Here is a 54,636-nt window from a genome sequence, read left to right on the forward strand (position 1 = left end):
CATGGGTGAGCAGACGAGCGCGGTCGACCATTACCGGGCCTACGGGCCGGCCACCAAGGCCATTCACGCCGGCTACCGGCCCGACCCGGCGACCGGGGTGGTCAACCCGCCGATCTATGCGAGTTCGACCTTCGCCCAGGACGGCGTCGGCGGGCTGCGCGGCGGCTTCGAATACGCCCGCACAGGCAACCCGACGCGGTCGGTGCTCGAGGGTGCGCTCGCGGCGATGGAAGGTGCGTCCTACGGCCGGGCCTTCAGCTCCGGCATGGCGGCCACCGACTGCGTGCTGCGCGCGGTGCTGCGCCCCGGCGACCACCTGGTGATCCCCGACGACGCCTACGGTGGCACGTTCCGGCTCATCGACAAGGTGTTCAGCCTGTGGGGAATCAGCTACACCGCGGTGGCGCTGTCGGACCTCGACCACGTGCGCGCCGCCGTCAGTGACCGCACCAAGCTGATCTGGATCGAGACGCCCACCAACCCGCTGCTGTCGATCGCCGACATCGCCGCGATCGCCGAGATCGGTGCGGCGAAGAACGCGAAAGTGTTGGTGGACAACACGTTCGCCTCACCGGCGCTGCAGCAGCCGCTGTCGCTCGGCGCGGACATCGTGCTGCACTCGACCACCAAGTACATCGGCGGGCACTCCGACGTCGTCGGGGGAGCGCTGCTGACCAACGACGAGGCGCTCGACGAGAAGTTCGCGTTCCTGCAGAACGGCGCGGGTGCGGTACCGGGGCCCTTCGACGCGTACCTGACCATCCGTGGCCTCAAGACGCTGCCGCTGCGGATGCAGCGGCACAGCGAGAACGCCACGGCGATCGCCGAGTTTTTGGACGGACACCCCGCCGTCGACACGGTGCTCTACCCGGGGCTGCCGTCGCACCCGAACCACGACGTGGCGGCCCGGCAGATGAGCGGGTTCGGCGGGATGGTCTCGGTGCGGTTGCGCGGCGGGCCGCAGGCCGCGCGCGACTTCTGTGCGCGCACCGAGATCTTCATCCTCGCCGAGTCCCTGGGTGGGGTGGAATCGCTGATCGAGTACCCGGGGGCGATGACGCACGCCTCGACCGCGGGTTCCCAGCTGGAGGTCCCCGACGACCTGGTGCGGCTGTCCGTCGGCATCGAGGACGTCGCGGATCTGCTCGGCGACGTCGAACAAGCGCTCGCCTAGGTGTTCTGAGCTGAGTCAGATCAGCTGCGCGAGCCCCTGCCGGACCGCTTCCGCTGTGACCGCCATGTTCACCTCGGCCAGCCCCGTCGGTGACTCGTCGAGCCACCTGCCCGCCGCGATCTCACCCGCGCGGGCGTGCACCCAGCGCCAGCCGCGGTCGTTGAGGCTGAGCAACGCGCCCAGCCCGTCCACCGCATGCAGCAGCGTGATGATCGCCGCTGTGGGCGCTGCGGGCGGGGTGCGGTCGAACAACGCGGCCATCACCGCCGTGCGGGCCGGTCCGACGCGATCGCGACTGGTCAGCGGGTACGCATAAGCCTTGCCGAACAGCCCGGACGACTGTACGGTGCGGCGGATCTGGCCGGTCCGCTCCAGGTGGGCGATCAGCCGTTTCTGGATGTCGGTGGACAGCTTCTTGATCGCCGTGCGCGGACTCAACGGCCGGCTCTGCAGCAACGCCAGGGCCGGCGCGTCGAGCGGGTCGACCGGTCCGGGCGCGGCCAGCACCAGGAGCCGCCCCGCAGGGACGGCTTCGTCGCTGGGGCCCGCAGGCCGGACCCGGCATTGGAGGGCGAGATCCAGCAGCGACGCGGCGGCAAGCGCATGCTCACGGCGCGGAGAATCGAGTCCCGGTTGCGCGGTCGCGTTGTCCAGCAGCAGCAGGAACAAGTCCTCTGCGATCCGGGCCATGGAGGGCTCGGTCAGCCGTGCCAGGGCTCCGCGCTGACGAGGGTGACCTTGACGGTGTTGCCGCTGGGCACGGTGTAGGTGCGGGATTCGCCGACCTTCGCGTCGATCAGCGCGCCGCCCAGCGGTGAGTTCGGCGAGTAGACCTCGAGTTTGCCGTCGCTGACGCCCTGCTCGCGGGTGCCGATCAGGAACGTCTCGGTGTCGTTCTCGTCGTCGTCGTAGTAGACCTTGACCACGGAGCCGGGCAGCGCGACGCCGGACTGCTTGGGCGCCTCGCCGACCTTGGCGTTGTTCAGCAGCTCCTGCAGCTGGCGGATGCGCGCCTCTTCCTGCCCCTGCTGCTCGCGGGCGGCGTGGTAGCCGCCGTTCTCCCGCAGATCGCCCTCTTCGCGGCGGTCGTTGATCTCGGCGGCGATGACGGGGCGATTGGCGATCAGCTGATCGAGCTCGGCCTTCAACCGGTCGTAGGACTCCTCGGTGAGCCAGGTGACCTGGGTGTCAGTCATATCGCGCTCCTGTCTTGGTTGGTTGGCGCTGTGTCGCTATGTCGAAGGTGTCGCTGTGTTGAAGATGTCGCTATGTGAAGGTTTAGCCACGGGCGGGGCTGTCGAACGTGTACTGCCGCAGTCGAGCTTCGGTTCTGAGCTCCAAAATGCAGCAATACACGGCCCCAGCAGGAACCGTGTATCCGCCAACCATACCACCGGCGCGATGCCCGAAATCCGGAATTTCGCGGGCCGATCTCCGGCGGTCAACCGCCGATCAGGGGTTGACCAGGTACCACGGCACGTCGATGCCGCACCCGTAGATATCGCCCATGACCGCGGGTCTGCTGGACTTGACCGTCGCCGTGACCTGCACCGTCTTCTCGGTCGACGGCCCGACGAGCACCTCGCGGCGTCCCGTCTCGTCGCCGTCCTTGCTGCGGGCGCGCACGATGCACACCACCGGCCGCGCCGGGTCGTCGCGGGTCACGCTGATCGTCACGTCGACGGTGTGCGGGTCCACCAGCCGGTATCCGGCCATCTCGCCTTTGACGTCACCGGTGCCGAAGCGGCTGAACGCGACCGTGGCGATCACGATGCCGGCGACGATGACCAGCGCGAAGAGGCCGACGACGACCCATCGGCGGGTGCGCCGCGGCAGCTGTTTTTCGCCATAGCGGGTGGTGGGACGCTCGATCATCTCGTTTTGCATGCCCGTCGGTCGGATGGGTCTACTAGACCTGGAACTATAGGACCACGCGCGTTGTTGAACCCAAGCGTGAGTCCCCACGTGAGCGAACAGCTGAGAAGGATCAGGTTGAGCGAACTCCGGTTGATGGCCGTACACGCGCACCCCGACGACGAGTCGAGCAAGGGCGCCGCGACGATGGCGCGTTACGTCGACGAGGGCGTGCGCGTGATGGTCGTGACGCTGACCGGCGGCGAACGCGGGGACATCCTCAACCCGGCGATGGATCTGCCGGAGGTGCACGGGCGGATCCACGAGATCCGGATCGACGAGATGGCCCGCGCAGCCGAGATTCTCGGTGTCGAGCACCACTGGCTGGGGTTCGTCGACTCGGGGCTGCCCGAGGGCGACCCGCTGCCGCCGCTGCCGGACGGGTGCTTCGCACTCGAGCCGCTGGAGCGGCCCACCGAGGCGCTGGTGCGGGTGATCCGCGAGTTCAAACCGCATGTGATGACGACCTACGACGAGAACGGCGGCTATCCGCACCCGGACCACATCAAGTGCCACCAGGTGTCCGTCGCCGCATACGAGGCTGCCGGAGACCACCTGCTGTACCCGGATGCCGGCGAGCCGTGGGACGTGCTGAAGCTGTACTACAACCACGGGTTCCTGCGGCAGCGAATGCAGGTGCTGCAGGACGAGTTCGCCAAGCACGGCGAGGAGGGCCCCTTCGCCAAGTGGCTGGAGAAGTGGGATCCCGACGACGACGTGCTCGACAAGCGGGTCACGACCCGGATCGAGTGCTCGAAGTACTTCGCGCAGCGCGATGAGGCGCTGCTGGCGCACGCGACGCAGATCGACCCGAAGAGCTTTTTCTTCACCACCCCGATGGAGTGGCAACAGCGGCTGTGGCCGACCGAGGAGTTCGAGCTGGCCAGGTCCCGGGTGCCGGTGGTGCTACCCGAGACCGACCTGTTCGCCGGGATCGAAGGACATACGTGAGTGATCTGATGTTGCTGGGCATGGAGTTGCTGGCCCAGGACGAACCCCGCCAGACCGGCCCCGACTTCGGCAAGGCCAGCCCGGTCGGGCTGATCATCGTGGTGCTGCTGCTGGTGGCTGTCTTCGGGCTGGTGTGGTCGATGAACCGGCACCTGCGCAAGCTGCCGAAGTCCTTCGGCGCCGACGCCGACACAGACACCGACGGCTCGACCGAGGACCCGGCCGACGGGACGAAACGTGAGTCCAACGGCTGACGGTTCGGCCAATCTTCTTGCGGACGCGACGAGTCCGTATCTGAGGCAGCACGCGCACAACCCGGTGCACTGGCAGCAGTGGACGCCCGGCGCGCTCGCCGAGGCCGCCCGCCGCGACGTGCCGATCCTGCTGTCGATCGGGTATGCGGCCTGTCACTGGTGCCATGTGATGGCGCACGAGTCGTTCGACGACCCCGAGGTCGCCGCCGTCGCGAACCGGAACTTCGTGTGTATCAAGGTCGATCGCGAGGAGCGGCCCGATCTGGACGCGGTCTACATGAACGCGACCGTCGCGATGACCGGTCAGGGCGGCTGGCCGATGACGTGCTTCCTGACCCCGGACGGCAAGCCGTTCTTCTGCGGCACCTATTACCCGAAGGGCACGTTCCTTCAACTGATGGCCGCGGTCGCCGAAACGTGGCACACCCGCCGCACCGAGGTGGAGGAGACCTCCAACCACGTCGCGGGCGAATTGCGGGCGATGTCAGCAGGTTTGCCCGGCGGCACAGGCCCGGTTCACCCGGGCCTGTGTGACGATGCGGTGACCGCGGTGCTGATGGACGAGGACACCGCGCGCGGCGGCTTCGCGAACACCCCGTCCGGCGCCCCGAAGTTCCCGCCGTCGGCTCTGCTAGAGGCGCTGCTGCGCCATCACGAGCGCACCGGCTCGCCGGACTCGCTGGCCGCGGCGGCGCGGACCGGAATTGCGATGGCCCGCGGCGGAATCTACGACCAGCTTGCCGGTGGGTTCTCCCGCTACAGCGTCGACTCTTCTTGGGTGGTGCCGCATTTCGAGAAGATGCTGTATGACAACGCGTTGCTGCTGAGGTTCTACGCGCACTGGGCGCGCCGCACCGGCGATCCGCTGGCGCACCGCATCGCCGACGAGACGGCCCGGTTCCTGCTCGACGAGCTGCGCCGCGACGGCATGTTCGTCTCGTCGCTGGACGCCGACTCCGCCGGTGTCGAGGGACTCACCTACGTGTGGACCCCCGACGACCTCGGCGCCGCACTCGGACCCGACGACGCACAATGGGCGGCAACGGTTTTCGGGGTCACCACGGACGGCACGTTCGAACACGGCGCGTCGGTGCTGCAGCTGCGCCGCGACCCCGGGGACGCCGGCCGATTCGAGCGGATCCGCGCCGCGCTGCTCGCCGCGCGGCGCGAGCGTCCCCAGCCCGCGCGCGACGACAAGGTGGTCACCGCGTGGAACGGCCTGGCGATCACCGCGCTCACCGAGGCGGCTTTCGCGCTGGGCCGGCCGGATTATCTCGACGCCGCAGCCGAATGCGCGCGCCGGCTGCTGGACCTGCACGTCGTCGGCGGCCGGCTGCGGCGCTCCAGTCTCGGCGGGGTGGTCGGGGATGCGGTGGCGATCCTGGAGGACCACGCCGCACTGGCGACCGGACTCCTGGCGCTGTATCAGGCCATGGGACAACGGAGTTGGCTCGATGCGGCGACCGCGCTGCTCGATCTCGCGTTGCGCCACTTCGCCGAGCAGGAGGCGCCCGGCCGCTGGTACGACGTCGCCGACGACGCCGAGCAGCTGATGCTGCGGCCGTCGGACCCGGTGGACGGCGCCACCCCGTCGGGTGCCTCGCTGATCGCCGAATCCCTGCAGCTGGCGGCTCATCTCGCCGACGAGGATGCCGCGCCGCGCTACGCCTCGGCGGCGGAGGCGACGCTGTCGAGTGCGGCGGTGCTGTTGGCGCGTTCCCCGCGTTCGGCCGGGCACTGGCTCGCGGTCGCCGAGGCCGCGGTACGCGGGCCGATCCAGGTCGCCGTGGCCTGCGAGAGTCCGGACTCGGCACTGCTGGCCGCGGCCCGCGCCCTGGCGCCCGGCGGCGCGGTGGTGATCGGCGGCGCGACGGATTCCTCTGCGCTGCTCCGGGACCGGCCCCGGGTGCACGATGCCGACGCCGCCTACGTGTGCCGGGGACGGGTGTGTGACCTTCCGGTCACAACCGTCGAGGAACTTGCGACCGCAATGGGGCCCTCCGTGTAGCGTGGCCGGTCATGAGCTTCGAGCCCGATGTGCTGCAAGGTTTCGTCCAGCGTTATCTCGACACTGTCGTCAGCGGCAGCGCCGAGGACGTCGCCGCGCTCTACGCCGAGGACGCCACGCTGGAGGACCCGGTCGGCGGCGGTGAGGTGCACATCGGCCGGAAGGCCATCGCGGGCTTCTACAACAACATCTCGGGCGCCGAGGTGAAGACCGAGCTGCTCACGTTCCGGGCCGGCGGCCACGAGGCCGCGTTCCTGTTCGCGATCACCGTGGGGGGCGCGATGCGCATCGAGCCGATCGAGATCATGACCTTCAACGCCGACGGCCTGATCACGTCGATGAAGGCCTACTGGGGCCCGCAGAACCTGACCCAGCTCTAACCGGAGAAGACGGCGAACCACATCGCGATGTAGTGGCAGATGGCCGCGACGGCGGTGCACGCGTGGAAGAACTCGTGGTGCCCGAACGTCGCCGGCCACGGGTTCGGCCACTTCAGCGCGTAGAGGACGCCGCCGATGCTGTACAGCGCGCCGCCGACGATCAGCAGCACCACCGCGGCCACCCCGGCACCGTGCATGATCGGGCCGATGAACCACACCGCGACCCAGCCGAGCAGGATGTAGAGCGGCACCCCGAGCCAGCGTGGCGACGAGGGCCACAGCATCTTGAGCGCGACCCCGGCCAGCGCGCCGCACCACACGATCCACAACAGCACCCAGCCGTCGTTCTCTGGCAGCGCCAGCAACGCGAACGGGGTGTAGCTGCCGGCGATGAAGAGGAAGATCATCGAGTGGTCGGCGCGTTTCATCCATTTGCGCGCGGTCGTCGACTTCCAGTCGACCCGGTGATAGACGCCACTGACGGTGAACATCGCCACGATCGTCAGCGTGTAGATCAGCGTGGCGATCCCGGCGCGGGTCGATTGCAGCGACCAGGACACCGCGACGAGCGCGGCTCCGCAGATGACCGCGATGACGGCGGAATAGACGTGGATCCAGCCGCGCAGCCGGGGCTTACCGAAGAACTGCGCGACGCCTTCGGCGACGGCTTCGGGGAAGTCCTCGGGGCCGCGGTCCGGTTCGGCGGTGTACCACGGTTCAAGAGAAGTCGGCATCTCATCTCCGGTGAGTGGCATTGGGGTAACTGTGCGCCACAGTAGTCTGGACTATCGTGGACCTCATTCCCCGGCGCCTCAAGGAGCCGATGTACCGGCTCTACGAGCTGCGGCTGCGTCAGGGGTTGTCGCTCAAGCGATCAGAGCTACCCAGGCATATTGCCGTTCTGTGTGACGGCAACCGCCGATGGGCCCGTGAGACAGGTCACGACGACGTCGCCTACGGCTACCGGGCCGGTGCCCGCAAGATCGCCGAGATGCTGCGCTGGTGCCAGGACGCCGGCATCGAGATGGCGACGGTGTATCTGCTGTCGACCGAGAACCTGCAGCGCGACGCCGACGAGCTGGCCGCGCTGATCGAGATCATCACCGAGGTCGTCGAGGAGATCTGCGCCCCGGCCAAGCAGTGGAGCGTCCGTACCGTCGGCGATCTGGAGCTGCTCGGTCAGGAACCGGCCAGGCGGCTGCGCGACGCGGTGTCCTCCACCGACGGCAACGGCGGGAAGTTCCACGTCAACGTCGCCGTCGGCTACGGCGGGCGTCAGGAGATCGTCGACGCGGTGCGCGCGCTGCTGAGCAAGGAGCTGGCCAACGGCGCCACCGGTGAACAGCTCGTCGAATCCGTCACGGCCGAGGCGATCTCGGAGAACCTGTACACCTCCGGTCAGCCCGATCCGGACCTGGTGATCCGCACCTCGGGTGAGCAGCGACTGTCCGGATTCCTGTTGTGGCAGAGCGCATATTCGGAGATGTGGTTCACCGAGGCGTACTGGCCGGAGTTCCGCCGCGTCGACTTCCTGCGCGCGCTGCGCGACTACAGCGCCCGGCACCGACGGTACGGCCGGTAAGAGGACGCCGGCCATGGTTGCGCTCTCCGCGGTCGTCTTCGCACTGAGCTGGTGGCTGGGGCTGTATCTGCTCGCGCGTGACCCGCGCAAAGCGGTCCTGGTGTGCGCCGCGGTCGGGCTGACCGGGTTCGCACTGGTGGTCGCGCTGGACGCGGTGCGGGTCGCGACCGGTTCGGCCACCCTCAGCCAGGTCGAGATCTATCTCGTCGCGGTGCCCGGGATCGCGTGGTTCGCGGTGCTGCTCGAACTCTCGCAGCCCCGTGACTCGTGGCGCAGCCGCGCCGGGGAGGCCGGTCTGGTCGGCGCGGTCGCCTGCGTCGCGTTCCTCGGCGCGTGGATGGCGGGGGGAGTCGAGGGCCCGCTGCGGCTGGGCCACTGGGTGTTGTTCGCCGCGGTGTCGGTGCCCGCACTCAGTGCGATGGTGCACGCGGTCCTGCGCCGCGCGCAGCCCCGCCCGGTCGTCGGTTTCGTCGTGATCGCGACGCTGTTCTTCGCGCTCGGCAACGCGATCCTGGTGATCCCGCTGGGCCTGGTGCCGAGCTGGCTGGCGTTGGCGTCCACCGGATTCGACGTCGCGCTGCTCGGCATCGCGGTCGCGATCGGCGACGCGTTCGACGAGGGCCACGCGCTACGCCGCGACATGTTGCGTTCGTTCGTCGGCACCACCGTGGTCGCGCTGCTGTTCGGCGCACAACTGCTCGTCGCGCTGGCGGCCGCGGGGGAGAGCCCCACGCTCGTGGTGCTGGTGTTCACCACGCTCGCCGTCGCGATCGCGATCAACGTGCTGGCCGACCCACTGGCCGGACTGCTGGACCGGGTGGTGTTCTCTCGTTCGCCGGATCTGCGCGCGGACCGGGCCGCGTTGCGCGGCACGGAGGCGGCGCTGCCGCGGCGGTCGGCCAATCCGCTCGACGACATGGACGAGGAGACGTTCGTGCGGGTCACCCGCCGCGCACTCGGGCATTTCGGGGATCTGTCCAAGCTCGTCGCCAGCCCGCTGACGGCACTGCCGGTGATCGACGAGCGGCTCGAGCGGCGCGGCGCGCCGGACCAGCCGCTGGAGCGGGCCAACGAGCTGAGGGCGCTGCTCGCCGAGCGCATCGCAAACCTCAAACCGCGCGACGGCGCCGACTTCGGCACCACCGAGCAGTGGCGGCACTACAACTCTCTGTATTTCCCGTACGTCGCCGGGGTGCGGGCCTACGCCCAGAACGCGACCCCGGCCGGTCTCGACCCGGTCGCACGCCGGGCCTGGCAGTGGCTTGTCACCGAGGTGCCGCAGCGTTCCCTGCACAACTGGCAGAACGCGGCCGCCCGGGTGATCGCCACAGATCTCCGAAGCAACCTCGTCGCAGCTCGCTGACCTGCGGCTGGCAGTACTTGGCAGCTTCCGGGGCAGACCTGGCAGTGTGCGGTGCGCACCGTAGGTGACATGACCGCCGTCACCACCCGCCACTCCCGGGCCCCACAGCCGGATACACAGCTGCTGCGGTTCGCGATGCGTGCCGACGCGACCGTGTGCGGCGGTGTCGGGCTCTTCGTCGCGATGGCCGCCGACCCGCTGTCGCGGCTGACCGGGCTGACCGCGACCGCCGAGTGGATCGCCGGCGCCGCCCTGGTCGGCTACGGCGTGTCCCTCTACAGCCTCGCTCGGGTGCCCGACATCCGCCGTGCCGGCGTCACGGTCCTGACGGGCAGCGTGCTGTTCAGCGTCGGTGTCGCTGTCGTGCTGGCCGCGGGCTGGCTGCCGCTGACTGCGTTCGGTGTCGCGGTGACCGTCGCGTTCACGGCGGTCACGGTGGGCTTCGCCTGCCTGCAGTACCTCGGGGTGCGGCGCATCCCGACATGACCCCGGTCCGGAGTCGCCGCCACAAGAGGTCGTGGCGTCGACTCCGGTACCGGCGCCCAGGAAAACCCTACGAGAAAAGGAATGTTCGATGACCGCAACCACTCTGCCCGCCACCGACACCCGCAGCGGACTGCTCCGATTCGCGATGCGCCTGGACGCGGTGCTCGTCGGCATCACGGGGATCCCGTTCGTCGCGGCGGCCGGGTGGCTGTCGTCACTGACCGGTATCCCGGTCGCGGTCGAGTACAGCCTCGGCGTCTTCTTCCTGGCCTACGGCGTGGTGGTGTACCGGCTCGCCGGGCTGGACCGCGTCCGGCCGGGCGCCATCGCGACCATCGCCGCGAACGCGTTGTTCACCGTCGGCTTCGTCGGTGCCGAGGTCGCCGGGATCTGGCCGCTGACCGGCTGGGGTGTCGGCCTGCTGCTCGGTGGCGCGCTCTACACCGCGGTGATCGGCGCCGTGCAGTACGTCGGTTTGCGGCGTCTCTAGGGTCAGAGCTTGCGCAGGCGCAGCCGGTTGATCGAGTGATCGGAGTCCTTGCGCAACACCAGCGTCGCCCGCGGCCTCGTCGGCAGGATGTTCTCGATCAGGTTGGGCCGGTTGATCGAATGCCAGATGTCGCGGGCGGCGAACACGGCCGCCTCGTCGGTCAGCGTGGAGTAGTGATGGAAGTGCGACGCCGGATCGGCGAACGCCCCTTCGCGCATCGACAGGAACCGCGAGATGTACCAGTTCTCGATGTCCTCGATGCGCGCGTCGACGTAGACCGAGAAGTCGAACAGGTCCGACACCATCAGCGCCGGACCGGTCTGCAGGACGTTGAGGCCCTCCAGGATCAGGATGTCGGGGTGCTCGATGATCTGCTTCTCACCCGGCACGATGTCGTAGAGCAGATGCGAATACACCGGCGCGCAGGCGACGTCGGATCCCGATTTCACCGCGGTGACGAACCGCATCAGCTTCCTGCGGTCGTAGCTCTCCGGGAAACCTTTGCGGTGCATCAGGTTCCGCCGGGCCAGCTCGGCGTTCGGGTACAGGAAGCCGTCGGTGGTGACCAGGTCGACGCGGGGGTGGTGTTCCCAGCGCGCCAGCAGCGCCTGCAGCACACGCGCGGTGGTCGACTTGCCCACCGCGACACTGCCGGCGACGCCGATCACGAACGGCACCGGACGGTCCGGGTTCTGCTGCGGTTCGCCCAGGAAGTGCGCGGTGGTCGCGAACAGTGCCTGACGGGCTGCCACCTGCAGATGGATCAACCGGGCCAGCGGCAGATAGACCTCTTCGACCTCGAGAAGGTCGATCTTCTCGCCGAGACCCCGTAGCCGGACGAGCTCGTCCTCGGTCAGCTTCAGCGGCGTCGACATGCGCAGTGCCCGCCACTGGGTCCGGTCGAACTCCACGTAGGGGCTGGGTTCGCTCAGCCGCGCCATGGGCACAGTCTTGCAGTTAGCGTATGCAGACATGGACCTAGGTAGGGATTCGAGCCGGCTGATCCGCGAATACCTGATGCTCGGCCTGCGCTTCGACAGGATCGAGGAAGGCTATGTCGACTCGTTCACCGGCGACCCGGCGCTGCGGCAGATCGTCGCCTCCGAACCCCAGCCCGACCCCGCCGATCTGGTCCGTCAGGCCGAGCGGCTGCTCGCCGAACTGCCCGCCGGGCTGGAGGAGCCGCGCGCCGCGTTCGTCGGTGCGCACCTGCGCGCGCTGGCCTGCGCGGGCCGCAAGTTCGCCGGTGAGGAGGTCGGGTTCGTCGACGAGGTCGAGGCGTACTTCGACGTCCGCATCGGCAAGGGCGACCCGGACCGCTATCGGGAGGCGCACGTCAAGCTCGACGACGCCCTGGGCGGCACCGGCCCGCTGGCCGAGCGGATCCAGGCCTACCGCGCGTCCGAGGAGATCCCGCCGGAGCGCCTCGAAGAGGCCATTCACGCGTTCTCCAGCGCGCTGCGCGACCGGGTCCGCGCGACCTTCCCGCTGCCTGCCCGCGAGACCATCACCTACGAGGTCGTGACCGACAAGCCGTGGTCGGGGTTCAACTACTACAAGGGCGACTACCAGTCCACGGTCGCGGTCAACGCCGACCTCAAACAGCAGATGTCGAACCTGCCCCGGCTGGTGGCCCACGAGTCCTATCCGGGCCACCACACCGAGCACTGCCGCAAAGAAGCCGGCCTGGTCGAGGGCAAGGGTCAGGCCGAGCAGACGATCTTCCTGGTCAACACCCCGCAGTGCCTGATGGCCGAGGGGCTGGCCGATCTCGCGCTCTACGCCGCGGTCGGGCCGGATTGGGGCCCTTGGGCGGCCGACATCTACGCCGACCTCGGGCTGCGGTTCGACGGCGAGCGCGCCGCGACGATCTCGGAGGCGACGGCCGCGCTGGCCGACGTCCGCCAGGACGCCGCGCTGATGCTGCACGACGAACACCGCGACGTCGACGACGTCGTCGCGTTCCTGAAGCAGTGGCTACTGGTCAACGACGAGCGGGCCCGCCAGATGCTGCGGTTCCTGTCCTCGCCGCTGTGGCGGGCCTACACGAGCACCTATGTGGAGGGGTACCGGCTGCTGCGCGGCTGGCTGGACGCCCGGCCGGACGGCGTCACGCTGACCGAACGGTTCGGCACGCTGCTCGACGAGCCGCTGATCCCGTCGTCGTTGCGGGCCGCCTGACCGATAGGCTCAGCACCATGACTTCCACGTCCGCCTCAGGTCAGGGCGCCGAGTACGCCGCCACCGCGAGCGAGGCCTATCGGGCCGCCCTCCGGGTGATCGAGTCCGTCGAGCCGCGAGTCGCCGACGCGACCCGCAAAGAGCTTGCCGACCAACGGGATTCCCTGAAGCTGATCGCCAGCGAGAACTACGCCTCCCCGGCGGTCCTGCTGACCATGGGCACCTGGTTCTCCGACAAGTACGCCGAGGGCACCGTCGGGCACCGGTTCTACGCCGCGTGCCAGAACGTCGACACCGTCGAGGCGCTGGCCGCCGAACACGCCCGCGAGCTGTTCGGGGCGCCCTACGCCTACGCCCAGCCGCACTCGGGCATCGACGCCAACCTGGTCGCGTACTGGGCCATCCTGGCCACCAAGGTCGAGGCCCCCGGCCTGGCCGAACTGGGCGCCAAGCACGTCAACGACCTGTCCGAGGCGGACTGGGAGAAGCTGCGCGCCAAGCTCGGCAACCAGCGGCTGCTCGGGATGTCGCTGGACACCGGCGGCCACCTGACCCACGGCTTCCGGCCCAACATCTCCGGCAAGATGTTCCACCAGCGCCAGTACGGCACCAACCCGGAAACGGGGTTCATCGACTACGACGCCGTCGCCGCGGCCGCGCGCGAGTTCAAGCCGTTGGTGCTGGTGGCCGGCTACTCGGCCTACCCGCGCCGGATCAACTTCGCCAAGATGCGTGAGATCGCCGACGAAGTCGGCGCGACGCTGATGGTCGACATGGCGCACTTCGCCGGGCTGGTCGCGGGCAAGGTGTTCACCGGCGACGAGGACCCGGTGCCGCACGCCCACGTCACCACCACGACGACGCACAAGTCGCTGCGCGGGCCGCGCGGCGGTCTGGTGCTGGCCACCGAGGAATTCGCCCCCGCCGTCGACAAGGGCTGCCCGATGGTGCTGGGCGGTCCGCTGTCGCACGTGATGGCCGCCAAGGCCGTCGCGCTGGCCGAGGCGCGCCAGCCGGAGTTCCGGACGTACGCGCAGGCGGTCGCCGACAACGCCCAGGCGCTGGCCGACGGGTTCGTCAAGCGCGATGCCGGGCTGGTCACCGGCGGCACCGACAACCACCTGGTGCTGCTCGACGTGACCTCGTTCGGTCTGACCGGCCGCCAGGCCGAGTCGGCGCTGCTGGACTCGGGCATCGTCACCAACCGCAACGCGATCCCGGCCGACCCGAACGGCGCCTGGTACACCAGCGGTATCCGCTTCGGCTCCCCGGCGCTGACCACCCGCGGCTTCGGCACCGACGAGTTCGACCGCGTCGCGGAACTGGTCGTCGAGGTGCTCAGCAACACCCAACCCGCCGCGGGCCCGAACGGGCCGTCGAAGGCCAAGTACACGATCGCCGACGGGGTCGCCGAGCGCGTGCACGCGGCCGCATCCGAGCTGCTGGACGCCAATCCGCTGTACCCCGGTCTGACTCTCTGAGCACCCCCGGAGTGTCGCGGCGGGGAATTTTACGATCCCCACAGAATTGGGTTACTGTAACCGCATGGCACAGAAACCTGTCGCTAATGCGCTGACCCTCGAACTCGAGCCCGTGGTGCTGCAGGAGCTTCGGCGTCATCTCGACTCCGAAGAGATCTGGTTCGCCCACGACTACGTCCCGTTCGACCAGGGCGAGAACTTCGCGTTCCTCGGCGGGCGGGACTGGGAGCCGTCGGATGTGACGCTGCCCAAGCACGTCACCGACGCCCTCGAGATCCTGTTGATCACCAAGGACAACCTCGCCGGCTACCACCGCGAGCTCGTCGAGCACTTCATCCTCGAGGACAAGTGGGGCCGCTGGATGGGCCGCTGGACCGCCGAGGAGCATCTGCACGCGATCGCGCTGCGCAACTACCTCGTGGTGACCCGCGAGATCGACCCGGCCGCCAACGAGGACGTGCGTGTCGAGCACGTGATGAAGGGCTACCGCGCCGACAGCTACAGCCAGATCGAGACGCTGGCGTTCATGGCGTTCTGGGAGCGCGCGCACGCGGTGTTCTGCCGCAACCTGGAGGCGCAGGTCACCGAGCCGACCCTGAAGGCTCTGATCGGACGCATCGCCAAGGACGAGGAGCGCCACGAGGTGTTCTTCGCCAACCTGGTCGGCCACTGCCTGGACTACAGCCGTGACGAGACGATCGACGCGATCGCCGCGCGCGCCGCGGGCCTGGATGTCGTCGGCGGTGACATCGACGCGTACCAGGACAAGGTCGCCGCGGTGGCCGAGGCGGGCATCTTCGACCGTGCCGCGCTGAGTTCGGTGATCGCCGATCGCATCACCGCGTGGGGACTCGCCGAGGAGCCGAAGCTCCAGCAGTTCATCAGCTCTTAACGCGCTCGATCCACACACTCGGCGCGCCTGCAAGCCCGCATTGCCGGGGCGGGAGTAGCGTCGATTCCGATGGCTAGCGACATGCTCTGCTATCCGGGCGGTCCAGATTCACGGAGGGCCGGCCCCGGTCCTGAGACCGCGTGTGTCCACCGAGTAGTTCGTGTGGGGTCGCATGAACACGCGCAGCCTCGAGGAGCGCTACGTGACTGATTCGATCACCCGGACCTACGTGCTCGACACTTCGGTATTGCTGTCCGACCCCTGGGCCATCACCCGTTTCGCCGAACACGAGGTGGTCGTCCCGCTGGTCGTCATCAGCGAACTGGAGGCCAAGCGCCACCACCACGAACTCGGGTGGTTCGCGCGGCAGTCGTTGCGCCTGTTCGACGATCTGCGCCTCGAACACGGACGTCTCGATGAGCCGATTCCCGTTGGGACACAAGGCGGTACGTTGCATGTGGAGCTGAACCACAGCGACCCGACGGTGCTGCCCGCAGGCTTCCGCAACGACAGCAACGACGCGCGCATCCTGACCGTCGCCGCCAACCTGGCCGCCGAGGGTAAGAACGTGACGCTGGTCAGCAAGGACATCCCGCTGCGGGTCAAGGCCGGTGCGGTCGGCCTGCTCGCCGACGAGTACCGCGCCCAGGACGTGGTGACCTCGGGATGGACCGGGATGGCCGAGCTCGAGGTCGCGGGCGAGGACATCGACCAGCTGTTCGCCGACGGCGAGGTCGACCTCGAGAGTGCCCGCGACCTTCCGTGCCACACCGGAGTTCGGTTGCTGGGCAGCAACTCTCACGCTCTCGGCCGGGTCAACCCGGATAAGAAGGTGCAGTTGGTCCGTGGTGACCGCGAAGTGTTCGGCCTCCGGGGAAGGTCCGCCGAACAACGCGTCGCACTCGATCTGCTGCTCGACGAGTCGGTCGGCATCGTGTCGCTCGGCGGCAAGGCGGGCACCGGCAAGTCCGCGCTGGCGCTGTGTGCGGGCCTGGAGGCGGTGCTGGAGCGGCGCACCCAGCGCAAGGTCGTGGTGTTCCGCCCGCTCTACGCCGTCGGCGGCCAGGACCTCGGCTACCTGCCGGGTAGCGAGAGCGAGAAGATGGGGCCGTGGGCGCAGGCCGTCTTCGACACCCTCGAAGGACTCGCCAGCCCGGCCGTGCTGGAGGAGGTGCTCTCCCGCGGGATGCTGGAAGTGCTTCCGCTGACCCATATCCGGGGCCGGTCGCTGCACGATTCGTTCGTGATCGTCGACGAGGCGCAATCACTGGAACGCAATGTGCTGCTCACCGTGTTGTCGCGGCTCGGCGCCGGCTCCCGGGTGGTACTGACCCACGATGTGGCGCAGCGCGACAACCTGCGGGTCGGCAGGCACGACGGTGTCGCGGCGGTGATCGAGAAGCTCAAGGGCCACCCGCTGTTCGCCCACATCACGCTGCTGCGCAGTGAACGGTCGCCGATCGCCGCGCTGGTCACCGAGATGCTGGAGGAGATCAGCCCCGGCGCGCTGCCCTGACATGAGGACGTGGTGCGCGTTCGCGGCGGCCCTGATGACGGCATGGGTCGCCGCGGCGCCCGCGCACGCCGACCCGGTCGACTGCGCCCGGATGAAGTGTGTCGCGCTGACCTTCGACGACGGCCCCGGCCCGGACACCGACCGGCTGCTGGACATCCTGCGTGCCCACGGCGCGCAGGCGACGTTCTTCCTGATCGGGGAGAAGGCGGCTGCCGATCCGGGGGCGACCCGGCGGATCGCCGACGCGGGTATGGAGCTCGGCAACCACACCTGGTCGCACCCCGACATGACGACACTGCCGCCCCACGCGGTCGCCGACGAGTTCCGCCGGACGGCGGACGTGATCGCGGCCGTGACGGGGCAGCGACCGGCGCTGGCCCGCACCGGCTTCGGCGCCATCGACGACGAGGTGCTCGCCGAAGCCGGCCGGCAGGGGATGGCCGTCGTCAACTGGGACGTCAACCCGCGCGACTGGGCCGACGACGCCGCCGCGACCCGCGCGGCCCTGCTCGCGCAGATCCGGCCGAACGCGGTGGTGCTGCTCCACGACACCGTGCACGCGACCGTCGATCTGATGGCCGAGTTGATACCGCGGCTGCGCGCCGACGGCTACCACCTGGTCACCGTGTCGCAGATGCTGGGCCCGCTGCCGGCGGGCGTCCTCTATGGAAGCCGCGAGCGGGCGTGACCGGCTAGCGGTGCCGTCGGCCCTCCACCAGGAACCAGCCGGCGGCTGCCGCCCCGGACACCGCCAGCATGCGGTCGGCGCCCCAGCCGCGCTTGGCTCGCGACAGGTCCACCAGAGACGCCAGTCCGAGCATGACGAAACCGGTCTTCAAAGCGGGCTGGCTGGTGGCCGTCGTGACCAGGGCGGCAGACGACGAGGGTTCGAGGGTGGCGGTCACCGCGACTCCTGTTTTCGTACCTGGGAATTAGAGGCTTTCTCTAATCTTGTGCCCGTCTTGACGATTCGTCAGGCGTTTGGCGGATCTCCCGGGTACGAATTGCGGGCTGTGTGCTAGTCGCTTCCTCGCCCAAGCGCTCGTCAGTGCTAGTCGCTTCCTCGCGCAAGCGCTCGTCAGTGCTAGTCGCTTCCTCGCGCAAGCGCTCGTCAGTTGTCGCCCGGCTTGACCTTCGCCATCGCCAGCACGTCGAGGCGCTTGTCGAGCTCTTCCTCGGACAGCTTGTCGCCGATCAGGCCACGGTCGATGACGGTCTGCCGGATCGTCTTCTTCTCCGCCAGCGCCTGCTTGGCGACCTTGGCCGCCTCCTCGTAGCCGATCGCCGAGTTCAGCGGCGTCACGATCGACGGTGAGGACTCCGCGAGCTCGCGCAGCCGGTCCTCGTTGGCGACCAGCCCGTCGATGCACTTGGCGGCGAACAGCTTCGACACGTTGGCCAGCAGTGTGAACGACTCCAGCACGTTGCGCGCCATCATCGGGATGTAGACGTTGAGCTCGAACGCTCCGGACAGTCCGCCGACGGTGACGGCCGCGTCGTTGCCGATCACCTGCGCGGCGACCTGGGTGACCGCCTCGGGGATGACCGGGTTGACCTTGCCCGGCATGATCGAGCTGCCCGGCTGCAGGTCGGGCAGCTGCAGCTCGCCCAGGCCGGTCAGCGGGCCCGAGCCCATCCAGCGGATGTCGTTGGCGATCTTGGTCAGCGACGCGGCGATCGTCTTCAGCGCACCGGACGCCTCGACCAGACCGTCGCGGGCGGCTTGGGCCTCGAAATTGTCCAGCGCCGGCCGCAATTCGGCGATGCCGGTCTGGTCGACGAGCACCTCGACCACCTTGGGGCCGAAGCCGTCGGGGGCGTTCAGACCGGTACCGACCGCGGTGCCGCCGATCGCGAGCTCACCGAGGCGGGGCAGGGTCGCCTTGACTCGCTCGATGCCGGCCTCGATCTGGCGGGCGTAGCCGCCGAACTCCTGGCCCAGGGTCACCGGCACCGCGTCCATCAGGTGGGTGCGGCCCGACTTCACCGTGGTCCGCCACTGGCGCGCCTTGGCGGCCAGCGACTCGTGCAGCACCTCCAGCGCCGGGATCAGGTGGCGCACCGCGGCTTCGGTCGCCGCGATGTGGGTCGCGGTCGGGAACGTGTCGTTGGAGCTCTGCGACATGTTCACGTCGTCGTTCGGATGCACCGTCACGCCGTTGGCTGCCGCGATCGAGGCGATGACCTCGTTGGCGTTCATGTTCGAGCTGGTGCCCGAGCCGGTCTGGAAGACGTCGATCGGGAACTGGTCGTCGTGCTTACCGTCGGCGATCTCGGCCGCGGCGGCGATGATCGCGTCGGCCTTCTCCGGAGCCAGCAGGCCGAGGTCCTTGTTCACCTGTGCGCACGCGCCCTTGAGCAGGCCGAGCGCACGGATCTGGGTGCGCTCCAACGGCCGGAAGGAGATCGGGAAGTTCTCCACCGCGCGCTGGGTCTGGGCACGCCACAACGCGTCCTTGGGGACCCGCACCTCGCCCATGGTGTCGTGCTCGATGCGGTATTCGACATCTTTGTCGGCCATCTGGCTTCCTGTTCGTCTGGTTGGGAATCGGGTTACGGCAGGGGATAGGCGGCGGTGTTGTCGCCGGTGAAGTTGACCGCGGAGTACTCGTTGAGCTTGGTCAGGCGGTGGTAGCCCTCGATCATCCGGACGGTGCCGGACTTGGACCGCATCACGATGGACTGCGTGGTGCAGCCACCGCCGAAGTAGCGGACACCCTTGAGCAGGTCGCCGTCGGTGACACCGGTGGCACAGAAGAAGACGTTCTCGCCGGCGACGAGGTCCTTGGTGGTCAGCACGCGCTCCAGGTCGTAGCCGCGGTCGATGGCGCGCTGGCGCTCGTCGTCGTCGGTCGGCGCCAGGATCGCCTGGATCTCGCCGCCCATGCAGCGGATGGCGGCCGCGGCGATGATGCCCTCGGGGGTGCCGCCGATGCCGACGAGCAGGTCGGTGCCGGACTCGGGCCGGCAGGCCGAGATCGCGCCTGCGACATCGCCGTCGGAGATCAGCCGGATCCGCGCGCCCGCCGAGCGCACCTCGTCCATCAGCTTGGCGTGGCGCGGCCGGTCCAGGATGCACACCGTCACATCGGAGACCGAGGCCTTGCGGACCTTCGCGATGCGCTGGATGTTGGCCGCGATCGGCGAGGTGATGTCGATGAAGTCGGCGACATCGGGACCGCCGGCGATCTTGTTCATGTAGAAGACGGCCGACGGGTCGAACATCGCGCCGCGCTCGGCGACGGCCAGCACCGAGATCGCGTTGGGCATGCCCTTGCTCATCAGGGTGGTGCCGTCGACCGGGTCTACGGCGAAGTCGCAGTCGGGGCCGTCGCCGTTGCCGACCTCCTCGCCGTTGTAGAGCATCGGGGCGTTGTCCTTCTCGCCCTCGCCGATGACCACCACACCGCGCATCGACACGGAGTTGACCAGCTGACGCATCGCGTCGACGGCCGCGCCGTCGCCGCCCTCCTTGTCGCCGCGCCCGACCCAGCGGCCCGCGGCCATCGCGCCGGCCTCCGTCACGCGGACGAGCTCGAGGGCAAGGTTGCGGTCGGGTGCTTCGCGGCGTGACGATGAGCCGCTTGCGCGATGAGCATCAGGAGTCGTCATGCGCGTGATTCTCCCATTAGCGGGATCACAATCGGGAGCTGGGATACTGGCTGGCATGACGATGCCGCCCGAGCCGGGCCAGCCGGGTGCCGGCGATCAGGACACGACCTACACCGTCCCGGTCGCGAAACCCGCCAAAGCCCGCCTTCTGCAGGACGGCCGCGACATGTTCTGGTCGGTCGGTCCGCTGGTCGTCGCGTGCGTGGTGCTCGCCGGAATGCTGGGCATGTGCTCGTTCGCCCCGCAGGGGCCCGGTGTCGGTCCGGCCCCGCAGTACGACGCGCCGGCCGGGCTGCAGGCGGATGCGAACACCCTGAAGATCCCGATCCGGGTTCCGCGGCTGCCCGAGGGATGGCAGGCCAATTCCGGCAGTCGCAAGGGCATCGAAGACGGCCGCCGGGATCCGGTGACCGGACAACCGGCGCGCGCTGTCGGCGCCGTCGTCGGATACCTGACGCCCAGCGGCATGTACATGAGCATCACCCAGTCCAACGCCGACGAGGACAAGCTGGTCGCGTCGTTCAGCCCGGAGCTTGTGCCCACCGGAGTGCAGGACGTCGACGGCGTGCGATGGGTGGTCTACGAGGGCGGCGAGCGCGACGGCAAGCTCAACGAGCCGGTGTGGACGGCCGAGGTGCCCGGCCCGACCGGGCCCGCTCAACTTGCCGTGACCGGGGCCGGGAGTACCGACGAGTACCGTACGCTGGCTGCGGCGACGCAATCGCAGCCGCCGTTGACGGTGACCTGACGCAGGAGACGCCATGAGCGGGCGCAGATCGGATGTCCCCGCCGGGGCGGCTCCGGAGGCAGACCTGACCGGATGGACCGCGGAGCCGTTCAGCGCCGCCGGATACACCTACGACGTCTACCGCAAGGGCGCGGGGCCCGGCGTGGTGCTGATCCCGGAGATGCCCGGGCTGCACCCCGGTGTGCTCGCGCTCGGTAACCACCTGGTGGACAACGGATTCACCGTCGCGTCGCCGTCGCTGTACGGCACCCCGGGGAAGCCGAGCGTACGTCCGGGTGCGGTGCCGGTGATGATCCGCGGCTGTGTGGCAAAGGAATTCGCCGCGTTCGCGACCAACGCCGACCGGCCGGTCGCCCACTATCTGCGGGCGTTGGCCCGCGACCTCAACGAACGCACGCCCGGTAAGGGTGTCGGTGTGATCGGCGAATGCTGGAGTGGCGGATTCGCGCTGGCCGCCGCCGTCGACGACAGCGTTCTCGCCCCGGTGCTCAGCCAGCCGTCGCTCCCGCTCGGGATCACCGCCAGGCATCGCGCCGACCCCGGGCTCTCGGAGGCCGAACTGCAGATCGTCGAGCGGCGCGCGGCCGAAGAGGGGCTGTGTGCGCTGGGACTGCGGTTCAGCGAGGACCCGTTGGCGCCGCGCGCGCGGTTCGCGACGCTGAAGAAGCGTCTCGGCGACGCGTTCGAGGTCATCGAGATCGACTCCGCGAAGGGCAATGAGCACGGTTTCGGGCGCAGCGCGCACTCGGTGCTGACGCTGGAGGTCCGCGAGTTCGCGGGGCACCCGGCCTACGAGGCGCGCAAGCGGGTCGTCGAGTTCCTCACCGAGCGGCTGGTTTAGCGGCGTCGGAGGACTGCTTCGGACGTCCGGGCAGGATCCGGCGCCACCACGGGACCTCCCGGGCGGCGGCGTCGTCCTCGGGTTCCCCGCCGGTACCGGTGATCGACTCCATCGGCGCGTCCCGGTACACCACCCGGTAGACGCTGATCGTCGTCACGATCACGATCATCAGCACCGGTCCCAGCACGATGCCCCAGAACCCGAACATCTGCAGCCCGGCGAAGACCGCGAGCAGCATCAGCGCCGGCTGCAGATGCGCGCTGCGGGGGACCAGGAACGGCCGCAGCACATTGTCGATGTTCGTCACCACGAGCAGATGGAACAGCACCACGAAGATGCCGCCCACCGTGTTGCCGAACACCACCATGACGATGCCCGCCGGAATGGTGACGATCCCGCCGCCCAGCGGGATGAACGACAGCACGGTCAGGAAGATCACGAACATGAAGAAGCCGTCGTGCAGGCCGGCGATGTAGAGCGAGGCCGCCCCAGCGACGCCCTGGCAGACCGCGATGATGAACTGCCCCTGGACGGTGGCCTTGACCATCGCGCCGACCTTGGCCAGGTAGATGTCGGCGACCTCCTCGCCGAGCGGGTTCAGGTCGCGGAACAACTCGACGACCTTGGGGCCGTTGGTCAGCAGCGCCAGGAACACGTAGAGGAAGATGATCAGGCCGGTCACCGTCGAGACGATGCTGCCCGCCGACTCCCGCGCGAAGCTCAGCGCGAGTTCCCCGCCCTTCTGGCCGACCGTCGTCATCGCGTCGCGCACCGACTCGGGCGTCAGCGTGAAGTCGACGAACGGGACCCGGGCCAGCAGTTCGTTGGCCGAGTTCAGCAGCCGATGCGCCAGCGCGGTGAAGTCGGTCTCCTCGACCCAGTGGCCGATTCCGGTGACCATCTGGCTGATCTGCAGGAAGGCCAGGAACACCACACCGGACAGTGGCAGCGCCACCGTCGCGATCGCGGCCAGCAGCGTGATGGTCGCGGACAGGCCCACGTTGAGCCGGCCGCGCAGCCGTCGGTACAGCGGCCGGAACAGGTAGGCCAGCACGGCGGCCACCGCGATCAACAGCAGGTAGCCACGCAGGAAGTACGCGGCGAAGGCGAGGGCGAGCACCGTCAGCACCGCCAGCGCACGCTTCTGCGTGACGGTGAAGTCGTCCCTCATGGGCGCACACTATCCGGTGTTGACCCGTGGAGGACTCTGTGTCGACAAGAACTTCATCGCCAGCCGGTTCAGCATCACCGGCGCCATCCGTGACAGCACCCATTGCGCATGCGCCACAGCGGGTTTGACCACGATCGCCTTGTTGCGTTCGATCGCGCGCAACACGTCGGCGGCGAGCCGGTCCGGGTCGTAGGCCCGGCCGCCCTGGTTGCGGAGGAAGAAGTCGCGCCCGGCGAACGACCCGACCGCACCCTTGTCGAGGATCGGGGTCTCGACGGCGGCCGGGCACACGGCCAGCACACCGACCCCGCGCGGGACGGCCTCCGACCGCAGCGCCATCGACAGCCCCACCACCGCGTGCTTGGTGGCCACGTAACTCGTCAGGTGCCCCGCGGCGGCGAGGCCGGCCATCGACGCGGTGTTGACGATGTGACCGTGGCCCTGCCGCAGCATCTGCGGATATGCGGCCGCGACGCCGTGCACGACGCCGCGGATGTTGATGTCGATGATCGCGTTCCACTGGTCGAGGGTGAGCAGTTCGGTCTCACCGCCCCAGACGATCCCGGCGTTGTTGAACATCAGGTCCAGCCGCCCGGTGCGCGCGACGACGTCGTCGACCGCCTGCTGCACGGCTGCGCCGTCGGTGACGTCCAACCGCGCCGCGCGGGCCCGCGGACTGAGCGTGGCCACCACCCGGTTCGCGGCGAGTTCGTCGATGTCGGTGCAGACCACGTGCGCACCCGCATCGTCGAGGGCGCGGCACAGCGCCGCGCCGATGCCCGACCCGCCACCGGTGACGACCGCCTGCTTGCCCGCGAAGTTCACGCGGAGGGCTCCATCAACCGCATCACGTGGCCCATCACGTCCGGATAGCGCTTCAGATGGGCGCCGCCGTTGATGTCGAGCACCTCACCGGTCAGCCACGACGACCCGGGCGAGCACAGGTAGACGACGGCCTCGGCGATGTCCTCCGGGCTGCCGGCGCGGCCGAGCGCGGTGTTGTCCACGTAGTCCTCGACCACACCGGGTACCGCGGCCGCCGCGGCGGTCAGCGGGGTGTGTACGAAGCCGGGCGCCACGGCGTTGACCCTGATGCCGCGCGGCCCCATCTCCAGCGCGGCGACCTGGGTGAGCATCGACAGGCCGGCCTTGGCCGCGCAGTATGCGCTCATCCCCGCGGCGGGCTGGCGGCCGTTGAGCGAGCTGATGTGCACCAGCGAGCCGCCGGCGCGCAGCTGCCTGCCGGCGTGTTTGGTGATGATGAACGCACCGTTGAGGCACACGTCGATGACGGCGCGGAAGTCGGCGGCGGGCATCTCGGTGATCAGCCCGACGTTGCTGAATCCAGCGCAGTTGACCGCGATGTCGAGCGCGCCGATCCCGTCGAAGAGCCGTTGCACCGAGTCTTCGTCGGTGACGTCGACGGCGGCGGCGGAGTGGCCCGGGCCCAGCTCGGCCGCGCGTTCCCGAGCGCCGTCGGCGTTCAGGTCGGCGATCGTGACGAGGCAGCCCTGCCGGGCCAGCGCCTGGGCGCTCGCCCAGCCGATGCCCGAGGCTCCGCCGACGATGACCGCCGTCCGGTCGTTACTGTTGCTCATCCAGTTGGCCCTTCGACTGCGAATAGAACGTGTTCTAAGGTCACACCCGGCGGGTGAAAGCGCAATAGTCGGGGGCAGACTCGGCACCATGACCGAGTTGAAGCGATCCGAGTCGATTTCCGTGGCCGTTCCGCCCGAGCAGCTTTACGCCCTCGTGTCCGATGTGACCCGGACAGGGGAGTGGAGCCCGGTGTGCAAGTCCTGCTGGTGGGACGAGGGTGCGGGGCCGCACGTCGGGGCCGTTTTCACCGGACGCAACGAAACACCGGAGCGCACCTGGGAGACCCGCTGCCGAGTCGTCGCCGCAGAGCCCGGTCGCCAGTTTGCGTGGGAGGTCAACGACGGGTGGGTGCGCTGGGGTTACACGCTCGAAGCCGACGGTGACGGCACATTGCTGACTGAGCATTGGGAGTTTCTGCCCAAGGGCATCGAGGGTTTCCGTGAACGTTTCGGCGATACCGCGCAGGCGGAGATCACCAAACGCAGCGACGCTGCCCGCGACGGGATCCCGGCCACGCTCGCGGCGATCAAGGCAGTCGCCGAAGCGCACTGAGCCGGTCAATCAGCAAACGGCGCCTGAGCGCAATCGATCTGGGTTAGCGTCGGATTGTCAGCGGTGTCAGCGGGCATGGGAGCGCCGTGAACGATGGACGACCCCGGGTTCCGGGGGGCCTTGTGGTGGTGCCGTTCGTGCTCACGGGCGTACTGGCGGTGGCGCTGGCTGTCGGCCAGGGCCGAGGGTGGCTGCATCTGGTAGACGACCTCCTCATCGTGGCCCTGTCCAGTTTCACCGCGGCGTGTGCGGTGATGGCGGCAAAATCCGCGGAGGGTCGGCAGCGCCGCGCGTGGGCCACCATGGGGGCCGCGATCGGTGCCTGGGCGCTCGCGGACCTGATCTGGCTGATTTGCGAACACGTACTGCACATCGATCCGTATCCGTCCCCGGCGGACGTCTTCTATCTGGCCTTCTGCGTCCTCGCGATCCCGGCGGTGCTGGGCCTGGCGCAGTTCGACGTGTGGTCCCGGCGCCAGGCCACGTTGCGGATCGCGCTGGACGGCCTCACCGTCGCGTTGTGCTCATTCCTGTTGGCATGGATCTTCGCGCTGCATCAGGTGTTCGACACATATCGCGACGACACGTTCGCGCTCGGGCTCGCGGTCTTCTATCCCGTCGCCGACATCGTGATCCTCGCGGTGGCCGTCGCGGTGCTGGCCCGTGTCGACGCGACCCACCGTGCGGTGCCTGCGCTGTTGGTGCTCGGGTTCGCCCTGATGACCGTTACCGACAGCGCGTTTGCCTATGCCGTCGCGGCGGGCAGCTATCAGACGGGCAGCTTCATCGATCTGGGCTGGGCCGGGGCGCTCGTCGCGATCTGCGTCGCGTCGGTGCTCAGCCGCGGAGATTCGCCTCCGCGGTTGCCGAGCGTGCTGGTGCCGTCGAACACCGCGCTGTGGGCGCCGTACGTACCGCTGCTGTTGGCGGGGACGATCGGGCCGCTGATGGTCATGACGGGTCTGTTGCGCTACCTCGTCCCTGTCATCGTCGTCGCGGTGTGTCTGCGGCAGATGGTCGCGGCATGGGAGAACCGGCAGCTGTTGCGGGCCGCCGCCGAGCAGGCTTTCCGCGACCCGCTGACCGGACTGGCGAACCAGACGTTGTTCTACGACCGGCTGGCGCACGCGTTGATGCTGAGCTCCCGCCACGGACACCGGGTCGCGGTGGTGTTCCTCGACCTCGACGACTTCAAGCTGGTCAACGACAGCGTCGGCCATCTCGAAGCGGACGGGCTGCTGGTCAAGGTCGGGCAACGGATCGCCGGCTGCGCGCGCGCCGGTGACACGGTCGCCCGGATGCGGGGCGACGAATTCGCGCTGCTGCTCGAAGGCGAGCACGACGATTCGCAGCTGATCGCCGAACACGTCGTCGACGCGTTCGACGAACCCTTCCTGGTGCACGGGGAACAGATCCTGTTGCGCCCCAGCGTCGGGGTCGCGGCGGCCGCGACGCGGGAGGCGCAGATCGCGCCGCACACGTTGGTCGGCCGCACCGAGACCGCGATGCGGACGGCTAAGCGGTCCCGGTCCTCGCGGGTGCACGTCTTCGATGCCTCCTGCGAGTCTGCCGAGCCGGATATCGTTGCACCCCAAAGCGTTTCGGTGCAGAACTGGCCCGACGGCGCGGCCAAGATCCGGTTGCTGGGGGAGTTGCGCCGCGCCCTCGACGACGACGAATTCCGCATGGTGTACCAACCCAAGGTGGACCTGCGTTCCGGGCAGATCGTCGGGGTCGAGGCGCTGCTGCGGTGGCTGCACCCCAGGCTGGGGTTGCTGGGCCCGGATGCCTTCCTGCCTCTGGTCCGTCAGCACGGACTGATGCGCCCGGTCACCGACACGGTGCTCGACAAGGTTTTCGGTGATGCGGCACGGTGGATCTCCGGCGGGGTACCGATGCCGGTGGCGGTCAACCTGTTCGCCCCGATCCTGCGGGACGCCGGACTGCCGACTGCTCTGGGCCAGGCGCTGGGGCGTCGGGGTCTGCCTGCGGAACTGCTGACCTTGGAGATCACCGAGGATCTCGTCCTGCACGACTTCGACGTGGTGACCGGGGTGCTCGCCCAGTTGCGCGGCTTCGGCATCCGGGTGGCCATCGACGATTTCGGCAGCGGCTTCTCGGCGCTGTCCTATCTGCGCGAACTGCGGGTCGACGAGATCAAGCTGGACCGCCATTTCATCTCGACGGTGACGAGTGACCCGCGCACCGCGGCAGTGGTCCGTGCCGTCATCGACCTCACCCACGACCTGGGCAGCGTCGTGGTGGCCGAGGGAGTCGAGGACGCGGCCACCGTCGCGTGGCTTCGGGACGCCAACTGCGATGTCGCCCAGGGTTACTTCTTCGGCAGGCCGATCGAGGCGGCCGCCGTCCCGGAGCTGGTCGGTCTGCCCGCCGAGCACCTCTGAAGCGGAGCCGCGCGGTCAGGGCCGCGGCGGAGCCGGTGGCCTCGTCGACGGCGGGGCCGACGGTGTCTGCATGCCGGGCATCATCCCGCCCGGCATCGGCATCATCCCGCCCTGCATGCCGGGCATCATCCCGCCGTGCATGCCCGGCATCATGCCGGGGCCGCCGTACATTCCGGGGCCCCAGGACTCGCCGTGGTGGAAGGGTCGGTCGCCGCGGTGCCAGTCCTGGTCGTCATCCCCGCCTGAGTTCTGGCCGACCACGAAACCCAGTAAGAAGATGACGGCGACGATCACCAGCGACCCGGCGACGATGCCGATCCATGCCGCGACCTGGGTGACGCGGTTGGACCGGTTCTGCGCACCGTAGGGCGGCGGTTGATGGGGTGGTGGCTGCGGCGGGGGCACCGGCGGCGGGGTCGCCGATGGTGGCGGCACGGCCCCCTGGGGGGCGGCGTCCGGGACCTGAGGACTCTGCGGCTCGCTCATGACTCGATCGTCCTCCTCTCGGTCGCCGACGCGCTACGGCCATCCGCCGCGTCATCCGCCGCGTCGATGTGCTCGCGGACCAGTCGCGGGTACCGGCCGCGGTCCGGCCGGAAGATGTCGTGCGGTGAGTCGACGAATTCGTGCAGCTTCGCGGCGGGGAAGTCCGCGCGGTAGCGCGCCCACGCCGCGTCGTCGACGATCGGCGCGTTCGGGCTGCGGACCACCAGCAGCGGTGGCTGCCGGCACGCCAGCGGCTCCCACAACGACTGTGTTCTCGCGGCGCGGATCGTCGCGAATCCGGCCGCGCGGTCGACCCGCTCACCGACCGGCGTGCCGCGCCAGCGCCCCTCGAGCAGGCGGGTGACGATGTCGTCGGACAGTGCGATCTCCTGCGGTACGTAGTCGCCGATCGACACCGAGCGCACCCGGTCCGGGTTGGCCAGGGCCCACAGCAGCGCGTACGGGGTCCCGCGCGAGAACGTCATCACGTGCACCGGGCCGTCGGTGACGTCGTCGACCACGGCGCCGACATCGCCGGCGAGGGTGTCCGAGTCGAACGGTCCGGACCGCGCATGGCTGTGGCCGTGGCCCCGCAGTTCGACGACGACAGCCCGCCGGCCCAGGACAGGCAGGACCTCGGTGTAATCGTCGGCGACACAGGTGAACCCGGGCACGAACACCACGGGTGCCCCGAGGTCGTCACCGCCGGAGTCCAGGTAACGCAGGCGCGCGCCGGCGTGCTCGGTGAAGCGAAACTCCGGCATGGGCCGAGTGTGTCAGCCCTTCGGCGGGACCGGGGCGGCGGCCTGCACTGCCGGGACGCCGGTCTCGGCCTTCATCCGCTCGAACAACTCGACGTAGTACGGCGTGCACTGCGCCAGCGCCTGTTCGGTGGTGAACAGCGGCCGGTAGCCCAGATCGCGTTCGGCCTTCGCGATGGAGAAGTAGTTGTCCAGGTAAAGGCGTTCCACCGCAAGCGGTTCCAGCAGCGGCTTGGGTAGCCCGAACTTGAAGTGCAGGAACTGCCAGGCCATCATCGCCGCCCACACCAGCCGGCCGGGCATCCACAGCGACGGCCACGGTTGGCCGCAGGCCTCCACCACCGGCCGGGAGAACTCGAACATGTTGATCGGCTCGCCGTCGTTGATGAAGTACGCCTGGCCCGGTGCGGTCCCGCCCTCGACGAGGTGCTCGGCGGCCAGGATGAAGCCGTGCACCAGGTTGTGCACGTAGGAGTTGTCGAGCTTGACGTTCTTGCTGCCGACCAGCACCTTCACGTGACCGGCCAGCACGCTCTCGAAGACCTTGCGGAACATGGTCTGGTCGCCCCGGCCCCAGATCCCGCTGGGCCGGATCGAGCAGGTCAGCAAGCCCGAGACCCCGTTCTGCGACAGCACGAACTTCTCGGCGACCACCTTGGTCTCGGTGTAGAGATCGTTGAAACGCTGGGTGTACGGCAGGGTTTCGTCTCCGCCGGCGATGCGCTGCCCGCCCATCACCACACTGTTGGACGCGGTGTAGACGAAGCGTTTGGTGCCTGCCTTCTGCGCGGCCCGCACCAGGTTCTCGGTCCCGGTGACGTTCACCGCGAAGCTGCGCTGCCGGTACTCCTCGGTGACCGACGCGCCGCCCATCAGGTCGATGACCGCGGCGGTGTGGAACACGGTGTCGACCGTGTCTGCGCCGGTGCCCACCGCACGGGCGACGTCGTCGGGGTTCGTGATGTCGCCGACGGACACCTCAAGCCGAGGGTGTTCCGGCATCGGTGACGGAACCCGGTCGAACGAGCGCACCCGCAGGCCCCGCTTCAGGAGTTCGGTGACCAGGTTGGCGCCGACAAACCCGGAGCCGCCGGTGACCAGCACGTGGCCGAGTTCTGTGCGCAGCGAGGCATCACCCATGCGGGCAGACTAACTGAAACGTGTTCCAATTTCGAGAGCTGAGCGGAAAACCCGTTCCCGCCTCACACGTCCTCTTCGGCATTGGAGGCCAGTGCCTTCTCGACCCGCTCGCGAGCGCCGGCTAAGTGCTCCTCACACCGTTTCGCCAGCTGTTCACCTCTTTCCCAGAGTTTCAGCGACGAATCGAGGTCGAGGCCACCGTGCTCAAGCTGCTCCACGACATCGATCAGTTCGTCGCGCGCCTGTTCGTATCCGAGTTGACTAATAGGCTTCACTGTTCCCCCTCGCTCGTCGCTGTGATCGCGCCGTCGCCGACCCGCACCCGCAGCCTGGTGCCCGCCGGGGCGTCGGCGACCGACCCGAGGATCTGTGGTTCACCGGAGTCCGGGATCGTCTGCACCACCGCGTAACCCCGGGCCAGCGTCGCCGCGGGACCCAGTGTCGCCAGCCGTGCCGACAGGTGCCCGATGCGCTCCGATTCCCTCGTCAACAGCCGGGTGATGTCGCGCCGGGCCGCGGCGCGGGCGCGGTGCACCTCGTCGGCGCGGGCGTCGATGGCCGCGAGCGGCCGGGCCAGCACCGGCCGGCTGCGCAGCTGCGCGACGACGTGCGCCTCACGGTTCACCCAGTTGCGCAGCGCGCGGGCGCTGCGGCGCCGCAGATCCGAGATCAGCGCCTGCTCGGCGGCGGTGTCGGGCACGATCCGCTTCGCCGCGTCGGTCGGCGTCGCCGCGCGCAGGTCGGCCACCAGGTCACACAGCGGATTGTCCGGTTCGTGTCCGATCGCGCTGACCACCGGCGTGGTGCACCGGGAGATCTCACGGCACAGCGTCTCGTCGGAGAACGGCAGCAGATCCTCGACGCTGCCGCCGCCACGCGCCAGCACGATCACGTCGACCTCCGGGTCGGCGTCGAGCGCGCGCAGGGCCTCGACGATCTGGGGGACCGCGTTGGGCCCCTGCACCACGGTGTTGCGCACCGCGAACCGCACGGCGGGCCATCTGCTGGATGCGACGGCCATGATGTCGTGCTCGGCTGCCGAGGCGCGGCCGGTGATCAAGCCGATGGTGCCCGGCAGGAACGGGATGGGCCGCTTCAGCCGGGGGTCGAACAGCCCTTCGGCATCGAGCAGGCGGCGCAGCCGCTCGATGCGGGCCAGCAGTTCGCCGATCCCGACCGCGCGGATCTCACTGACCCGCAGCGAGAACGTGCCGCGGCCGGTGTAGAAGTTCGGCTTGCCGTAGACGATCACCTGGGTGCCGTCGGTCATCTTCACCGGCGCGTTGACGACCAGGTCGCGCGGACATGTCAGCGACAGCGACATGTCGGCCGCCGGATCCCGAAGGGTGATGAACGCGGTGTTGGAGTTCGGGCGCAGCGTCAGCTGGGCGATCTGGCCCTCGACCCACACCGCGCCGAGCTTGTCGATCCATCCGGCCACGCGGATGGCCACCCCGCGGACCGGAAACGGGTTGTCCGCCGATTGTCCGGGGTCGCCGTCCGCCCTCGCCGAGGTCACTTCGCCGACGCGCGCGTGATCCTGTTGGCCAGCAGCGTCTGGTACGGCGCGCGCGCCTTCGTGGACTCCTCGTAGGCGAGCAGCGCCTCCAGATCCGGCACGCGCAGCGACGTCAGCCGGGCCCGCAGCTGGGCCAGGGTCAGCGAGTCGTATTCGATCTCGGCCGCGATGTCCGGGGCATCCGGTGCGGTCGCCGGCGGCTCCGTCACCGATTCGGCCTTCGCGATGTCGGGATCACCGCTGAACAGCGCGAACCGTCCCTCGGTCAGCCGCTCCCCGTCGCGCACGGGGAGATCGACGACGTCCCCGAGATCCGCGTCGTCCGTGTTGTGGCTGCCCCCGGAGTCAAGATCCTCGTCGAACGTCGCCCACTCCGGTTGTTCGTCCTTGGGCGGGAAGATCGACTCCAGCGTCTCGTCGCCCTTGATCACCAACTCCGCGACGTCCTGCTGCATCTTCATGACAAGCTGGGCGATCTGGCTGGCGATCGTCATCGGGTACATCAGGATGGTCTGGGGGAGCTTGCGGGTCTCCTCGATGGCGGTCACTGCCGCACCTACGAGCAGCCGGACGCCATACGGTGCAGTTGACATGCGCACAGCCTACGGCTGGGCGGTTCGGCCGGCCGGTAAGTACCCTGGACTCATGCCGCCGACTGTCAACATGGGCATCCCTGGTGCCGCGAGCTCAGTAGCCGAACGGACGGCAGGTAAACGAGTTCTTCTCGCCGAACCGCGCGGCTACTGCGCCGGCGTGGACCGCGCCGTGGAGACCGTCGAACGCGCCTTGGAGAAGCACGGCGCCCCTGTTTACGTCCGGCACGAGATCGTGCACAACCGCTACGTCGTCGACACGCTGGCCAAGGCCGGTGCGGTGTTCGTCGAGCAGACCGACGAGGTCCCGGAGGGGGCCATCGTGGTGTTCTCCGCGCACGGTGTCGCGCCCTGGGTGCACGAGGAGGCGGCTGCACGCAATCTGCAGACCATCGACGCCACCTGCCCGTTGGTGACCAAGGTGCACAACGAGGCCAAGCGCTTCGCCCGCGACGACTACGACATCCTGCTCGTCGGCCACGAGGGCCACGAGGAGGTCGTCGGGACCGCCGGTGAGGCGCCCGACCACGTCCAGGTCGTCGACAACCCCGACGCCGTCGACAAGGTCACCGTGCGCGACCCGAACAAGGTGATCTGGCTGTCGCAGACCACGCTGAGCGTCGACGAGACGATGGAGACGGTGCGCCGGCTCCGCGAGAAGTTCCCGACGCTGCAGGACCCGCCCAGCGACGACATCTGCTACGCGACCCAGAACCGTCAGGTCGCGGTCAAGGCGATGGCGCCGGAGTGCGAGCTGGTGATCGTCGTCGGATCGAAGAACTCGTCGAACTCGGTGCGCCTCGTCGAGGTCGCGCTCGGCGCCGGTTCCGCCGCCGCACACCTGGTCGACTACGCCGAGGACATCGACCCGGCCTGGTTCTCCGGGGTCACCACGGTCGGCGTCACCTCCGGGGCCTCGGTGCCCGAGATCCTGGTGCGCGGGGTGCTGGACCGGCTGGCCGACTACGGCTACGACACCGTGCAACCGGTGACCACCGCCAACGAGACGCTCGTCTTCGCCCTGCCGCGGGAGATCCGCCCGGCGCGCGCGTGAACCTCGTGCGCCGCAGGGCCGGCGGAGCGCTGCTCGCCATCCTGCTGCTGGTGCTCGCCGGCTGCAGCGACGCCGGGGACCGCCTCGCCGACACCGTGCACGGCTTCGCCGACGCGCTCGGCCGCGGCGACGCGGCAGCCGCTGCGGCACTGACATCGGACTCCGCCGGCGCCACCGCGACCCTGACCGAACTGTTCGCCAGCCTCGGCGACGAGGTCGGCTTCGACGTGCCGACGGTCTCGCGCGAGGAGAACTCGGCGCGGTTCACGCTGGCCGCCACCTGGAAGTTCGGTCCCGAGAAGGCCAACGAGTGGACCTACACCACCGAGGGCACCGCGACCGAGAAGGACGGTGACTGGGTCGTCGACTGGAACCCGGCGACCGTCGCGCCCGGCCTGGACGCCGGCCCGCTGTCCTACACCAACTTGGCCCCGCAGCCGGCCGCGCGCGTCCTGGACCGCACCGGCGCCGAACTGCTCACCCAGCACATCGTCACCCTGGTCGACCTGGCGCCCGGGGTCGACGTGAACGCCGTTGCGGCCCTGCTCAATCCGATCGCGCCGACGATCACCGCGCAGTCGCTGACCGGTGATCTGGCCGAAGCCGCGGGCAAGCCCGTCACCGCGATCACGGTGCGCGCGGAAGACCTGGCGCCGATCCAGGAGCCGCTGGCCGCGCTGCCGAATGTGACGCTGCGACCGCAGACCCGGCTGCTGGCCACCGATCGTGCGCTGACCTCGCCGACCCTGGCGGGGCTCGGCGAGCTGTGGCAGCAGCGCACCGACGACGCCACCGGCTGGGCGGTCCTCGCCGAAACCCCGGCCGGCGCCAAGCATGTCGGCGGCCAGGATGCGTCGCCGGTCGGCGACATCGCCAGCACACTCGACATCGGCATGCAGCTGGCCGCCGAGGCCGCGCTGGCCCCGCTGACCACCCCCGCCGCGCTGGTGGCGGTCCAGCCGTCGACGGGCAACCTGCTCGTCGTCGCGCAGAACGCGCCCGCCGACGCGCAGGGCGCGATCGCGCTCACCGGCCTCTATCCGCCGGGCTCGACGTTCAAGACCGTGACGGTGTCGGCGGCGCTGCAGGCAGGGCAGGTCACCCCGGACAGCATCGTCGGCTGCCCGGGCACCGAGAACATCGAGGGCAGGCAGATCCCCAATGACGACAACTTCGAACTCGGCGACGTCCCGCTGCACACCGCGTTCGCGAAGTCGTGCAACACCACGATGGGACGGTTGGCGGTCGGGCTGCCCGCGGACGGTCTCACCAAGGCCGCCGCGCAGCTGGGCCTCGGTATCGACTACGTCGCCCCGGGGATGACGACGGTCACCGGTTCGGTGCCCGTCGCGGACACGCCTGCGCTGCGCGTGGAAGAGGGCATCGGACAGGGCAAGGTCACCGCGTCGCCGTTCGGGATGGCTCTGGTCGCCGCGACGCTGGCTCGCGGATCGGTACCCGCGCCCGCGATCGTCGAGGGGGCGCCCGGGGTTTCGGACACCACCCCGGAGCCGCTGCCGCCGAGCGTCGACGAGCAGGTGCGGGCGATGATGCGCGAGACGATCACCGGCGGCACCGCCACCCAGCTCCAGGACATCCCCGACATGCTCGGCAAGACCGGAACCGCGGAGTACGTCAATTCCCAGGTCGACGAACAACGGGCACACGGCTGGTTCGTCGGGATTCGCGGCGATCTCGCGCTCGCGGTGTTCGTCGGCGACGCGGGCAGTTCGGGTCCCGCGGTCGACGCGGCGGGTGGATTCCTGCGCGCGATCGGCTAGATGTCGTACTCCCAGTGGTCCGCTTCGCGGGGCTCGCGCCTGCGGTTGCGGTACTCGGCCCGCTCGCCGGACTCGTCGCCGCGGTAGCGCACCCGCGAGATCGGGTGGTGTGAGCCGGCGTCGGCGGTGTACGGATCGAACGGCTCGGGATCGCCGTAGCGGGTGGGGCGATCGTCGTAGCGTGACGGCCGGCGACGCTCGGGCCGGGGCCGCTCGTAGCGGTCCTCGCGGTCGTACCGGGCCCGGCGTTCCCGCGGCTGCCGCGGTTCGCGGGGCTCACGCGGTTCCCTCGCCTCGCGGGGTTCCCGCGACTCACGGGAGGACGAGGGCCGGGGACGGCGGCGCGGCTCGCCGGCGGGCCGGTCGTCTGTCCTGGGACGGCGGCGCCGGGGCGGGACGTCGTCGACGACGGGCTCGATGATCTCGGTCTCCGCCGCGCGCGGCCGCCGCCGTGGCGCATCCCGTCTCGCCGGGTCCCGTCCGTCACGCGCGGACCTACTCGCGGCGGCCTTTGCCGCACCGGCGCGGCGACGATCGGGGGCCCGGCGCGCCCGCTTGGGCGGAGCATCGGCCTTCTGCGCGCCCTTGGTGATCCCGCCGACAAGCGCCGACACCTTCTCGGCGAGCCCGCCTCCGCGTCGCGGCCGGGTCGACTCGTCGTCGGCCGCCGGGGCGGCGGGGGCGGACTTGGCGAAGTACCACCGCGCCAGCCCGATCAGAAGTACCGCCGCGGCGGTGAAGAACATCAACGGGAAACGCTCGATCAACGGGTAGCCGCAGTTGATCAGCAGATCCTTGATGCCCTCGATCTGGCTGCCGTGCATCATCAGATACGCGCCGGGCACTGTGACGAACAGCACCAGGGGCGGCTGGATCACAGCGGTGAAGAGGCTGGCCTGCTGGACGGCCAGGACCGCGATCAGGCAGCCGAGGACATACAGCGTCGAGAACGCGGAGGTGAGCTGTCCGCTGCCGGAACCGGCATCGAAGGCGAAGCCGATGGCTGATGCGACAACCGCACTCAGAATGGCGCCCCACCACGGAATCCCTGCGATATCGGGGTGCACGGAGCGGTGATCGGCGGCCACGGCCGATCGCGCACGCTGTCCTGACACATGTCGACCGTACCGGCTGTCGCTATGTGACGTTGCAAGGGAACGGTGGCGTGGCGATCACATTCCCTACACTGTGGACCCCGTGGGCCTGAATCTCGGAATCGTCGGACTGCCGAACGTGGGTAAGTCGACTCTGTTCAACGCGCTGACACGCAACGACGTGCTGGCGGCGAACTACCCGTTCGCGACGATCGAGCCGAACGAGGGGGTGGTGGCACTCCCTGATCCGCGGCTGAACGAACTGGCCGAGATGTTCGGCTCGGAGAAGATCGTCCCGGCACCGGTGACGTTCGTCGACATCGCCGGCATCGTCAAGGGCGCGTCCGAAGGTGCGGGGCTGGGCAACAAGTTCCTGGCCAACATCCGCGAAAGTGACGCGATCTGCCAAGTGGTACGCGTGTTCGCCGACGACGACGTGGTCCACGTCGACGGGCGGGTCGATCCGAAGTCCGACATCGAGGTGATCGAGACCGAGCTGATCCTGGCCGACATGCAGACCCTTGAGCGCGCGTTGCCGCGGCTGGAGAAGGAAGCTCGGACGAACAAGGACCGCCGCCCGGTCTACGACGCCGCGGTCGCGGCCAGCGAGGTGCTCAACACCGGCAAGACCCTGTTCTCCGCGGGCACCGATGTGTCGTTGCTGCGCGAGCTGAACCTGATGACGTCCAAGCCGTTCCTGTACGTGTTCAACGCCGACGAGTCGGTGCTGACCGACGAGAAGCGGATCGCCGAGCTGCGGGAGCTGGTCGCACCGGCCGACGCGGTGTTCCTCGACGCGAAGATCGAGGCCGAACTTCAGGAGCTCGACGAGGAGTCCGCGGCCGAGCTGCTGGAGTCGATCGGACAGACCGAGCGGGGCCTGGATGCGTTGGCGCGGGCGGGTTTCCACGCGCTCAAGCTGCAGACCTACCTGACCGCGGGCCCGAAAGAGGCGCGCGCCTGGACGATTCATCAGGGCGACACCGCGCCCAAGGCGGCCGGGGTGATCCATTCCGATTTCGAGAAGGGCTTCATCAAGGCCGAGGTCGTCTCGTTCGAGGACCTTAAGGCGGCCGGGTCGATGGCCGCGGCGAAGGCCGCGGGCAAGGTCCGGATGGAGGGCAAGGACTACGTTATGCAGGACGGTGACGTGGTGGAGTTCCGCTTTAACGTGTAGGCGGATTCCCGTTCAGCGTCTCCGTGTCATCGGGTGCGCATGGCGAGAGCGGCATGCGGTCTGACGCGTTCCGTACCCGGACGTTGTAGGCGATCCACCTCGACGAATCCTGCCGCCGACAGCGTCTCCGACATCTCGTCGACGGGCCAGCGATAGGCGGTCGTCACCTTGTGGTCGAAGGGTTCGACCTGCTTGCCTTCGAAGAACCCGATCACGAGAGTTCCGTTGTCGGACAACGCCGTACGAAGGGTGCGAAGAACCTCGGTGAGGGTGGCGGGTTCGAAGTGGATAAGTGAGTACCAAGCCAGTACCCCGCCGAGGGAACCGCGTGGCAGGTCGAGGTCGCTCATCGAGCCGACGGTGAACTCGACCTCGGGCCGGTTCGCGCGGGCACTGTCGATGAACGCAGGTACCAGATCGATCCCGATTGCCGTGAGACCGAGGTCCGTCAAGTATCCGGTCAGGTGCCCAGGTCCGCAGCCGGCATCGAGAATCGTGCCGTCAGATCGCTCGAAGTGTTTTTCGAGGAATCGGAGATCGTCAGGATGGACATGAGTGACTGCGCCGAACATTCTGGCGTAGGCGTCGGATACCTCCGTGTAGCGGCGCCTGACGACGGGGTCCGTCATGATGGCAACTGTAGGCGGCAGGTCCGTTGATGATCCGTGACGTTAATCGACGGCGGAATGTCGTGGAGTTTCGCTGCAACGTGTCGCCGGACCTTCGCCTCCGTGGCATCATGGAATGCATCGATGATGCGCATGGAGGTGTCGTGATGAGAACCACTGTCACCATCGACGACGAACTGCTCGCCAAAGCTGCCGAGTTGACCGGTGTGCACGAAAGTGTGGCACTGCTCAGACAGGGATTGCAGACACTCATTCGGGTGGAAAGTGCGCGCCGTCTTGCGGCGCTGGGCGGATCGGATGCCGAGGCGACTGCCGCGCCGCGGCGGCGTGGCGCATCGGAATGATTCTCGTAGACACCGCGGTGTGGATCGATCATCTTCACGCCGGGGAGTCCAGGCTGGTCGAGCAGTTGGAAATGGATGGTGTCGGCTGCCATCCGATGGTCGTCGAGGAGTTGGCGCTCGGATCAATTGCACGTCGGAACGTGGTGCTCGATCTTCTCGCCAACCTGTGGCAGTTCCCGACCGCGCGACATGACGAGATCCTGTATCTCGTTGAGCAACGGCAACTCTGGGGGCGCGGGCTGAGCGCTGTCGACGCCCATCTGATGGCCGCTGTCTCCATGGTTGAGGGCGCGCGCCTGTGGACCCGGGACAAGCGATTGAAGGCTGCTTCAACGGAAGTGGGCGTCCGACTGTTCGACGAGTGACATTGTTCGGCCGCGGAATGTCGTGGAGTTTCGCTTCAACGTGTAGAGCCGCAGTGCGCGGCGGTGCAAATCGCGTGCCCTGACAAGGTGTTGGTCGCGTACATTGACGACCGTGAGTGGGGATTGGCGGGTCGACCGGGTCCATGAGATCCGGTCGTTGATCACGCAAGCCGAACCCGATGTCGTCGAGGAGATCAAGTGGCGCAAGCCGTCAAACCCTGACGGCGTTCCGACGTTTTCGCTGGACGGCCTGATCTGCACCCTGGAGCTCTACAAGGACAAGCTCAAGATGACCTTCGCCAAAGGCGCATCCTTGAACGACCCAGATCATTTGTTCAACGCGAGTCTCGACGCAAAGGTCCGGCGCTGCATCGATCTGTACGAAGGCGATGCACTGGACGTCGACGCGTTCACCGCTTTGATCCACGAGGCCGTGAGGGTCAACCGCGGCTGAGCTGACCAGGGACGTGGGTATCCGACTGCTCCATGAGCGAAGTCGATCTCCCGCGTGTTAACGTGCGAGGGCGCTTCCAGGTGTCCATCGCCTGAATCGTCGCGGAGAGTTCTCGATCGGAACATGTCCGGATGGGGTGCTGCACCTTTTGGTGCGCCGACACCCTCTCGCCGACAATCGATGTCGGCTTACGGAAGGACATGACAATGGTCAGCAAAGACGACAAGAACCTCCAGCAGGTCCTCGACAAGATCGCCGCAATGGACGAGCCGAGGAGAGGCGTCATGCAGCGCATGCACGAGGTCATCCTCGCTGCGGCACCCGAACTCAAGCCCCGAATCTGGTACGGCATGCCGGGCTACGCCAGATCCGCGAGCACCCCTGTCATCGTCTTCATCCGGAACGACGACCTGATGAGCCTCGGGTTGAGCGAGAAGGCGACATTGAAGCCGGCCGGAGGCAGGGATGGACGGCTGATACCTGCCGCCTGGTTCTTCGACGACCTGGACGAGAACACCGAGAAGCGGGTCGCCGAGATCGTCCGCGCCGCGATCGAGTGATCTGTCGGTGTGCGGACCTAGCATCGACATCTTCCCCGCAGCACCCCGAGGAGATGTCTGATGAAGTTCGTATCGACCCGCCTCATCACCGCAGATGTGCGCGCTCTGGTGACCTTCTACGAGATGGTCACCGAAACCGCCGCCGTCTGGGGCAACGACCTGTTCGCGGAGATCCCGACCCCGGTGGGCACACTCGCCATCGGCAGCGACAAGACCGTCGCACTGTTCGGTCCGGGATCGGCTGAGCCGGCCGCCAACCGAAGTGCGATAGTCGAATTCCTCGTCGATGACGTGGACGCGCAGTACGAGCGGCTCCGGGGCAGCGTCGGCGACGTGGTCACGGCGCCTACGACGATGCCGTGGGGAAATCGCGCGCTGATGTTCCGCGATCCGGACGGGAACCTGGTCAACCTGTTCACCCCGGTCACCGAGGAGGCGCGCGCCAAGTTCGGGATGTGAGGTTGACGGCGACGTCGCGAAATCGACTCGTGGCCAACGGGATCTGACGCCGTATCGCGCATGACCCGTATCGTGGGGCGATGAGTGACACCAAGCTGCGCGCCCGTTACCTCGGATACTTGGCGTGCCTGAACGACCGACGGTGGGGCGATCTCGGCGAATTCGTTGCCGATCAACTGACCTATAACGGAAATCAGCTGGGGTGCAACGATTATCGGTCGATGATCGAACGGGACACCGATGCCGCGCCTGATCTTCGCTACACGCCGGAACTGATCGTCGTCGACGGTGATGTGCTCGCGTGCCGGCTCTACTTCCGCTGCCATCCTCAGCGGACGTTTCTCGGACTCGTGCCCTCCGGTGGTGCGGTGTCCTTCGCCGAGCACGTCTTCTACCGGTTCGCTGATCTCAAGATCGTCGAAGTCTGGTCCCTGATCGACAAGGAAGCCGTCCGCGCGCAGATCGGCGGCTAGCATCATCGGCAAGCTGCCGGGCTGCGCGGCAACACTGAGGGGGACGTACGTGATCGCTTGGCGCATCGCTTCGGCATTGGCTGTCGCATTGGTGGTTGTGGGATGCGGCGGCAGTTCCGACCAGGACGCCGGCAGCCCGACGGGTTCCGGCGTGGCGGCCCCGTCCAGTACGACAGGGGAGGTGCCCGACGAACTGGCCGACGAAGGGGACATGACGGTCACGTACGAGGATGCGACCACCCCCGAGGCTCAGAACGGCCGGCAGATGATGGAATCGGCCGGGCTTCTCGAGGATCTGGCGGCATCGGTGAACGATATGTTCAACCTGCCCAACGACTTTCAGCTTCTTGGTCAGGAGTGTGGAGAGCCCAACGCCTTCTACGATCCCAACCAGCAGGCCATCGTGCTCTGCTACGAGGATGCCGATTTCGCCGAGGCGGTGTTCGCCCGCGACGGAGATCCCGATCCGGTCGACGCGGCGTTGAACGCCGAGGTGGGGAGCTTCTATCACGAGCTGGGGCACATGCTGATCGACATCTACGATCTGCCGATCACCGGCCGGGAGGAAGATGTCGCGGATCAGTTGGCGGCGTTCGTGATGCTGTCACCGGACGACGACGGCGCCGTCGACGCGGATTCGGTGAAGGTGATCCGCGATTTCGCCGGCGAGTTCCGGGCATTCGCCGAAGAGCAGGGTGAGGTCGGCGATTCCGATTACGCGGGCGGTCACTCGCTGAACCAGACGCGGATGTACAACCTGCTGTGCTGGGCCTACGGAGCCGACCCCGCGGGGAACGCCGGCATCGTCGACGACGGCGAGCTACCGTCCGACCGCGCCGAACTGTGCGAGGAGGAGTACGAAAAGCTGGATTACGGCTGGGGTTCGCTGCTCGAGCCCTACGTGAAGTGACGCGTCACCGCGGCTTCAACCGGAAAACCGGGATCTCGCGTCCGGTGGCCGCCGTCTTCTCGCGGTAGTCGCCGTACCCGGCGTACACGCGCTCCGCCAGACCGTACAGGCGGGAACGTTCGTCTGGATCGGTGACCTCGACGGCGGTGAAGGGCTCCTGCCCGAAAGTGCAGTCCGGGTTGGCTTTCAGGTTGTGGTACCACTGCGGGTGCTTGTCCTGGCCGAAGTTCGACGCGATGAGGATGACGTCGGAGCCGTCGTGGAAGTAGGTCAGCTGAACCTCGCGCGGCTTACCGGACTTCGCGCCCGTCGTCCGCAGCGGCGCGTTGACGATCGGGCCCATGTTGATCCGGCCTTTGGTGAGGCGGAACAGGATGGGGTCGGTTCGGCGGGCGATGTGGCGTGCCATGAACTGCCCGATCGGAGACCGTCCGAAGCGGACCCCCTTGTCGTACTGAGGACCGCGTCGGCGGTGAGGGTCGACGTAGCGCAACGGCATTCGGGAAACCTACCGTGCGCGGCTTCGCGGTCGCACCGGTAGCCGCCGGTGCGCGGCGCGCTGCAGCTGGCTCAGCGCAACCAGTGTGATCAGACCGGTCGCCTGGCGCGCGAGTGCGGGACGGCTCATGCGCTTGCGCCACGGCTGGGTGCGCGCTCCCCGGCGGTACCCGAACGCATAACCGAGGCACGCGGCCGCGGCCAATGCCGCGAGCATGCCGAACGCCGTCATCGGTACCACCTTGCCCGCCGGCGGTCGCGAACCGGTCACAAACGTGGCACGCCTGGGCCCGCAAACAGTAAGGCCACCTCCGAGCGGAGGTGGCCTTACTGCCCAGGGAAGTCAGCGGACGTTGACGTAATAGACGTGTCCGGTGATGGTGTTCTGGTAGAGCCGGTCGTTGAAGTTGTCCTGGACGGTGCCGCGGATGGCGGGTCCGCGGTTGACGCCGACGACGTTGGCGTCTGCCAGGGGCGTGGCGGAGAGCTTGTGGACGATGACCCGGTTGCCCTGGGCTTCGAGCTGGGCGATGGTCGCCTGGGCGTCTCCGGTGCCGGATGGGGCGGCCAGTGCGGGGGCGGCCAGGCCCAGGAATCCGGCGGACAGCGCGGCGGCGGCGGTGGTGGCGATGGTGAGCTTCTTCATGATCGTTCTTCTTCCCTGCGGTGGTGCTTCCTGGTGCTCTGATCGGTTGAACCAGCAGGTCAGCGCGTTCATTTCGGTTGGCAGAGATTGATCGTCCGGTGGCACGAATAGGTGCGTCGAGTTGTCACCGGGCGCGGGTAATGTCGAACACATGTTCGATAAAGAATTCGCGAGACTGGCCCCGGGTCAGCTCGTGGATGCGATCGAACAGGCCGCGCGTGACGAGGCTCGGGCCGCGGCCCGCAAGGCCGCCGCGATCGCGGCGCTGGTGCACGCCACGGTGACCTACGACGAGGTTCGCGACTACTACGTGTACGACTCGTGGGCAGGCTGTGCCGGGGTGGTCGGGGCGGCGTTGTCGATGTCGACACGACGGGCGTCGGGGCAGATGCGGATCGCGGTTGCGCTGCGCGAGCGGCTACCGAAGGTCGCCGCGTTGTTCGCGCAGGGCCGGCTGGCGCCACGGCTGATTTCGGAGATCACCTGGCGCACGTCGTTGATCACCGACGATCGGGTGCTGTCCGAGGTGGACTCCGACATCGCCGAGAAGGCCACCCGGTGGGGGCCGTTGTCGGACGAGCGCCTGGGTAACGCTGTCGATGCGGTCATCGATCGGTACGACCCGGATGCGGTGCGCCGGGCTCGCGAGGTGGTCAAGACCCGCGATATGCACATCGGTGCCGCCGAGGACCCGAACGAGATCGTGGCGATCTGGGGCCACGTGATGGCTGGGGACGCCGCGGTGTTCAAGGCTCGCGTCACCGCGATGGTCGACGGCTTGTGTGCCGAGGATCCGCGCAGCGCGGGGGTTCGGCGCTCCGACGCCGCCGGGGCATACCTGCGCGGGGAAACGGTGCTTGCCTGCCGGTGCGGGTCGCCGACATGCCCGGCCCCCACGGCTGCTCCGGTCTCGCCGATCGTGATCTCGGTGCTCGCCGACCCTGCTGCGGTGGCCGCGGCCCACGCGCTGATCGCCGCCGAAGACCGCGAACAAGAACGCCTGCACGCCACGCGGCAAGGCCGGCAACCGCAGGACGTGGAGGGCTCGGGGGGCGAGCAGGAGGGTCCGGCAGAGGACATCGCGCCGCAGGGCGTCGACGGCTCGGAGGTGCAGGAGCAGCCAGCGCCCGAGGAGGAGACTCCTGAGCCCGCCCCGCCTGCGGACTCCGGGGTGGCGTTGCTGCCCGGGGCCGCGATCATGCCGACTCCGGCTCTTGCGGAAGCCCTGCGCGGCGGCGCCCGCGTCAAACCGCTGTGGACGCCCGGCCCCGAGGCGGAACCGCAGTATCGGCCGTCGGCGAAGTTGGCCGCATTCGTGCGTGCCCGCGATCTGTTCTGCCGATTCCCTGGCTGCGATGTGCCCGCCGAGCGCTGCGATATCGACCACGTCGTGCCGTGGCCCTACGGACCCACCCATCCGTCCAATCTGAGCTGCAAATGCCGTACCCACCACCTGGCCAAGACCTTCGTCGACGGCTGGCGTGACACGCAGCTCCCCGACGGCACCCTGATCTGGACCACCCCGACCGGACACACCTACACCACCGTGCCCGGCAGCCGACTGTTCTTCCCGGCGTGGGACATCACCACCGCCGCGCTACCCCCGCCGGCTCAACCCCCGCCCGCGGAGTGCCGCGAGAAACGGATGCCCACCCGGTCGCGCACCCGCGCCGCCGACGTCGCCGCGCGCATCAACGCCGAACGCGACCGCAACGCCGCGCGCCGCGCCCTCGAACAGCATCGCGCTACCGAGGCCGCTGCGGTGGAGAAAAGCCGACGGCAAGGAAAGTCGCCGCCCAGCAACGGCGTCGACCCGCCGCCGTTCTGAGTCGAGGATGTCTCGTCAGCTTTACAACTTGTTCACAGATTTAGCTGACCAACACAATGCCGAATCGTTAAGTTACTGTCTTAATACAACTTATGGTTCGATACGCAATGACAATGCGAGATACATAGATGGCTGAGACCCTGAACGCGACTACCAACGGCGAACTCATCGACCGATGAACCAACAGGATCGATCGACCGCACCGCGGCATAGTCGGACAGAGTACGAGTACAACGAACTGCTGTCGCGGCTGGTGGGCTACCACCTGCAATCGGTGCATTTCAACGGCGGGTACGTGCAATTCTCGTTTGCTCACCTGAACTCCGCCGAGTACCCCGTGTTGACCTGCGAGGTGATGCCGACCGTCGAGACGCCGTCGGGCGCATTGAACGACGGTGATCCCGGCTACGCGGACGCCATTCGTGGATTGATCGGACAGCACGTGACCGCCACGCACGAAGCGCCCCTGCTCGGCCTCCGCATCGAGTTTGCCGAGGTCTCGGTGAAGGTTCGGCCCGCCGCCGACGAGCTGCGCGGTCCGCAAATCGCGATGCTGTCGGACTTCAGCGATGTTGCGCCGGCCAGCTGGCAACCCGGCGGGCAAGCGTTCGAATACCTGGCCTAACCTGCGGCCCGGTAGTCCAGCATCGGATCGCGACTCTGGAGTTCCTCCCCGGAGATCACCACGAGTTCCGTCGGTGAGAGCCGGTAGGTGGTCCCGCCGTTGCGCACCTCAAAACCTCCCGGTATCGGCCGGACGTCGTCGAGCTCCAGGGACGCCCCGTCGCTGATCCGCACCCCTTGATACTCGTACGCGCCGCCGGCCGACTCGCAGATCACCACGAGCGCCCGGTCGGTGCGCGCGATCAGCGCCGCCGTCTCGTTCGCCCCGCAGCGCGGAGAGTCGACATAGCCGCGCGCATCCACGGGCGGTCCGGATGACTGGGGGAGTGCCGGGGCCGGCGACGGCGTGACGGTGGGTGCCGCGGACGCCGCGGGCGCCGGCGGCGGCGCCTGCCGACGCGTCGAGGGCGGAGTGTCGTCCACAACCGGTCCCGCAACCCACTCTGACGCCGACTCTGGTTGCGCCGGAATGGATTGCACCTCCAATTCCTGCACCCGGGAGTTCATGATGATGACGACGACGGCCACCGTCACGAGTGCCGCGATGACGATCCAGATGGCCGACGTCCGCGCCCGGGACGTCCCCCGGCCGGGCGGGTTGGGCGCGGGGGCGTGCCGATCGGTTGGCGTCGCCATGCCTGCGCTCCCTCGTCAACTACCGAATCCACCAAGCAAACCACCTGACCAGCCCCCACCGCTGGATATCGGACGGCGTTTCGGCGCCCCGACACCAGCGGCGGCTAGGCCAGCACCGTGATCTCCGCGCCGAGTCGATATCCAGGCGCCAGCGGCAGTACGTCACCGCTCCAGAACGAACCCGGGTCGAACCAGTTGGAGTGCTTCTCGGTCTCCAACAATCCCATCTCCTCGTAGGTGATGGCCACCGTCTCCGCGCAGTAGGCCGTCTCCATTCCGACCTTCACCTTCTCGGCCTTGCGGCGCTCCGCCGACTCGCGAACCTTGCTGTGCACGAACGGAATTCCCCGGGTGAAGTCACTGACGGTCGGAATCCGGCCGCGCATCCAGCGCCCCGTCAGCCGGGCTGTCGTCGGGAACGGCGTCCCATCCATCCGCGCGATGACGCGCAGCATCCGGTCCTCCTGATCGCGGGTCACGTCCGGGGTCAGCTGGCGCAGCCAGCACCGCTGGTCGTAGGTGTGCACCCACCGGAGCACCGCCTCGCGCAGATCGTTGAGCTGCACCCCGCGGTGATTCGTGCCCGTCCACAGATCGAGCAGCTTGTCGCCGAGTTCCGCATGCCAGATCAGCGGCGGCAGATCGTCGATCGCCACGGTCATGCCGACGTGGTTCACCGGGCTGTTGGTCATCGACTGGATGGCGCGGTCGGGTCCGGAATGGCCGCGGAACAGCCAGATATCGCCGGTGCGGGTTTCGTCCAGCGCGCGCTCCAGAGGCACCGTGCTTGGATTCACCCCCGCAGCTTATGCAGACTGTCCGGTATGCGCGGGATCTGGAAGTGGTTGGGGCTGGCGGGTGTCGCGGGCGTGGTGGCCGGCGGAGTCCTGGTCGCCCGCGATCAACGCCGCCGGCGGGCCTACACCCCGGACGACATCCGCGCGCGGCTGCATCAGCGGCTCGCGGAGGCCGACCGCACCGGGTAGAGCGTGTGGGTGCCCGAGAACCCCTTCAGTTCGGCGTCTCGCTCACCGTCGAACTCCAGGTCCTCGCACTCGCGCACCGCCTCGTAGACCGCACTGCTGAGCAGGATCTCCCCGCCGTCGGCCTGCCCGGCCACCCGCGCCGCCATCGCGACATTGCGCCCGAACACGTCGTCGCCGCGCAGTACGGACTTGCCGGTGTGGATGCCGATGCGAACCCGGATGTCGCCGGGACGCCGGTGCAGCGAGCGCTGGATGTCGAGCCCGCACCGCACCGCCGGCTCGGGCTGGGCGAACGCCACCATGAACCCGTCGCCCTGGCTCTTGACGACGTGTCCGCCGTGCCGCTCGACGAACCTGCGCACGGCCTTGTCGTGTCTGCCGAGCAACCGGACGAACGCGCGGTCCCCGATCCGCTCGTTGAGTGCCGTGGACTCCTCGATGTCGGAGAACATGATCGCCAGCCGGCCGTTGGGTGCCAGTCGGGCCAGATCCGGCCGCTCGACCTCGGCCCAGTCGGCGAGTTCCTCGATCGAGGACCGCACCGCCGCTCCGAGCCCGTCCCGGCGCAGGATGTTGGCGGTCTGCCAGACCGTCTTGACCGCTTTCGTGCCGCCGGAGACCAGCATCTGGCGGGTGTCGAGACGGCGGCGGAGTTCGTCGGCCTCGTCGCGGCTGCGCTGGAGGCGACGGGTCTGTACCGCCAGCGCGACCCCGAGTCCGACGGCCAGCACTGCCAGCGCGCCCGCCAGGATCACCAATCCGGTCACCGCTCCAGTATCGGACGCCGATGACGTGATCACCTTCTAGGACCAGGCAGCCGCGACCGTGGCCATGTCGAAATAGTCGCGCCAGGCCGCGATCTGGCCGTCGACGATCTCGAACACCCCGGTCACCGGCAGCGCGAGTTCGCGGCCGTCCTTGAACCGCATCACGTCCGTGCGCTCGTTGAAGACGAGATTCCCGGAGCTGACCTGGTGGTGCACCTGGAAGTCGATCCCGTCCACCATCGCGGCGAAGTCGGTGATGAACTCCTCGACGGCGGTCCTACCGACCACACGCTCCATCGGAATGTTGTGGTACACGCCGTCTTCGGTGAAGTACGACGCCAGCTCGGCGGGGTCGGGTGCCGACCACTTCGCGCAGAACTCGGTCACCGTCTCCTCGGGGGAGCGTGCCATCGGCTCGTCACCAACCTTCCGTCAGCACTCGGTCCAGCGTGTCGACATAGAAGTCCGCGGCCTCGATGTCGATACACAGCGGCGGCTTCGTCTTGAGGATGTTCTGGTGATCACCGGTGGGCTGGATGACCACGCCGAGCTCGAGCATCCGGTCGCAGATCGCCGAGGTCTCCTCGGGGGCCGGTTCCAGCGTCTCGGGGTCACGCACCATCTCCACCCCGAGATACAGGCCGACGCCGTGCACCGTGCCGATCAGCGGGTGCCGATCGCGCAGCCCCTCCAGCCGCGCCTTCAGGTGGGCGCCGACGCGGATCGCGTTGTCCTGCAACCCCTCATCGCGAAGCACGTCGAGGACCGTCATCCCGATCGCGCACGACAGCGGGCTGCCGCCGGTCGACGAGAAGAAGTACCCCTGGCTTGCGAACGCCTCGGCCACGGCGCGGGTGGTGATCACCGCGCCGACGGGGTAGCCGTTGCCGACCGACTTGGCGACCGACACGATGTCGGGCACCGCATCCTGCTGCTGGAAGCCCCAGAACCACTGGCCGAGCCGGCCGTAACCGACCTGCACCTCGTCGGAGATCGCGAGGCCACCACCCGCGCGGATCGCCGCGTAGATCTGCCGCAGGTAGCCGTCGGGCAGCGCCATACCGCCGGCGTTGCCGTACACGCTCTCGCAGATGAACGCCGCGGGCGGGCGTCCCGACGCGATCAGCGCCTCGATCTGGGCCACCGCGTCGTCGGCATATCGGGACGCGTCGGCCCCTCGGTATCTGCCGCGGAAGCTGTTCGGCGACTCCACCGTGTGCACCCACTCCGGGCGGGTGGCGACCGCGGTCGGGTTGTCGGCGGTCGACGTCGACACGGCGTCGGTGCCGTACGTCCAGCCGTGGTAGGCCTCCCGGACCGCGACGACGTCGGGGCGGCCGGTGACGGCGGTCGCGAGCCGGATCGCCAGATCGCTGGCCTCCGAACCGGAGTTGACGAGGAACACGGTGTCGAGCGGGTCCGGCAGCAGGCCGGCGAGGCGTTCGCTGAACTCGACCACGGCCGCGTAGTTGAACCTCGAGTTCGTGTTCAGCCTGCGCAGCTGCCGGGACGCGACGTCGGCGATCCGCGGATGCGCATGCCCGAGCACCGTGACGTTGTTGACCATGTCCAGATAGCTGCGGGCCTGGGTCGACATCAGGTAATGCCTTCTGCCGCGCTCGATCTGGGGTGGGGTGCGGTAATAGAACTCCTGCACCGGGGCGAAGCTGGCGTCCCGGCGGGCCAGCAGATCACCGCGATCCTCGCCGCTCAGCGGGGTCAGGCCGAGAAGCGGCCGCGGGTCACGGGTGTAGGCCAGCCAGCCGGGGGCGAGATCGGCCCGGGTGAAGCGCGGAGCGACCGGCGCGCCGACGGGTCGCACGGTGAGTTCGATCCGGTTCGATGCGGTCGCGGTGCCGATCACGTCGCCCGCATCGACCGTTCCGGACGCCGTTGCGGACAGGCCGGTCAGTGTGAGCTCGAACTCGCTGCCGCGCAAGGTGATTCGGGCGGAGCTTTCCTCGCTGAGCTCGCCGTCCCACGGGGCGACGATCTCGGTGTCGGCCGCGGTCCACACGTCGACTCCGGTGGCGACCACCTCGGGGGCTTCCTGGCTCAGCCGCGGGGCATTGCACAGTCTGGCCTCGCCGTGCCGGGTCAGCACCAGGGCCGCGCCGTCTGCCAATGCGGCGCTCGCGTACTCGTCGGCCGACCGGATGTCGCCGTCGTCGTAGAGCTCGGAGGTGGTGGACAGATCGAGGGTGCGCACCGCGGCGCGGTCCACCGCGATCATCTGGGCCTGCGCCTTGATCGGGTGGGGTGCGTCGTTCATCCCGAGGTGGGAGGTGATCACCGCGGTCATCACGTCGGCCGGCACCGCGGTGGCCAGCTCGAACATCCGCGTCTCGGCGTCGGACTGCTCGGTGATGTAGTCGTTGTCGGGGTCGAGCACGGCCTGCTGGGCGCTGCTGACGATCAACACCACGGTCCGCAACACCAGCAGCGGCCACAGCACCTCGACCTCGGCCACCGACAGCGGCCGCACCGCATGGAACGCGGCGACCGCCGGCAGGATCGAGGTCGGTTCGGCGCCGGCATGCCCGAGCACGCACGAGGCGGTGATCGCGAGTTCCGACGCCGCCCAGGTGTGCGACAGGTCGCCGAAATCGATCACCCCGTCCGGGCGGACACCTTCGGGGGAGCGGGCGACCACCGTGTTCGCGTCGGTCAGGTCGATGTGCGCGGCCTGACGCGGCAACTCGCCGTCGCGTACCGAGATCCGCGCCCATGCGTCGCGCGCGGCGGTCTCCAGCCGGGCCCGCAGGCCGACATCGGTCACATGGTGGCCGAGCTCCTCGACCACATCCATGCCGTACCGCAAGTCCCACTGCAGAACCCGGTCCAGACCGGGGTGGGTGAAATCCCTCAGCGCCCGGCTGACCCGCCCCGAGACGTCGCCGAGGCCGGCGATCGCCGCCGGGGACAGGTAGCCGGTCTCGACCAGGGTGCCACCGGGCAGGAAGGGCAGCAGTCGTACGTAGGCGGTGCCGTCGACCAGATCCGGCACCGTCGTGTACGGCTCGCCCGCGGCGTTGGGCAGCGGCACCGGGATCCGAAGCGCGGGTTCGGCTTCGGCGATCGCGTCGGCGGCCGCGTCCTGTGCCTGCAGTTCCACTTCGGTGAAGGCGGGGTTGGCGACCTTGAGCACACCGAGGACCGCGCCGTCCTCGCCGTGCACGAGGAAGTTCTTGTCCTGCTGGCTGCCCAGCGACGACGCGCGTGCGGTCAGCCCGTAGTACGCCGACAGGATCTGTTCTGCCTGAGCCTCGCTGACGGCCGGCGCGGGCAGCTCGCGCTGCTCCAGGAAGTTGAACCCGGCGCTCATCGGGAGAATACGAATTGGGTCACGGCGTCCGAGAACGCGTCGTTGTCGTCGCCGGCCGCGGTGTGGCCCGCCCCGGACAGCTCGACGAACTCGGCATTCGGCACCTTGGCCAGAAAGTCTTGCACTGCTTCCTCACTCACCACATCGGAGAGTTTGCCCCGGATCAGCAGGATCGGGATGGTCAGCTCGATGGCGGCCCGCTCGAGCAGGTCGACGCGGACGAACGGATCCTCGTTCGGCTTGGTCAGGAACGCCGGATCCCAATGCCAGTACCACCTGCCGTTGCGGCGCCGCAGGTTCTTCTTCAACCCCTCGGGGCTACGCGGCTTGGCGCGGTGCGGCAGGTAGGCCGCGACGGCGTCGGCGGCCTCCTCAAGCGACTCGAAACCGTGCACGTGGCTGAACATGAACTCGCGGATGCGGGCGCTGCCGTCCTTCTCGTAGCGCGGGACCACGTCGACGAGCACCAGCCGGGACACCACGTCCGGGCCGGCCTGCCGCGCCGCGAGGATGCCGGTGAGCCCGCCCATGCTGGCGCCGATCAGCACGGTCGGCCTGCCGATGCGGTCGAGCACCGCCAGCGTGTCCTCACACAACGCCTCGACGGTGTAACGGGCATCGGGGGAGCGGTCGCTGTCGCCGTGCCCGCGGCTGTCGAGCGCGACCACGTGCAGGCCGTGGTCGGCCAGGATCTGCCCGGTCTTCTTCCAGGAGAACCGGTTCTGGCCGCCGCCGTGCATCATCAGCACCGAAGGTCGTGACTCGTCGAACCGGGAAGTGGTCTCCGGGTTGTTCCATTCGTCGGCGACCAGCGTCAGATCGTCGGCACCGCGGAACGTCGCGGTTCTGGGTTCGCTGTGCTCGGTGCTCACGGCGTCCTTTCGGCGGGCCTCGGGTCAAGTACGTTACCCAGCGAGCGTGTTGTTGCCATCTTGGGTCCCGAACGCCACAGGTCACCCTATATTTACGCTCGTGCAGCCCGGTCAGGACCCAGACGACGAACGGCGCAGCATCATGGATGCCGCCCTTCGTTGCCTCGCCGACCCGCACACCGGCCCGGTTCCGATGGCTCTGATCCTGCGCACCGCCGGGGTGTCGAGCCGGGCCTTCTACCGGCATTTCCAATCCAAGGACGACCTGTTCCTGGCTTTGCTCGAGCAGGAGTGCGCGGCGGTGGTCCACCGCGTCGACGGCGTCGCGGACTTCGCCCACGGTGATGCGGCCGACCAGCTCGCCGCGTGGATCGGCGCGATGTTCGACATCGTCGCGGACACCAAGACGCGCACGCAGCTGATGGTGATCGATTCCGACGAGGTGCGGTCGGCCAAGGGATACCGGGCGGTGCGCGAACGCCTGCACGCAGCCCGCGAGAAGGGTCTGGCCGAGATCCTGCGCCGGGGCCGCGACGACGGGTCCTTCCCGCTGGCTGATCCCGATCTCGACGCGATGGCGATCAATGCCGTCGTCAGCCGCGTGCTCGGCGGCCAGACCGGCGACGATCCGGAACGTCTGAAGCAGGCCCAGGTCGCGACGCTGGACTTCGCGTTGCGGGCGGTGGGAGCGCTCGGCCGCACCTGACGCCGCGATGAGTTCGGGACCCCCGGGCGGTCTGTCTACACAGCCGCCCGCCGGAGACCGAAGGAGAACCATGCCCACCATCACGCCGTCGCTGTGGTTCGACCACGACCTCGAGGACGCGGTCGCGTTCTACTGCTCGATCTTTCCGAACTCCTCGCTCGATTCGCTCGAGCGCTACACCGAAGCCGGGCCGGGCCGTCCCGGAGAGGTGCTCTCGGCCACGTTCACCCTGGACGGCCACACGTTCATCGGGATCAACGGCGGGCCGCAGTTCCCGTTCACCGAGGCGGTGTCGTTCACGATCTCGTGCCGCGATCAGGACGAGGTCGACTACTACTGGGACCACCTGGTCGTCGGCGGCCAGGAATCCTCGTGCGGCTGGCTCAAGGACCGCTTCGGGTTGAGCTGGCAAATCGTTCCCGACCGGCTGACCGCATTGACCAGCGACCCCGACCCGGCCCGCGCCGCGGCCGCGACCAAGGCGATGCTGGGCATGCGCAAGATCGTCATCTCCGAACTGGAGGAGGCTGTCGCGGCCTGTTGACCTCGGCCGGAAACCCTACTGCGCGACTCGTGTTGCTGGGTCCGAATTCGTTGATATACGGTTCTCCGCGTCCTCGCGTGTGTAACCTCAGCGGAACCCAGACTGGGTCCAGGCCGGTTGTGGGAGGACCCATGACGGTGAGGTGCAACGTAGGAGGGACCCCTCAATGGTCGCTTCCGGCGTGATCGCCAAACCCGTGCGCGCGTTCGGCGGCTTCTTCTCGATGGCGCTGGACACCTTCGTCGCGATGGGCAAACCACCGTTCGCGTGGCGCGAGTTCATCAGTCAGTCCTGGTTCGTCGCTCGCGTGTCGATCGTGCCGACGCTGATGCTGACGATCCCGTACACGGTGCTGCTGACGTTCACGTTCAACATCCTGCTCACCGAGTTCGGCGCAGCCGACTTCTCCGGTACCGGTGCGGCGTTGGGCACCGTGCGCCAGATCGGCCCGATCGTCACGGTGCTGGTTGTCGCCGGCGCGGGCGCCACGGCGATGTGCGCCGACCTGGGTGCGCGCACCATCCGCGAGGAACTCGACGCGCTGCGGGTGATGGGCGTCAATCCCATTCAGGCCCTGGTTGTTCCGCGAGTCCTCGCCGCGACACTGGTGTCGCTGGCGTTGTCGGCGACGGTGATCCTGGTGGGCCTGGCGGGCGCCTACTTCTTCTGCGTGTACATCCAGAACGTCTCCCCGGGTGCGTTCGCGGCCGGGCTGACGCTGATCATCGGTGCCACCGACGTGATCATCGCGTTGGTCAAGGCCGCGCTATTCGGGCTGTCGGCGGGCATGATCGCCTGCTACAAGGGCATTTCCGTCGGCGGCGGGCCCGCCGGCGTCGGCAACGCGGTGAACGAGACCGTGGTGTTCACCTTCATGGCGCTGTTCGCGATCAACATCGTCGCCACGGCCGTCGCGGTGAAGGTGACGATGTGACGGTCTCTCGCCCGCACTCTCAATTCCCCTGGCTCAAGGGCAAGTTCCGGGCCGTCGCGGACCCCTGGAATCAGATCGGCGTGCAGACCAAGTTCTACGGCCGCACGCTGCGCTCCATCGTCATCGCCGTCACCCGGTACCGCATCGAGCTGATCCGCCAGATCGCCCAGATGGGTCTCGGCGCCGGCGCGCTGATCGTGATCGGCGGCACCGTCGCGATCGTCGGGTTCCTGACGGTCACCACCGGCGCGCTGGTCGCGGTGCAGGGTTACACCGATTTCGCCGAGATCGGTGTCGAGGCGCTGACCGGCTTCGCGTCGGCGTTCTTCAACGTCCGCCTGATCGCCCCTGCCACAACGGCTGTCGCGCTGGCCGCGACCATCGGCGCCGGCGCCACCGCCCAGCTCGGGGCGATGCGGATCAACGAGGAGATCGACGCCCTCGAGGTGATGGGCATCCGCAGCATCGCCTACCTCGCCTCGACCCGGGTGGTCGCCGGTCTTCTCGTGGTGATTCCGCTGTATTGCGTCGGTGTGCTCGCGTCGTTCTGGGCGGCGCGCTTCGGTACGACCGTGATCTACGGACAGTCGACCGGTGTGTACGACCACTATTTCCGGACGTTCCTGAACCCGACCGACCTGGTGTGGTCGTTCGCGCAGTGCATCATGCTGGCCGTGGTGATCATGCTGGTGCACACCTACTACGGCTTCAGCGCGCGTGGCGGCCCGGCCGGGGTCGGGGAGGCCGTGGGCCGCGCAGTGCGCACCTCGTTGATCCTGTCCGCATTCGTGCTGGTGATGATCTCGCTGGCGGTGTACGGACAGTCCGGCAACTTCAACCTGGCGGGCTGAGCGGTGGACGACGAGGGCCT

Annotated in this window: 64 protein-coding genes (1 of these 64 only partly in view); 36 read left to right on the forward strand and 28 right to left on the reverse strand. The window is 68.5% G+C overall.

Annotated elements, in window-relative coordinates:
- Position 1: 1 nt before the first annotated feature.
- Entirely contained in the window at positions 2-1,174 is a 1,173-nt protein-coding gene (locus tag NTM_RS13475; RefSeq protein WP_104864032.1) for a cystathionine gamma-synthase, read from the forward strand.
- A 15-nt stretch (positions 1,175-1,189) separates the two neighbouring features.
- Here NTM_RS13475 and NTM_RS13480 read toward each other — a convergent pair whose 3' ends face one another.
- The 3 genes from NTM_RS13480 to NTM_RS13490 all read right to left on the reverse strand — a co-directional run bounded on the left by NTM_RS13480 (position 1,190) and on the right by NTM_RS13490 (position 3,049).
- Entirely contained in the window at positions 1,190-1,864 is a 675-nt protein-coding gene (locus tag NTM_RS13480; protein ID WP_163766581.1) for a GOLPH3/VPS74 family protein, read from the reverse strand.
- 11 nt (positions 1,865-1,875) lie between these two features.
- Entirely contained in the window at positions 1,876-2,370 is a 495-nt protein-coding gene (greA, locus tag NTM_RS13485; protein WP_104864030.1) for a transcription elongation factor GreA, read from the reverse strand.
- A 256-nt stretch (positions 2,371-2,626) separates the two neighbouring features.
- Positions 2,627-3,049, reverse strand: a complete 423-nt coding sequence (locus tag NTM_RS13490; protein ID WP_179963933.1) for a DUF4307 domain-containing protein — start codon at positions 3,047-3,049, stop codon at positions 2,627-2,629.
- A gap of 117 nt (positions 3,050-3,166) precedes the next feature.
- Between NTM_RS13490 and mca the strand changes: the two genes are divergently transcribed.
- From mca to NTM_RS13510, 4 genes are read left to right on the forward strand one after another with little or no spacing between them, the layout of a single operon-like run.
- Positions 3,167-4,039: a mycothiol conjugate amidase Mca gene (gene mca / locus NTM_RS13495; RefSeq protein WP_104864028.1), complete on the forward strand. Its 873-nt coding sequence runs from the start codon at positions 3,167-3,169 to the stop codon at positions 4,037-4,039.
- Complete coding sequence (locus NTM_RS13500) at positions 4,036-4,293, forward strand: hypothetical protein (RefSeq protein WP_104864027.1); 258 nt, start codon at positions 4,036-4,038, stop codon at positions 4,291-4,293. The genes mca and NTM_RS13500 overlap by 4 nt, the downstream gene beginning before the upstream one ends.
- A complete protein-coding gene (locus NTM_RS13505) occupies positions 4,277-6,301 on the forward strand; it encodes a thioredoxin domain-containing protein (RefSeq protein ID WP_163766583.1) in 2,025 nt (674 codons plus the stop codon). Before NTM_RS13500 ends, NTM_RS13505 begins: the two co-directional genes overlap by 17 nt.
- Before the next feature lie 11 nt (positions 6,302-6,312).
- Positions 6,313-6,681 (forward strand): nuclear transport factor 2 family protein, encoded by a 369-nt coding sequence (locus NTM_RS13510; RefSeq protein WP_163766584.1) that lies wholly within the window; start codon positions 6,313-6,315, stop codon positions 6,679-6,681.
- On the opposite strand, the gene trhA is transcribed toward NTM_RS13510, so the two are convergent.
- The gene (gene trhA, locus NTM_RS13515; RefSeq protein WP_163766585.1) at positions 6,678-7,415 is read right to left on the reverse strand and encodes a PAQR family membrane homeostasis protein TrhA; all 738 of its coding nucleotides are present in this window, start codon (positions 7,413-7,415) and stop codon (positions 6,678-6,680) included. The two genes, NTM_RS13510 and trhA, sit on opposite strands and share 4 nt — an antisense overlap.
- 56 nt (positions 7,416-7,471) lie before the next feature.
- On the opposite strand from trhA, the gene NTM_RS13520 reads away from it, so the two are divergent.
- The 4 genes from NTM_RS13520 to NTM_RS13535 all read left to right on the forward strand — a co-directional run bounded on the left by NTM_RS13520 (position 7,472) and on the right by NTM_RS13535 (position 10,602).
- Positions 7,472-8,263, forward strand: coding sequence for a (2Z,6E)-farnesyl diphosphate synthase (locus tag NTM_RS13520; protein WP_083145543.1), 792 nt, complete (start codon positions 7,472-7,474; stop codon positions 8,261-8,263).
- 13 nt (positions 8,264-8,276) lie between these two features.
- Positions 8,277-9,626, forward strand: a complete 1,350-nt coding sequence (locus tag NTM_RS13525; RefSeq protein ID WP_163766586.1) for a hypothetical protein — start codon at positions 8,277-8,279, stop codon at positions 9,624-9,626.
- Between the two features lie 69 nt (positions 9,627-9,695).
- Positions 9,696-10,112, forward strand: coding sequence for a hypothetical protein (locus NTM_RS13530; RefSeq protein WP_163766587.1), 417 nt, complete (start codon positions 9,696-9,698; stop codon positions 10,110-10,112).
- Between the two features lie 88 nt (positions 10,113-10,200).
- The gene (locus NTM_RS13535) at positions 10,201-10,602 is read left to right on the forward strand and encodes a hypothetical protein (protein ID WP_163766588.1); all 402 of its coding nucleotides are present in this window, start codon (positions 10,201-10,203) and stop codon (positions 10,600-10,602) included.
- A gap of 2 nt (positions 10,603-10,604) precedes the next feature.
- On the opposite strand, the gene coaA is transcribed toward NTM_RS13535, so the two are convergent.
- Positions 10,605-11,543, reverse strand: a complete 939-nt coding sequence (coaA, locus tag NTM_RS13540; RefSeq protein WP_163766589.1) for a type I pantothenate kinase — start codon at positions 11,541-11,543, stop codon at positions 10,605-10,607.
- A gap of 31 nt (positions 11,544-11,574) precedes the next feature.
- Here coaA and NTM_RS13545 point away from each other — a divergent pair, with 31 nt between their 5' ends.
- The 5 genes from NTM_RS13545 to NTM_RS13565 all read left to right on the forward strand — a co-directional run bounded on the left by NTM_RS13545 (position 11,575) and on the right by NTM_RS13565 (position 17,360).
- Complete coding sequence (locus NTM_RS13545; protein ID WP_163766590.1) at positions 11,575-12,783, forward strand: DUF885 domain-containing protein; 1,209 nt, start codon at positions 11,575-11,577, stop codon at positions 12,781-12,783.
- 17 nt (positions 12,784-12,800) lie between these two features.
- The gene (locus NTM_RS13550) at positions 12,801-14,264 is read left to right on the forward strand and encodes a glycine hydroxymethyltransferase (RefSeq protein ID WP_163766591.1); all 1,464 of its coding nucleotides are present in this window, start codon (positions 12,801-12,803) and stop codon (positions 14,262-14,264) included.
- Positions 14,265-14,328: 64 nt separating this feature from the next.
- Positions 14,329-15,156, forward strand: a complete 828-nt coding sequence (locus NTM_RS13555) for an acyl-ACP desaturase (RefSeq protein WP_163766592.1) — start codon at positions 14,329-14,331, stop codon at positions 15,154-15,156.
- A 172-nt stretch (positions 15,157-15,328) separates the two neighbouring features.
- Positions 15,329-16,672, forward strand: a complete 1,344-nt coding sequence (gene phoH2 / locus NTM_RS13560) for an RNA 5'-3' helicase PhoH2 (protein WP_163766593.1) — start codon at positions 15,329-15,331, stop codon at positions 16,670-16,672.
- 1 nt (position 16,673) lies between these two features.
- Entirely contained in the window at positions 16,674-17,360 is a 687-nt protein-coding gene (locus NTM_RS13565; protein WP_104864017.1) for a polysaccharide deacetylase family protein, read from the forward strand.
- Positions 17,361-17,364: 4 nt separating this feature from the next.
- On the opposite strand, the gene NTM_RS13570 is transcribed toward NTM_RS13565, so the two are convergent.
- From NTM_RS13570 to glpX, 3 genes are all read right to left on the reverse strand, one after another.
- Positions 17,365-17,577: a hypothetical protein gene (locus NTM_RS13570; protein WP_104864016.1), complete on the reverse strand. Its 213-nt coding sequence runs from the start codon at positions 17,575-17,577 to the stop codon at positions 17,365-17,367.
- A 206-nt stretch (positions 17,578-17,783) separates the two neighbouring features.
- Positions 17,784-19,193: a class II fumarate hydratase gene (locus tag NTM_RS13575; RefSeq protein WP_163766594.1), complete on the reverse strand. Its 1,410-nt coding sequence runs from the start codon at positions 19,191-19,193 to the stop codon at positions 17,784-17,786.
- 32 nt (positions 19,194-19,225) lie between these two features.
- Positions 19,226-20,284, reverse strand: coding sequence for a class II fructose-bisphosphatase (gene glpX, locus NTM_RS13580; RefSeq protein WP_104864014.1), 1,059 nt, complete (start codon positions 20,282-20,284; stop codon positions 19,226-19,228).
- A 55-nt stretch (positions 20,285-20,339) separates the two neighbouring features.
- Between glpX and NTM_RS13585 the strand changes: the two genes are divergently transcribed.
- On the forward strand, positions 20,340-21,032 hold the full coding sequence (locus NTM_RS13585; RefSeq protein ID WP_435405091.1) for a DUF4245 domain-containing protein: 693 nt from the start codon (positions 20,340-20,342) through the stop codon (positions 21,030-21,032).
- 13 nt (positions 21,033-21,045) lie between these two features.
- Positions 21,046-21,873, forward strand: a complete 828-nt coding sequence (locus NTM_RS13590) for a dienelactone hydrolase family protein (RefSeq protein WP_163766595.1) — start codon at positions 21,046-21,048, stop codon at positions 21,871-21,873.
- Here the strand turns inward: NTM_RS13590 and NTM_RS13595 are convergent.
- The 3 genes from NTM_RS13595 to NTM_RS13605 are packed head-to-tail and all read right to left on the reverse strand — an operon-like array spanning position 21,854 to position 24,642.
- Positions 21,854-23,044: an AI-2E family transporter gene (locus tag NTM_RS13595; protein WP_163766596.1), complete on the reverse strand. Its 1,191-nt coding sequence runs from the start codon at positions 23,042-23,044 to the stop codon at positions 21,854-21,856. The genes NTM_RS13590 and NTM_RS13595 overlap by 20 nt on opposite strands.
- Positions 23,045-23,053: 9 nt before the next feature.
- Complete coding sequence (locus tag NTM_RS13600; RefSeq protein WP_104864011.1) at positions 23,054-23,869, reverse strand: SDR family NAD(P)-dependent oxidoreductase; 816 nt, start codon at positions 23,867-23,869, stop codon at positions 23,054-23,056.
- On the reverse strand, positions 23,866-24,642 hold the full coding sequence (locus NTM_RS13605) for an SDR family NAD(P)-dependent oxidoreductase (protein WP_163766597.1): 777 nt from the start codon (positions 24,640-24,642) through the stop codon (positions 23,866-23,868). The genes NTM_RS13600 and NTM_RS13605 overlap by 4 nt, the downstream gene beginning before the upstream one ends.
- Positions 24,643-24,730: 88 nt before the next feature.
- Between NTM_RS13605 and NTM_RS13610 the strand changes: the two genes are divergently transcribed.
- Positions 24,731-25,195 carry an SRPBCC family protein gene (locus NTM_RS13610; RefSeq protein WP_104864009.1) on the forward strand — a complete coding sequence of 155 codons (465 nt, stop codon included), beginning with the start codon at positions 24,731-24,733 and terminating at the stop codon, positions 25,193-25,195.
- 137 nt (positions 25,196-25,332) lie between these two features.
- Positions 25,333-27,600 carry a putative bifunctional diguanylate cyclase/phosphodiesterase gene (locus NTM_RS13615; protein WP_232079702.1) on the forward strand — a complete coding sequence of 756 codons (2,268 nt, stop codon included), beginning with the start codon at positions 25,333-25,335 and terminating at the stop codon, positions 27,598-27,600.
- 15 nt (positions 27,601-27,615) lie between these two features.
- On the opposite strand, the gene NTM_RS13620 is transcribed toward NTM_RS13615, so the two are convergent.
- The 6 genes from NTM_RS13620 to NTM_RS13645 form a co-directional block, all read right to left on the reverse strand.
- Entirely contained in the window at positions 27,616-28,086 is a 471-nt protein-coding gene (locus NTM_RS13620; RefSeq protein ID WP_163766599.1) for a hypothetical protein, read from the reverse strand.
- A complete protein-coding gene (locus tag NTM_RS13625; RefSeq protein WP_163766600.1) occupies positions 28,083-28,850 on the reverse strand; it encodes an alpha/beta fold hydrolase in 768 nt (255 codons plus the stop codon). Before NTM_RS13625 ends, NTM_RS13620 begins: the two co-directional genes overlap by 4 nt.
- Positions 28,851-28,862: 12 nt before the next feature.
- The gene (locus NTM_RS13630) at positions 28,863-29,987 is read right to left on the reverse strand and encodes a 3-beta-hydroxysteroid dehydrogenase (RefSeq protein WP_163766601.1); all 1,125 of its coding nucleotides are present in this window, start codon (positions 29,985-29,987) and stop codon (positions 28,863-28,865) included.
- Positions 29,988-30,049: 62 nt separating this feature from the next.
- Positions 30,050-30,262 carry an exodeoxyribonuclease VII small subunit gene (locus NTM_RS13635; protein WP_163766602.1) on the reverse strand — a complete coding sequence of 71 codons (213 nt, stop codon included), beginning with the start codon at positions 30,260-30,262 and terminating at the stop codon, positions 30,050-30,052.
- The gene (xseA, locus tag NTM_RS13640) at positions 30,259-31,506 is read right to left on the reverse strand and encodes an exodeoxyribonuclease VII large subunit (RefSeq protein ID WP_163766603.1); all 1,248 of its coding nucleotides are present in this window, start codon (positions 31,504-31,506) and stop codon (positions 30,259-30,261) included. Before xseA ends, NTM_RS13635 begins: the two co-directional genes overlap by 4 nt.
- Positions 31,503-32,099, reverse strand: coding sequence for a lipid droplet-associated protein (locus NTM_RS13645; RefSeq protein WP_104864003.1), 597 nt, complete (start codon positions 32,097-32,099; stop codon positions 31,503-31,505). The genes xseA and NTM_RS13645 overlap by 4 nt, the downstream gene beginning before the upstream one ends.
- Positions 32,100-32,151: 52 nt before the next feature.
- Between NTM_RS13645 and NTM_RS13650 the strand changes: the two genes are divergently transcribed.
- The gene (locus tag NTM_RS13650; RefSeq protein WP_104864002.1) at positions 32,152-33,153 is read left to right on the forward strand and encodes a 4-hydroxy-3-methylbut-2-enyl diphosphate reductase; all 1,002 of its coding nucleotides are present in this window, start codon (positions 32,152-32,154) and stop codon (positions 33,151-33,153) included.
- Positions 33,150-34,934, forward strand: coding sequence for a penicillin-binding transpeptidase domain-containing protein (locus NTM_RS13655; protein ID WP_435405092.1), 1,785 nt, complete (start codon positions 33,150-33,152; stop codon positions 34,932-34,934). The genes NTM_RS13650 and NTM_RS13655 overlap by 4 nt, the downstream gene beginning before the upstream one ends.
- Here the strand turns inward: NTM_RS13655 and NTM_RS13660 are convergent.
- Entirely contained in the window at positions 34,931-36,049 is a 1,119-nt protein-coding gene (locus NTM_RS13660) for a DUF6542 domain-containing protein (protein WP_163766604.1), read from the reverse strand. The genes NTM_RS13655 and NTM_RS13660 overlap by 4 nt on opposite strands.
- 82 nt (positions 36,050-36,131) lie before the next feature.
- Between NTM_RS13660 and ychF the strand changes: the two genes are divergently transcribed.
- Positions 36,132-37,205 (forward strand): redox-regulated ATPase YchF, encoded by a 1,074-nt coding sequence (gene ychF, locus NTM_RS13665; protein ID WP_163766605.1) that lies wholly within the window; start codon positions 36,132-36,134, stop codon positions 37,203-37,205.
- A gap of 26 nt (positions 37,206-37,231) precedes the next feature.
- On the opposite strand, the gene NTM_RS13670 is transcribed toward ychF, so the two are convergent.
- Positions 37,232-37,834 carry a class I SAM-dependent methyltransferase gene (locus NTM_RS13670; RefSeq protein WP_163766606.1) on the reverse strand — a complete coding sequence of 201 codons (603 nt, stop codon included), beginning with the start codon at positions 37,832-37,834 and terminating at the stop codon, positions 37,232-37,234.
- Between the two features lie 146 nt (positions 37,835-37,980).
- Between NTM_RS13670 and NTM_RS13675 the strand changes: the two genes are divergently transcribed.
- The 7 genes from NTM_RS13675 to NTM_RS13705 all read left to right on the forward strand — a co-directional run bounded on the left by NTM_RS13675 (position 37,981) and on the right by NTM_RS13705 (position 41,399).
- Entirely contained in the window at positions 37,981-38,178 is a 198-nt protein-coding gene (locus tag NTM_RS13675; RefSeq protein WP_104864225.1) for a type II toxin-antitoxin system VapB family antitoxin, read from the forward strand.
- Complete coding sequence (locus tag NTM_RS13680) at positions 38,175-38,543, forward strand: type II toxin-antitoxin system VapC family toxin (protein WP_104863999.1); 369 nt, start codon at positions 38,175-38,177, stop codon at positions 38,541-38,543. Before NTM_RS13675 ends, NTM_RS13680 begins: the two co-directional genes overlap by 4 nt.
- 112 nt (positions 38,544-38,655) lie before the next feature.
- Positions 38,656-38,997, forward strand: coding sequence for a DUF1801 domain-containing protein (locus tag NTM_RS13685; RefSeq protein WP_104863998.1), 342 nt, complete (start codon positions 38,656-38,658; stop codon positions 38,995-38,997).
- A 206-nt stretch (positions 38,998-39,203) separates the two neighbouring features.
- A complete protein-coding gene (locus tag NTM_RS13690; RefSeq protein ID WP_232079703.1) occupies positions 39,204-39,557 on the forward strand; it encodes a DUF1801 domain-containing protein in 354 nt (117 codons plus the stop codon).
- 60 nt (positions 39,558-39,617) lie between these two features.
- Entirely contained in the window at positions 39,618-40,016 is a 399-nt protein-coding gene (locus tag NTM_RS13695; RefSeq protein ID WP_163766607.1) for a VOC family protein, read from the forward strand.
- An 80-nt stretch (positions 40,017-40,096) separates the two neighbouring features.
- Positions 40,097-40,489, forward strand: coding sequence for an ester cyclase (locus NTM_RS13700; RefSeq protein ID WP_163766608.1), 393 nt, complete (start codon positions 40,097-40,099; stop codon positions 40,487-40,489).
- A gap of 49 nt (positions 40,490-40,538) precedes the next feature.
- Positions 40,539-41,399 carry a DUF4344 domain-containing metallopeptidase gene (locus tag NTM_RS13705; protein WP_163766609.1) on the forward strand — a complete coding sequence of 287 codons (861 nt, stop codon included), beginning with the start codon at positions 40,539-40,541 and terminating at the stop codon, positions 41,397-41,399.
- Between the two features lie 4 nt (positions 41,400-41,403).
- Here the strand turns inward: NTM_RS13705 and NTM_RS13710 are convergent, their stop codons facing one another.
- The 3 genes from NTM_RS13710 to NTM_RS13720 all read right to left on the reverse strand — a co-directional run bounded on the left by NTM_RS13710 (position 41,404) and on the right by NTM_RS13720 (position 42,543).
- Complete coding sequence (locus tag NTM_RS13710) at positions 41,404-41,898, reverse strand: nitroreductase family deazaflavin-dependent oxidoreductase (RefSeq protein ID WP_163766610.1); 495 nt, start codon at positions 41,896-41,898, stop codon at positions 41,404-41,406.
- A gap of 9 nt (positions 41,899-41,907) precedes the next feature.
- Complete coding sequence (locus tag NTM_RS13715) at positions 41,908-42,129, reverse strand: hypothetical protein (RefSeq protein WP_232079705.1); 222 nt, start codon at positions 42,127-42,129, stop codon at positions 41,908-41,910.
- A gap of 111 nt (positions 42,130-42,240) precedes the next feature.
- Entirely contained in the window at positions 42,241-42,543 is a 303-nt protein-coding gene (locus tag NTM_RS13720) for a hypothetical protein (protein WP_104863992.1), read from the reverse strand.
- A 151-nt stretch (positions 42,544-42,694) separates the two neighbouring features.
- Here NTM_RS13720 and NTM_RS13725 point away from each other — a divergent pair, with 151 nt between their 5' ends.
- Entirely contained in the window at positions 42,695-44,371 is a 1,677-nt protein-coding gene (locus tag NTM_RS13725) for an HNH endonuclease signature motif containing protein (protein ID WP_163766611.1), read from the forward strand.
- Positions 44,372-44,546: 175 nt separating this feature from the next.
- Positions 44,547-44,996 (forward strand): hypothetical protein, encoded by a 450-nt coding sequence (locus NTM_RS13730; protein WP_104863990.1) that lies wholly within the window; start codon positions 44,547-44,549, stop codon positions 44,994-44,996.
- Here NTM_RS13730 and NTM_RS13735 read toward each other — a convergent pair.
- On the reverse strand, positions 44,993-45,631 hold the full coding sequence (locus NTM_RS13735; RefSeq protein WP_163766612.1) for a hypothetical protein: 639 nt from the start codon (positions 45,629-45,631) through the stop codon (positions 44,993-44,995). The two genes, NTM_RS13730 and NTM_RS13735, sit on opposite strands and share 4 nt — an antisense overlap.
- Before the next feature lie 104 nt (positions 45,632-45,735).
- Positions 45,736-46,413: a guanylate cyclase gene (locus NTM_RS13740; protein WP_179964067.1), complete on the reverse strand. Its 678-nt coding sequence runs from the start codon at positions 46,411-46,413 to the stop codon at positions 45,736-45,738.
- 42 nt (positions 46,414-46,455) lie between these two features.
- On the opposite strand from NTM_RS13740, the gene NTM_RS28550 reads away from it, so the two are divergent.
- Positions 46,456-46,617 (forward strand): hypothetical protein, encoded by a 162-nt coding sequence (locus tag NTM_RS28550; protein ID WP_104863987.1) that lies wholly within the window; start codon positions 46,456-46,458, stop codon positions 46,615-46,617.
- Here NTM_RS28550 and NTM_RS13745 read toward each other — a convergent pair.
- From NTM_RS13745 to NTM_RS13760, 4 genes are read right to left on the reverse strand one after another with little or no spacing between them, the layout of a single operon-like run.
- A complete protein-coding gene (locus tag NTM_RS13745; protein WP_435405093.1) occupies positions 46,584-47,384 on the reverse strand; it encodes an adenylate/guanylate cyclase domain-containing protein in 801 nt (266 codons plus the stop codon). The two genes, NTM_RS28550 and NTM_RS13745, sit on opposite strands and share 34 nt — an antisense overlap.
- Positions 47,385-47,420: 36 nt before the next feature.
- On the reverse strand, positions 47,421-47,795 hold the full coding sequence (locus NTM_RS13750) for a limonene-1,2-epoxide hydrolase family protein (RefSeq protein ID WP_163766614.1): 375 nt from the start codon (positions 47,793-47,795) through the stop codon (positions 47,421-47,423).
- 7 nt (positions 47,796-47,802) lie between these two features.
- Positions 47,803-50,709 carry an aminotransferase gene (locus NTM_RS13755; RefSeq protein ID WP_163766615.1) on the reverse strand — a complete coding sequence of 969 codons (2,907 nt, stop codon included), beginning with the start codon at positions 50,707-50,709 and terminating at the stop codon, positions 47,803-47,805.
- Positions 50,706-51,581, reverse strand: coding sequence for an alpha/beta fold hydrolase (locus NTM_RS13760; RefSeq protein ID WP_163766616.1), 876 nt, complete (start codon positions 51,579-51,581; stop codon positions 50,706-50,708). Before NTM_RS13760 ends, NTM_RS13755 begins: the two co-directional genes overlap by 4 nt.
- Before the next feature lie 100 nt (positions 51,582-51,681).
- Between NTM_RS13760 and NTM_RS13765 the strand changes: the two genes are divergently transcribed.
- From NTM_RS13765 to NTM_RS13785, 5 genes are all read left to right on the forward strand, one after another.
- Entirely contained in the window at positions 51,682-52,287 is a 606-nt protein-coding gene (locus NTM_RS13765; RefSeq protein WP_435405094.1) for a TetR/AcrR family transcriptional regulator, read from the forward strand.
- A 70-nt stretch (positions 52,288-52,357) separates the two neighbouring features.
- The gene (locus tag NTM_RS13770; RefSeq protein ID WP_163766617.1) at positions 52,358-52,831 is read left to right on the forward strand and encodes a VOC family protein; all 474 of its coding nucleotides are present in this window, start codon (positions 52,358-52,360) and stop codon (positions 52,829-52,831) included.
- 166 nt (positions 52,832-52,997) lie between these two features.
- A complete protein-coding gene (locus NTM_RS13775) occupies positions 52,998-53,765 on the forward strand; it encodes an MlaE family ABC transporter permease (protein ID WP_104863982.1) in 768 nt (255 codons plus the stop codon).
- Positions 53,762-54,616 (forward strand): ABC transporter permease, encoded by an 855-nt coding sequence (locus NTM_RS13780; RefSeq protein ID WP_163766618.1) that lies wholly within the window; start codon positions 53,762-53,764, stop codon positions 54,614-54,616. Before NTM_RS13775 ends, NTM_RS13780 begins: the two co-directional genes overlap by 4 nt.
- A 3-nt stretch (positions 54,617-54,619) precedes the next feature.
- Positions 54,620-54,636, forward strand: partial view of an MCE family protein gene (locus tag NTM_RS13785; protein WP_163766619.1) — the 5' end (the start) only. It continues 1,450 nt past the right edge of the window; the window shows 17 of its 1,467 coding nt (coding positions 1-17); its start codon is at positions 54,620-54,622; its stop codon lies beyond the right edge, outside the window.

The sequence above is a fragment of the Mycolicibacterium parafortuitum genome (genome assembly GCF_010725485.1).
In the GTDB taxonomy this organism is placed as follows: domain Bacteria; phylum Actinomycetota; class Actinomycetes; order Mycobacteriales; family Mycobacteriaceae; genus Mycobacterium.

Bases quoted from the DNA above. Each gene is read 5' to 3' on its own strand.
- NTM_RS28550 (WP_104863987.1), top strand. From the start codon at position 46,456: ATGCGCGGGATCTGGAAGTGGTTGGGGCTGGCGGGTGTCGCGGGCGTG.
- trhA (WP_163766585.1), bottom strand. From the start codon at position 7,415: ATGCCGACTTCTCTTGAACCGTGGTACACCGCCGAACCGGACCGCGGC.
- NTM_RS13490 (WP_179963933.1), bottom strand. From the start codon at position 3,049: ATGATCGAGCGTCCCACCACCCGCTATGGCGAAAAACAGCTGCCGCGG.
- NTM_RS13750 (WP_163766614.1), bottom strand. From the start codon at position 47,795: ATGGCACGCTCCCCCGAGGAGACGGTGACCGAGTTCTGCGCGAAGTGG.
- NTM_RS13530 (WP_163766587.1), top strand. From the start codon at position 9,696: ATGACCGCCGTCACCACCCGCCACTCCCGGGCCCCACAGCCGGATACA.
- NTM_RS13575 (WP_163766594.1), bottom strand. From the start codon at position 19,193: ATGGCCGACAAAGATGTCGAATACCGCATCGAGCACGACACCATGGGC.
- NTM_RS13720 (WP_104863992.1), bottom strand. From the start codon at position 42,543: ATGAAGAAGCTCACCATCGCCACCACCGCCGCCGCCGCGCTGTCCGCC.
- NTM_RS13610 (WP_104864009.1), top strand. From the start codon at position 24,731: ATGACCGAGTTGAAGCGATCCGAGTCGATTTCCGTGGCCGTTCCGCCC.
- NTM_RS13545 (WP_163766590.1), top strand. From the start codon at position 11,575: ATGGACCTAGGTAGGGATTCGAGCCGGCTGATCCGCGAATACCTGATG.
- NTM_RS13700 (WP_163766608.1), top strand. From the start codon at position 40,097: ATGAGTGACACCAAGCTGCGCGCCCGTTACCTCGGATACTTGGCGTGC.
- greA (WP_104864030.1), bottom strand. From the start codon at position 2,370: ATGACTGACACCCAGGTCACCTGGCTCACCGAGGAGTCCTACGACCGG.
- NTM_RS13775 (WP_104863982.1), top strand. From the start codon at position 52,998: ATGGTCGCTTCCGGCGTGATCGCCAAACCCGTGCGCGCGTTCGGCGGC.
- NTM_RS13735 (WP_163766612.1), bottom strand. From the start codon at position 45,631: ATGGCGACGCCAACCGATCGGCACGCCCCCGCGCCCAACCCGCCCGGC.
- NTM_RS13645 (WP_104864003.1), bottom strand. From the start codon at position 32,099: ATGTCAACTGCACCGTATGGCGTCCGGCTGCTCGTAGGTGCGGCAGTG.
- NTM_RS13605 (WP_163766597.1), bottom strand. From the start codon at position 24,642: ATGAGCAACAGTAACGACCGGACGGCGGTCATCGTCGGCGGAGCCTCG.
- NTM_RS13625 (WP_163766600.1), bottom strand. From the start codon at position 28,850: ATGCCGGAGTTTCGCTTCACCGAGCACGCCGGCGCGCGCCTGCGTTAC.
- NTM_RS13475 (WP_104864032.1), top strand. From the start codon at position 2: ATGGGTGAGCAGACGAGCGCGGTCGACCATTACCGGGCCTACGGGCCG.
- coaA (WP_163766589.1), bottom strand. From the start codon at position 11,543: ATGGCGCGGCTGAGCGAACCCAGCCCCTACGTGGAGTTCGACCGGACC.
- NTM_RS13675 (WP_104864225.1), top strand. From the start codon at position 37,981: ATGAGAACCACTGTCACCATCGACGACGAACTGCTCGCCAAAGCTGCC.
- NTM_RS13590 (WP_163766595.1), top strand. From the start codon at position 21,046: ATGAGCGGGCGCAGATCGGATGTCCCCGCCGGGGCGGCTCCGGAGGCA.
- NTM_RS13620 (WP_163766599.1), bottom strand. From the start codon at position 28,086: ATGAGCGAGCCGCAGAGTCCTCAGGTCCCGGACGCCGCCCCCCAGGGG.
- NTM_RS13480 (WP_163766581.1), bottom strand. From the start codon at position 1,864: ATGGCCCGGATCGCAGAGGACTTGTTCCTGCTGCTGCTGGACAACGCG.
- NTM_RS13535 (WP_163766588.1), top strand. From the start codon at position 10,201: ATGACCGCAACCACTCTGCCCGCCACCGACACCCGCAGCGGACTGCTC.
- NTM_RS13725 (WP_163766611.1), top strand. From the start codon at position 42,695: ATGTTCGATAAAGAATTCGCGAGACTGGCCCCGGGTCAGCTCGTGGAT.
- NTM_RS13690 (WP_232079703.1), top strand. From the start codon at position 39,204: ATGGTCAGCAAAGACGACAAGAACCTCCAGCAGGTCCTCGACAAGATC.
- NTM_RS13585 (WP_435405091.1), top strand. From the start codon at position 20,340: ATGACGATGCCGCCCGAGCCGGGCCAGCCGGGTGCCGGCGATCAGGAC.
- NTM_RS13730 (WP_104863990.1), top strand. From the start codon at position 44,547: ATGAACCAACAGGATCGATCGACCGCACCGCGGCATAGTCGGACAGAG.
- glpX (WP_104864014.1), bottom strand. From the start codon at position 20,284: ATGACGACTCCTGATGCTCATCGCGCAAGCGGCTCATCGTCACGCCGC.
- phoH2 (WP_163766593.1), top strand. From the start codon at position 15,329: ATGAACACGCGCAGCCTCGAGGAGCGCTACGTGACTGATTCGATCACC.
- NTM_RS13680 (WP_104863999.1), top strand. From the start codon at position 38,175: ATGATTCTCGTAGACACCGCGGTGTGGATCGATCATCTTCACGCCGGG.
- NTM_RS13510 (WP_163766584.1), top strand. From the start codon at position 6,313: ATGAGCTTCGAGCCCGATGTGCTGCAAGGTTTCGTCCAGCGTTATCTC.
- NTM_RS13550 (WP_163766591.1), top strand. From the start codon at position 12,801: ATGACTTCCACGTCCGCCTCAGGTCAGGGCGCCGAGTACGCCGCCACC.
- NTM_RS13595 (WP_163766596.1), bottom strand. From the start codon at position 23,044: ATGAGGGACGACTTCACCGTCACGCAGAAGCGTGCGCTGGCGGTGCTG.
- NTM_RS13695 (WP_163766607.1), top strand. From the start codon at position 39,618: ATGAAGTTCGTATCGACCCGCCTCATCACCGCAGATGTGCGCGCTCTG.
- NTM_RS13630 (WP_163766601.1), bottom strand. From the start codon at position 29,987: ATGGGTGATGCCTCGCTGCGCACAGAACTCGGCCACGTGCTGGTCACC.
- NTM_RS13555 (WP_163766592.1), top strand. From the start codon at position 14,329: ATGGCACAGAAACCTGTCGCTAATGCGCTGACCCTCGAACTCGAGCCC.
- NTM_RS13770 (WP_163766617.1), top strand. From the start codon at position 52,358: ATGCCCACCATCACGCCGTCGCTGTGGTTCGACCACGACCTCGAGGAC.
- NTM_RS13650 (WP_104864002.1), top strand. From the start codon at position 32,152: ATGCCGCCGACTGTCAACATGGGCATCCCTGGTGCCGCGAGCTCAGTA.
- NTM_RS13565 (WP_104864017.1), top strand. From the start codon at position 16,674: ATGAGGACGTGGTGCGCGTTCGCGGCGGCCCTGATGACGGCATGGGTC.
- NTM_RS13525 (WP_163766586.1), top strand. From the start codon at position 8,277: ATGGTTGCGCTCTCCGCGGTCGTCTTCGCACTGAGCTGGTGGCTGGGG.
- NTM_RS13710 (WP_163766610.1), bottom strand. From the start codon at position 41,898: ATGCCGTTGCGCTACGTCGACCCTCACCGCCGACGCGGTCCTCAGTAC.
- NTM_RS13715 (WP_232079705.1), bottom strand. From the start codon at position 42,129: ATGACGGCGTTCGGCATGCTCGCGGCATTGGCCGCGGCCGCGTGCCTC.
- NTM_RS13670 (WP_163766606.1), bottom strand. From the start codon at position 37,834: ATGACGGACCCCGTCGTCAGGCGCCGCTACACGGAGGTATCCGACGCC.
- NTM_RS13755 (WP_163766615.1), bottom strand. From the start codon at position 50,709: ATGAGCGCCGGGTTCAACTTCCTGGAGCAGCGCGAGCTGCCCGCGCCG.